This window comes from Streptomyces sp. NPDC060000 (genome assembly GCF_042737375.1).
Lineage (GTDB): Bacteria > Actinomycetota > Actinomycetes > Streptomycetales > Streptomycetaceae > Streptomyces.
On sequence record NZ_JBHWUU010000006.1, the window covers coordinates 1 to 57,671 of the forward strand.

Sequence of the window (57,671 nt, forward strand, 5' to 3'; positions counted from 1 at the left end):
CCTCCCTTAAAAACACCCCTCGTCTTTGGGGTCCTCCCCTGCCGGGTGCGGGGGTCTCCCCCCCCGCCCCGGGGCGTCCGGGGGGCCCCCCCGCCCCGGGCGCCCCACCCCCGCCGCCCGGGCGGGCTCGACTCCGGCCGCACCGTTCGTCACCGGTCCGCACGAGGGGAGGGACCGGTGCCGAACGGTGCGGCGTCTGACGGTCCTCGGTGCTGACGCCGGCGGTGCGCCTGCCGGCCCCGCCCCGCGCTCGGTGGGCGGGTGCGGGTCCGCTACTTCCTGGCCGAGCCGGGCTGGGTCGTCGGGATGCGGTGGGTGAAGAACAGCGCGAGCAGGGCGGTGAGCGCGAGGACGGCCAGTGCCGCGCGCAGGCCGTCGATCCGTGCCTCGGTGTTCGCGTCGAGCGCGGCGTCGGTCACCTTCGGGCTCGCGTCGGCGTCGTCGAGGGCGGTCTTGAGCTGGGCGTCCGACAGGAAGGGCACACCGCTCTGGAGCTGCGCGCCCGCCTCGCTCTTGACCTGGGCCGGGACCGCCGGGTTCTCCTCGACTCCGGTCAGGAACGACGTGGTCAGCGTGGCGATCAGGATGGACCCGGCGAGTGCCGTTCCGATCGAGGCCCCGAGGTTGGTGACGGAGTTCTGGATGCCGCCGACCTCGGCGCTCTGCTCGTCCGGCACCGCGGACACGGTGACCGAGCCGAGCTGGGAGGCCAGCGCGCCCATGCCCAGCCCGATCAGCAGCAGCGGGATCGTGACGATCTCCGCGCCCGCGTCCGCGTCGAGCGCGGCCATCAGGACCACCGCCCCCGCGAACATCGCGAGGATCCCGAGCCGCACGACGCGCCGCGGTGAGACGTGCGGGAGGAGGCGCGGGATGAGGATCGCGGCGGCCAGCAGGGTCACCGAGAGCGGCAGGATGCGCGCACCGGTCTTGAGCGCGGACAGGCCCAGCGCGACCGACAGATACAGCGGTACGACGAAGAACACGCCCATCTGTACGAGGTACTGGAAGAAGAACATCGTCAGGCCGCCCGTGAGCTGCTTGTTCCCCAGCAGTGCCGGGTCCACGAGCGGCTCCCCGCCCTTTCTGACGAGCCGGGCCTCCCAGCGGAGGAAGATCCAGATCAGGAACAGACCGGCGAGCACCAGCCACACCACCGGCGACACTCCCAGCCACGAGGGTGCGTCGGGCTTCGGCCGGAACCAGCCCCACAGGGACGAGCGCAGGACCCCGAACACGAAGATCCCGAGCCCCAGGGCGGAGAGGACCGCCCCTACGAGATCGATGCGCGGACGGGTTTCGGGCACCGCGTCGGCCACCCGCCGGGCGAGCACCAGAATGCCGAGCACGAGGACCACTTCCCCGGCGAACACCCAGCGCCAGGAGAAGTACGTCGTGGCCACGCCCCCGATGAGCGGTCCCACGGCGATGGCCACGGCCCCTGCCGCGGCGACGAGTCCGTAGGCGGCGGGGCGGCGCTCCGCGACGAAGTTGCCGGCGATGAGTGCCACGATCGCGGGCAGGATCAGCGCCGCCCCGATCCCCTCCAGGAGCGACCAGCCGATCAGCAGCACCGTCAGGTTCGGGGCGAGCGCCGTGGTCAGTGACCCGCATCCGTAGACGACGCAGCCGATCATGAAGGCCCGCTTGCGGCCGATCAGCGCGCCGACCTTGCCGCCCGGGATCATGAGCATCGCCATCACGAGGGTGTACGCCGTGATCGCACCCTGGATCCCGGTCACGGTCGAGTTCACGTCCTCGGCCACCGTGGCGATCGACACGTTCATGACGGAGCTGTCGAGCGCCATCAGGAACTGGCCCGCCGCGAGCGTCAGCAGGACGATCCGCGTCGCCGTCGAACGCTTGTTCCTGTCCGCTGTGGGAGTCATTGTCGAATTGTCACAACGGCCATGACGCCATCCGAGAACGGCCCCGCGACCCGCCAGAAAGATCAGCCGGGTGGCGGGTGGCGGGTGGCGGGTGGCGGGCGTCGAGTAGCCGGCGTCGGACGTCGGGTGGCGGGCGTCGGGTGTCGGATGTTGGGTGTCGGAGGTCGGGTGTCGTACAGCGTGATCTCCGAACCAGTGGGGTGGCCGGGCGAGGGAGGTCACCCGAGACGGGTGAAGTCTGCGGGCCGGATCACTGATGACCTGGAAGCGGACACACCGGCGGGGCCGGGTACGCGGGGCCGCTGACGACCGAGAAGGCAGCCGAACCCCTCGACCCGCCGGGCCGGCGATCCCACACCGATCCCACACCGACAGCCACCGCCACCACCCGTCACCCACCACCCGTCACCCACCACGCGTTACCCGACTCGGGGCACTCACCACGCGTCACCCACCACGCGTCACCCGACACTGCGTAGGCCGGACGACTTCACGGAGCCGCTGCCATGACCACGACCGACAATCACCTGGACGGACACGACGTACGGCACCGCTCCCCGCAGGAGCGGGCCGCGCTCGGCAAGGCCGCGCGGGCCGCCGCGCCCCGCTCCAGCCACGCCGAGTTCGTTCCCGGGCCGGAACGGCCGGACCCGCTGAAGATCATCGAGAAGCAGTCGGCGTCACGGCTGCGTGAACTCGTCCCGATCCGCTACGGCAGGATGTCCGAGTCGCCGTTCCGGTTCTACCGGGGTGCCGCCGCCATCATGGCGTCGGACCTCGCGGCCACCCCGACAACGGGACTGCGGGCCCAGCTGTGCGGTGACGCGCACATGCTGAACTTCCGGCTGCTGGCCTCACCCGAGCGCCGTCTCATGTTCGACATCAACGACTTCGACGAGACCTTGCCGGGTCCCTGGGAGTGGGACGTGAAGCGCCTGGCCGCCAGCCTCGCCATAGCGGGCCGGGCCAACGGCTTCAGCACCAAGGAGCGGGCCGCGATCGTACGGGCCACCGTCGGGTCCTATCGCGAGAGCATGCGGTCGTTCGCCGGACTCGGCAACCTGGCCGTCTGGTACACCCAGTTCGACGTCAGCCACGTACGGGAGCGCTTCGGGCCGGACCTCTCCGCGCGAGGCCGCGAACGGTGGGCGCAGGCCGTGACCACGGCGCGCTCGCACGACACCCTTCAGGTCTTCGACAAACTCACCCACGTCGTCGACGGCAGGCGCCGCATCGCCCCCGATCCACCGCTCATCACCCCTCTCGAGGACCTGCTGACGGACAGCCGGCGCGACGACGTGGAGCAGGCGATCCGCCGGCTGATCGAGCGCTACGGCCAGACCCTCCCGTCGGACCGACGGTTCCTGCTGGAGCAGTACCGAGTGGCCGACATGGCCCGCAAGGTCGTCGGGGTCGGCAGCGTGGGCACCCGTTGCTGGATCGTGCTCCTGCTCGGCAAGGACGACGAGGATCCGCTGTTCCTGCAGGCCAAGGAGGCCGACGAGTCGGTGCTGGCACCCCATGTGGGGGCGAGCACGTACCGGACCCAGGGCGAGCGGGTGGTCGCCGGGCAACGGCTGATGCAGGCCACCAGCGACATCTTCCTGGGCTGGGAGCGCGTCGAGGGCATCGACGGCCGGCGGCGGGACTTCTACGTACGGCAGTTGCGGGACTGGAAGTGGGTCGCCACGGCCGAGGACATGGTGCCCCGTGGCATGCGCACCTTCGGCGCCCTGTGCGGCGCGACGCTGGCCCGCGCCCACGCGAGATCCGGTGACCGCATCGCCATCGCCGCCTACCTGGGCGCCGGCGACAGCTTCGACCGAGCGCTGATGACGTTCGCCGAGCACTACGCCGACCAGAACGAACGCGACCACCAGGCCCTCGTCACCGCCACCAGAACCGGCCAACTACCGGCCGAAGCGGCCTGAAAGCCCCGAGGCGACGTCGTCCTGGTCCGAGCGAAGGGACGCCTGCAAGCTCCGCGCCCGCTTCACGATTCACCGCGGGCGGCTGACGGCTCGGCTCACCCCGCGCGGCACGTAGCCGAGCCGACCGCCGACGGGCGGGCGGTGTGGCTCCGTCGGTACTCAGAACTGTGCCGGGCCGAATCCCTGACCAACCCACCTGGAAAAGGTAGGGACAGAAACAGCCATCAGGCGTTGGCCACCGCCGGCGTTCGCCACCGCCGGCGTTCGCCGTGCCGCGCTCCGCCGCGAACGGGAAGTGATCAAGGCGGAAGAAGATCCGTGAATCTTCGCGTGCGCGGCAACCTTTCGGCTTTCCCGGACCACTCAGTGGTGTCCGGCCAGGTGGTCCGGTCAGATGCAACAGCTGAAAGAGAGCACAGACATGTCCCACGCTCACCCGCGTCGTCGGTGGCGTACCGCGCTGGCGGCCGTCGTGCCGCGCGGCAACGCCAGCGGTCGTCGCCGATCGTCCCGTTCAGCCGAAACGGGGAAACGAAAGGTGATGCATCGTGCCCGTCGGTTGTTCGCGCGTCGGAGTGTCTGGGCGGCCATCGTCATGGCTGTCGTGGCCGGCTCCGTTGTCGTGGTCAACACGGCCTCAGCGGGAACCGTGGATCCGAAGGCGTGGTACGTGCTGGTCAACCGCAACAGTGGCAAGGCGCTGGATGGCCGCGACTTCGCCACGAACGACGGCGCGGCGGTGGTGCAGTGGGGCCGTCACGGCGGGGCCAACCAGCAGTGGCGGTTCATCGACGCGGGTGACGGGTACTACCGGCTGCAGAACCGGAACTCCGGCAAGGTGCTGGACGACCACAACTGGTCGAAGACCGCCGGCTCCGACATCGTGCAGTGGAGCGACCGGAACGGCACCAACCAGCAGTTCAAACTGGCGGAGTCGTCGGACGGCTACGTGCGTCTGATCAATCGCTTCAGTGGGATGGCCGTCGAGGTCGACAAGGCCTCCAAGGCTGACGGGGGCAAGGTCGTCCAGTACCGCGACTCGGGCGGCGCCAATCAGCAATGGCAACTCGTCCCGGCCGGAAGCGTCGGCAACACCCCCACGCCCACCGCGACGGGCGGCAGTGTTCCCACAAGCCAGGCTCCGAGCGGCACGCGCCCGTCGGCGGCGTCGTCTTCTGCGGCCGGTGGCGGCAGCTCCACGACACGTTTCATGGGGGGTAACAAGGTGCTCATCGGCGGCTCGATGTCTGACGAGTCGGCGAACGCCGCGCCGTTCGACGTCCGATACGCCTATGTGCACAGCCAGCCCGCGCCTTCGTCGGACTACTATTCGGCGGCTAAATGCCAGGATGCGTGGAAGAGCTGGTGGGGCTGCTGGTCCGGCAGCACCACGGCGCCCGGCAACTACGTGACCTGGTGGGACGATCATGTGACCCAGGCGACTTACAAGGGCAGCCCGCGCCCGCAGAAGTTCTTCTGGACCTGGTACTCCCTGCGCGACCTCGGGGATCTGGCAGGTTCGGGCGACGGTCCGGGCGAGGTCGTGGCCATCAACAGGGCTGACCTGCTCACCCGGTATATGAACGACTACCGATTCTTCCTCCAGAAGATCGGCAACTCGGACGACATGATCGACCTTGAGCCTGATTTCTGGGGCTACGTCCGGTCGCTCGGCGATCCGCACAAGGTTGCCGCGAAGGTCTCGGGCGCAAATCCGACGGATTGCGGATCGCAGGAGAACAGCGCCGCCGGACTCTCCCGCTGCCTGATCGCGATGGCGCACAAATATGCGCCGAACACCACCGTGGGATTCCACCTTTCCTGCTGGGACTGGCAGAGCAACACGCAGGGATGCGTCAAGGACTACGCGAACCTCGGTGCAAAGGACGCCGACTTCCTGGTCGCCGATGTGTCGGACCGCGATGCTGGCTGGTACGCAAAGCCGGAGCACGGCGGCTACGACAACTTCTGGACTGACCAGAAGGCCACTGCCTCGCTGGGCTTTTACAAGACGATGGCCGAATCCGTGGGCAAGCCGGTGGTCCTGTGGCAGATCCCCGTCGGCAACATGGCCCAGAACAACACCCTCAACCATTACAAGGACGACAAGGTGGATTGGTTCTTCGCGCACATGGACCAGGTGGCGAACGCGCATGTCGCCGGCCTGCTGTTCGGTGCAGGGCAGCAAGAACAGACATCGGTCGAGTCCGACGGCGGAAACCTGATCAACAAGACGGTCGCTTACCACAATTCGGGTGGTGCAGCGCTCAAGTAGGCGGAGGTGCGCGGCCGGTCGGGCATCTCCTCGATGGGGTCGGGTTCGTCCTTCGTCGGGCTGAGGCTTCTCGGCTGTTGCCGGCCATGCCACCGTCGGTGCGGGCGCCAATCGAGGCGGCCCGGGCGAAGGAGATGACCGCGTCGATACGTGACGCCGGGACGCCGAGCTCGATCGCGAGGTCGAGCGCGCCGGCCAGTCCTCCGAGAAAGCCGCGCTGATCTACCAGCGCCAAACGCAGCAAGAAGGCCCGGGTCGATGACCTGGGCCTTCTTCGTGGAGCGGGTGACGAGAACACGGCCTCGTCTTCTCCTCGGCCGTCGGCAAGCCGCTCGATGCCGCCAACGTCCGCCGCGCCTTCCGCCAGGCGCTCAAGGACGTCGACGGGATCGACGCCGACGAGTGGACTCCGCGGGAGCTCCGGCACAGCTTCGTGTCGCTGCCGTCCGACCGTGGCGTCCCGTCGGAAGTGATTTCGCGGCTCGTCGGGCACTCTGGGACGACTGTGACGGAGGAGGCCTACCGGAAGCAGATCCGGCCCGTCATCCAGACCGGGGCCGTCGCCATGGACGTATCTTCGGCACCGATCCGCGGCGGCCGTAGCTGTCGTAGTCACGCAGCCGTCCACGCACGAATCGATAGTCACGCAGTTAGACACGCAGCAACGCCAGAGGGCCCTTACCGACTCGGTAAGGGCCCTCTGAACTGCTGTTTAGCTGTCGGGGTGGCGGGATTTGAACCCACGACCTCTTCGTCCCGAACGAAGCGCGCTACCAAGCTGCGCTACACCCCGATGTCGCTGCTTGTCCTGCTTGTCGCGGCGACGTCGCTTACTTTAGCCCACTGGTGGCTCGAGACGAAATCCGGTTTTGGCGCGGTGGCTGATGGGGTTGGGGCGGGCATGGTCGAGGGCCACGAGCACGACCGCCAGGGCGTACAAGGACAGGCCGACGAGGAGGGCGTTGGCGAGGGCGTGCTTGTATCCGTGGGCCTCGACGTCGAGGAAGGGGTAGAGGTAGCGGCCCGGGGTGCCGGGAGTTATCAGCTGGGCGCGGCCGAGGGAGAACGCCAGGTAGACCACGGGGTAGACCATCCATGTGGTGGCCTGGCGCAGGCGCAGTCGGCCCGGAGGGGTCAGCAGCAGCCAGTCCAGGACAGCGGCTGTCGGTGTCACGGTGTGGATGAGGTGTCCGGCGACCAGGTGCCAGCCCGTGGGGGCGGTCGTCGTGCCGGTCACCGAGAAGGGGACGGCCGCGTCCGCCAGGAGCAGGTGGTAGACCAGGCCGGTGATCGTGACGTAGAGCAGCGCGGCGCCGGTCAGGGCTGCGGGGAGGGGATGGCGGGCCGTCCACGCGCGGCGGGCGGAGAGCAGCGTGACCAGGGCCAGCAGGATGTTGCTCTGGATCGCGAAGTGACTCAGGACCCGCAAGGGGCTGCCGAGCATCAGGGCGAGCGTCACGCCTGCGGCCGCGGTGCCGGCCAGCAGCAGGCGTAGGACGGCGGCCAGTGGACGGTGTACGCGGGCCACCACCGCCGAGGCGGGGACGGACGAGAGCAGGAGCGCGTGGGTCCGCGGTATCGCGGGCAGATCCGGGATGTCCCTGGGTATCGGCGCGGTCATGCCTTCACGCTAGGCAAGGGTTACAAAAGGGGCGATACGGGAGGGCCGTTCGGGGGAATCTCCGCCCGCCCTGACATGCCTCCGGTCCTGACATGCCTCCGGCCCTGGCATCCCTCCGGCCCTGGCATCCCTCCGGCCCGGGGTCCGTGGCGCCCGGGGATCCACCCCTCCCAGGGCCCGCCCGGTCTTGCATCCGCCCCCGCCTGGCATCCGCCCAGCCCAGGAATTCCCCCGCCGTGGGGCCCGCCCGGCCCAGGCATCCGCCCCGGCCCAAGGTCGGCCCAGAGGTCCACCCCGCGCAGGGGTCAGGTCCGCCCGGCCCTCGCATCCGCCCCCGTCAGGGGTCCGGGCCAGCCCCCGGGGTCCTTACTCCTTGCCGACCAGCGTCAGCAGCGTCACCTCTGGCGGGCAGGCGAACCTCACCGGGGTGTAGCGACTTGTTCCGCATCCCGCCGACACGTGCAGGTAGGACGTATGTCCCTCCGCCGTGTGTGTCGACAGGCCCTTGACCCGGTCCGTGTCCAGGTCGCAGTTGGTGACCAGGGCGCCGTAGAAGGGGATGCAGAGCTGGCCGCCGTGGGTGTGGCCGGCCAGGACCAGGGGATAGCCGTCCGCCGTGTAGGAGTCCAGGACCCGCAGGTACGGCGCGTGCACCACGCCCATCGAGAAGTCGGACGAGGCCGACGGGCCGCCCGCCACACGCGCGTAGCGGTCGCGCTTGATGTGCGGATCGTCCAGGCCGGTCAGTTCGATCGACACGCCCTCGATCTTCAGCACGCCCCGGGTGTTCGTCAGGTTCAGCCAGCCCGCCGCGTCGAAACCGTCGCGCAGGTCCTCCCACGGGTTGTGGACCACGCCGACCGCGGCCGCGTTGCCGTTCAGGCCGTGGCGTCCCTGGGCCTTCTCGAAGAGATAGCGGGCGGGATTGCGCAGCGTGGGGCCGTAGTAGTCGTTCGAGCCGAAGACGTACGCGCCCGGGAACTCCATCAGCGGGCCGAGGGAGTCGAGGACCTCGGGCACGCCCTCCGGGTCGGACAGGTTGTCGCCCGTGTTGATCACGAAGTCGGGACGCAGACCGGCCAGGGAGCGCAGCCAGCGCTGCTTCTTGCGCTGCCCGCCGACCATGTGGATGTCGGAGACCTGCAACACGCGCAGGGGGCGCATCCCGGCGGGCAGGACGGGGACCGTCACCCGCCGCAGGCGGAAGGAGCGGGCTTCGAAACCCGCCGCGTACACCAGACCGGCGGCGCCGGCCGCCACCATGGACAGAGGTACTCCGTATCGCGCGCGCATACGTCCATCGTGTCAGACGCCTCCAACACCCCTTGCCCCGCCGCCCCTTAAATCGGCGGGCGGGCGGCCACCCACACCTGCGACAATCGGACCCATGACCACGCTCAAGTCGAAGCTGCACGAAGACCTCAACGCCGCGATCAAGGAGCGCGACGAGCTGCGCTCCTCGACGCTCCGGCTCACGCTCACCGCGATCACCAAGGAGGAGGTCGCGGGCAAGGAGAAGCGCGAGCTCTCCGACGACGAGGTGCTCAAGGTGATCACCAAGGAGGCGAAGAAGCGCCGCGAGGCCGCGGACGCCTTCGCGTTGGGTGGTCGGGCCGAGTCGGCCGAGCGGGAGAAGGCGGAGGGCGAGCTGCTCGCCACCTACCTGCCCAAGCAGCTCGGCGAAGACGAGCTGAACGAGATCGTCGCCCAGGCTGTGGCGGAGGCGAAGGCCGCCGGTGCCGAGGGGCCGCGGGCGATGGGCGCCGTCATGAAGATCGTGAACCCGAAGGTGGCCGGCCTGGCCGAGGGTGGCCGCGTCGCCGCGGTCGTCAAGAAGCTGCTCGCGGGCTGACGCCGGTTTCCGCCGGGGCGAGGCGGGCTGACGCCGTTTCCCGCCTCCCTCGAGCCACCGGCCTCGACCCCGGCCCCGGCCCCGGTCCTGGGCCCGTATGACGAACGGCCCCCACTCTCTTCGCACGAGAAGAACTCTCGTACGAGAAGCAGGGGCCGTTTGCTGTGTTCCCGGTCCCGGTCCCGGTCCCGTTCCGGTTCCGGTTCCCCGGTCCCGTTCCGGTTCCCGGTCTCCGTATCGGCTCAGCCTCGGGGCCGGGCGTTCGGCCTCAGCCGCGCCCCCCGCCGTTTCCGTTGCCGTTTCCGTTGGTCTGGCCCTGGAAGAAGGTGCCGCCGTCGGAGCCGTTGGTCGAGTTGCCGCCGTTCGTCGAGCCGCCGTTGGTGAGCAGACCGCTGAGGAAGCCGCCGTCGTCGCCCCCGGTGGCCGCGTTGTTGTCTCCGTTGTCACCGTCGTTGTTGCTGTCGCCGTCGCCGCGGTCCTTGGCAGGCGGGTTCGGGATGTTGACGAGGTTGAAGGACGGGGCCTCCCTGCCGGCGAGGGCGCCGGTCATGGCGTCGCGCCAGATCGGACCGGGGGTGTCGCCGCCGTAGACCTGGGCGTGGTAGACGCCACCGATGCTGATGTTGGTCATCTCGACCTTCTGGGTGGCGCTGCCGACCCAGACGGCGCCCGCGAGGTTCGGGGTGTAGCCGACGAACCAGGCGTTCTTGCGGGAGTCCGTCGTACCCGTCTTGCCGGCGTTCGCACGGCCGGACAGGCCCGCCTGCTGGCCGGTACCGGAGTCGACCACACCGCTCAGCAGCGTGTTGACGGTGTCCGCGGTCTTCTCGGACATGGCCCGGGAGCACGTCGACTTCGGGACCGCCAGCGACTTCTGCTGCTCGCCGACCTTCTGGGTGATCGACTCGATGGCGATCGGGGTGCAGTACATGCCGCGTGAGGCGAAGGCGGCGTAGGCGGTGGCCATCGTCAGCGGGGAGATGCCCTTGGAACCGAGGGCGATGGCGGGCACCTCGGGGAGCTTGTCACCGTTGCCCTGCACGACGTCCAGCGCGTCGGTCATCTTCACCACGGGGCACAGACCGATGTCGGAGATCATCTGCACGAAGTAGGTGTTGACCGACAGCTCCATGGCCTTCTTCAGCTGGAACGGGCCCTTCTCGGACTCGCTCTCGTTCTCCAGCTTCTCGCTGTTCGTGTTGACCCACGGCTTGCTGCCACAGGTCTGGACGGGGCTCGGGTACTCCATCTGGTACGGCGACGAGTACTGCTGGTTCGCCGGGCGGCCCTCCTCGAGCGCGGCCGCGGCCACGAACGGCTTGAAGGTCGAACCGGTCGGGAAGCCGTAGTTCGAACCGCCCATGGAGGAGTTGACCGAGTAGTTGTACTCGGTCTCGTTCTTGCCGTAGCCGTAGGGCTTCGACTGGCCCATGCCGAGGATCTTGCCGGTGCCGGGCTCGACGAGCGTGGCGGCCGCAGCGACCTTGTCCGACTTGTAGACGTGGTCCTTGAGCGAGTCCTGTACGGACTTCTGGGCCTGCGGTTGGAGCGTCGTCCGGATCGTCAGACCGCCCCGGTTCCAGACCTTCGCCCGCTCCTCCTTGGTCTTGCCGAAGACCGGGTCGCTGAGGAAGACGCGCTCCACGTACTTGCAGAAGAAGCTGGCGCCCTTGACGGCGGTGATGCAGCCGTTCTTCGGCTCCTTGACCTTCAGGCCCAGCGGGGCCTTCTGCGCCGCGGCCGCCGCGGCCGTCGAGATGTCCCCGACCTCGGCCATGCGCTTCAGCACGGTGTTACGACGCTTGGTGGCCTCCTGCGGGCTGTTCACCGGGTCGTAGTGGCTGGGCGACTGGACGAGGCCGGCCAGCAGCGCCGCCTGCGGGAGGGTGAGGTCCTTGGCGTGCGTGGAGAAATAGCGCTGGGAGGCGGCCTCGACGCCGTACGCCTGCTCGCCGAAGAAGGTGATGTTCAGGTAGTTCTCGAGGATCTTCTTCTTGCTGAGCTCTTCCTCGAGCTGGATCGCGTACTTCAGTTCCTTGATCTTGCGGCCGATGGTCTGCTGGGTGGCCTGCGCGACCTTCGTCGGGTCGTCGCCGGCCTCCTCGACCGCGACGTTCTTCACGAGCTGCTGCGTGAGCGTCGAGGCTCCCTGGGACACCCCGCTGCTCTGCACGTTCTGGTTGAGCGCGCGCAGCACTCCCTTCGGGTCGACCGCCCCGTGCTCGTAGAAGCGCGAGTCCTCGATCGCGATGATCGCCTTCTGCATGTACGGCGAGATGTTCTTGAGATCGACCACCGTGCGGTCACGCGAGTAGACCGTGGCGATCTGGCCGCCTTCGGCGTCGAGGATCGTGGTGCGCTGGCTCAGCGGCGGTGTCTTGAGGTTGGCCGGGAGTTCGTCGAACGACTCAACCGACCCCTTGGTGGCGAGGCCCAGCGCGCCGACCGCGGGCAGGGCGATACCGGCCAGCAGGGCTCCCGCGAGCACACTGACACCGAGGAACTTGGCGGCCTGCTGCGTTGGCGACAGACCACCGCCCGAGCGCTTCTTTGGCATGAGGGCAGCCTACGTTCTCATTCGCCGGACACGCGTCAATGCCTTGGCCTAAGCTGCTCTCAACTGTCACAGCAGCAGGGCTACGTATCAATACGTCCGGCGACCCCGAATCGTTCCGGAGGTTCCCCGACTTTTTGGTGGGGGCGTGTCCGAATCCGCCTTGTGTGTCACCCGGCGTCCGTTGTGACTCAACTGAACTGTCCCGCTTGCCGGGAAAGTCGCATATGTCGCGGGCTCACTCCCCCGGGTGATCTGCCGCTTACGCATAGTCCGTTCGGGCCATTCAAGATTGGGCCCGAAGGGGGTGTTGCGCTGTGCCCACCTTCCGTAACGTCCTCAACTGGCAGCGGTGAATATGCCGCAGCCGCCGTGGGGGAGCCTCGATTCGGGAGAGGACGGCGCCGGTATGGGCTGGGTAACCGACTGGAGTGCGCAGGCTGCCTGCCGCACTACCGATCCGGATGAACTGTTCGTTCAGGGAGCAGCGCAGAACAGGGCCAAGGCGGTGTGCACCGGATGCCCGGTACGCACCGAATGCCTGGCTGACGCGCTCGACAACCGCGTCGAATTCGGCGTGTGGGGAGGCATGACCGAGCGCGAGCGCCGCGCACTGCTGCGCAGGCGGCCGACCGTGACCTCCTGGCGCCGGCTCCTGGAGACGGCGCGTTCGGAGTACGAGCGTGGGGCGGGCATCCTGCCGCTCGACGACGACCAGATGTACGAGAACTATGCGGCGGTGAGCTGAGGGAAACCCTCGGCTCAGGCGTCGGCAGCCTCAGGCAGCTCCGGCCGGTTGGCCGCGAGCCGGTTCCCGATGTCCCGCAGTCCAGTGAGGTCATGCACATCACCGGGCAGCGCGGCCACTTCGGACACCGCCACCTCGGGGTGCAGCGCGGTGAAGCGGTCACGCGTGCGCTGCTCGCGGGAGAGCAGGTGCATGCGTTCCGCGTGCAGCCTCAACAGGTCTGCGGTGAGGTCGTCCACGGTCCGGTCCGCGCCCGCGTCGGAGTCCGCGCCGGTGTGCGCGTCGGCGTTCGCTGTCCGGTCCGTGTCGGTTGCCGTGGTCCGGTCCGCGCCGGTGGGGGCGCCGCGCTCCGGATCGGTTGCGGGAGATTCTGAACTGCCGTACGTGTCGGGAGAGTTACGAAGTCCAGCTTTCCCGCCGTCCTGATCCACAATGCCGGTCTCTTCAAGATTTTCTGCCGCGCGGGCATGGACCAGGTCGAGGTTCTCCGCGGCGGCCAGTGCCCGCTCGGCCGACAGCTGGGCGGCGCCACTGCCGTGCACGCGGTTGAGCACCAGCCCGGCCAGCGGCATGTCCTCGGCGGCCAGCCGCTCCACGAAGTACGCGGCCTCCCGCAGCGCGTCCCGCTCGGGAGCCGCCACCACCAGGAACGCAGTACCGGGCGCCTGGAGCAGCTTGTACGTGGCGTCCGCGCGCGTGCGGAAGCCGCCGAACATCGAGTCCATCGCCGCGACGAACGTCTGCACGTCCTTCAGCAGCTGTCCGCCGAGCAGCTTGCCGAGCGCGCCGGTCATCATCGACATCCCGACGTTCAGGAACTTCATCCCCGCGCGTCCGCCGACCTTGGCGGGCGCGAGCAGGACACGGATCAGCTTGCCGTCCAGGAACGACCCGAGCCGCTTCGGCGCGTCCAGGAAGTCCAGCGCCGAGCGGGACGGCGGGGTGTCGACGACGATCAGATCCCACTCGTCCCGCGCGCGCAGCTGCCCCAGCTTCTCCATCGCCATGTACTCCTGCGTGCCCGCGAAGCCCGCCGAGAGCGACTGGTAGAACGGGTTGCCCAGGATCGCGGTCGCCCGGTCGCCGTCCGCGTGCGCCTCGACGATCTCGTCGAAGGTGCGCTTCATGTCGAGCATCATCGCGTGCAGTTCGCCGTCGCCCTCGACGCCCTTGACGCGGCGCGGGGTGTTGTCCAGCGAGTCGATGCCCATGGACTGGGCGAGCCGGCGCGCCGGGTCGATGGTGAGGACCACCACCTTGCGGCCCCGCTCGGCCGCCCTGAGCCCCAGCGCCGCAGCCGTGGTCGTCTTGCCGACGCCGCCCGAGCCGCAGCACACCACGATGCGGGTCGCCGGGTCGTCGAGCAGCGGATCGAGGTCCAGCACGGGCGCGGGGGACAGACGGCGCCGGGTGCTTCCCTGGTCGTGAGCCTGGTCCGGACTCATGCGATCCCCTGCTTCCGCAGTTCGGTGGCCAGTTGGTACAGGCCCGCGAGGTCCATGCCCTCGGCGAGCAACGGCAGTTCGTGCTGCGGCAGATCGAGCTCACCGAGGACCGCGCGCTGCTCGTGCTCCAGCGCGTACCGCTCGGCGTACTCCTCGGCCTGCTGAAGGAGCGGACCCACCAGCCGCTCGGCGTGCCCACCGCGCCGCGCCCCGCCGAGCCCGGCGGCGGACAACGACCGGGCAACAGAAGAACGGGTCACGGTCCGTACGAGTTCCAGCCCGTCCTCGTCCAGCACCTCGGGGCGCACCATGTTGACGATGACCCGCCCCACCGGCAGCTTCGCCGCCCGAAGTTCGGCGATACCGTCGGCGGTCTCCTGGACGGGCATCTCCTCGAGCAGCGTCACCAGGTGCACGGCCGTCTCCGGCGATTTCAGCACCCGCATGACGGCCTGTGCCTGATTGTGTATCGGGCCGATCCTGGCCAGCCCGGCGACCTCGTCGTTGACGTTCAGGAAGCGGGTGACGCGTCCGGTGGGCGGGGCGTCCATGACGACGTGGTCGTACACGAACCGCCCGTTCCTGTCCTTGCGCCGAACCGCCTCGCACGCCTTGCCGGTGAGAAGCACGTCCCTCAGGCCGGGCGCGATGGTGGTGGCGAAGTCGATGGCGCCGAGCTTCTTCAGGGCCCGTCCGGCGCCCCCCAGTTTGTAGAACATCTGGAGGTAGTCCAGAAGGGCCAGTTCGGGATCGATGGCCAGTGCGTACACCTCACCGCCCCCCGAGGCGACGGCGATCTTGCGTTCCTCATAGGGCAACGCCTCCGTCTCGAAGAGTTGCGCGATGCCCTGCCGGCCCTCCACCTCGACGAGAAGCGTCCGCTTCCCTGCCGTGGCGAGGGCGAGGGCGAGTGCCGCGGCGACCGTCGTCTTACCGGTCCCGCCCTTGCCACTGACGACCTGGAGCCTGCTCACGTCTTCGAGCGTAACCATTCGGCGCCCGAGACAATCGGGAGACTGTGGACAACAGGGGTCGGTATCGGCCACATGGTCTGTGGAAGAGGCCCTCCGGATCAGCGGATACAGTCGGCCCCATGACCAAGTGGGAATACGCAACCGTGCCGCTGCTCGTCCACGCCACGAAGCAGATTCTGGACACCTGGGGCGAGGACGGCTGGGAGCTCGTCCAGGTCGTGCCCGGGCCGAACAACCCGGAGCAGCTCGTCGCCTACCTGAAGCGGGCGAAGGCGTGAGCGCGGTCGAGGCGAGGCTCGCCGAGCTGGGGCTGACCCTGCCGTCGGTCGTACCGCCCCTCGCGGCCTACCAGCCGGCCGTGCAGTCCGGCCTGTACGTGTACACGGCCGGCCAGCTGCCCATGGTGGACGGCAAGCTGCCGATCACCGGCAAGGTCGGCGCCGAGGTCACCCCGGAGGAGGCCAAGGAGCTGGCCCGCACCTGCGCGCTGAACGCCCTGGCCGCCGTCAAGTCGGTCGCGGGCGATCTGGACCGCGTCGCGCGCGTGGTGAAGGTCGTCGGCTTCGTGGCGTCGGCCACGGACTTCACCGGCCAGCCCGCCGTCCTCAACGGCGCGAGCGAACTGCTGGGCGAGGTCCTCGGCGACAAGGGCGTGCACGCGCGCAGCGCGGTGGGCGTCGCGGTACTGCCGCTGGACGCGCCCGTGGAGGTCGAGATCCAGGTGGAACTCGTCCCGTAGGCCCCTCCGGACGCGCCTGCGGGCTTCTGCGCAGGCGTCTCGTGGGTACTTCCCGGACGTTCTGCGGGCTTCCCGCGGTACTTCCCGGACGCGCCTGTGGGATGTCCCGCGGGCCTCGTGCAGGCACTCCGGAGGTGCCTCCCGGATGCCCACGAGCTTCCGTGCAGGTGTCCCGTGGGCACTTCCCGGACGCTCTGCGGATGCCAAGCGGGATGCCCTTCGGGCTTCTGCGTAGGCATCCGAAGGCGCCCCCCGAGGCGGCTCTGCGGTCGTCCCGCGGATGCGCTCTGACCTCGGGGACCTCTCGAACATTCGCGCGCCACGGGATAGCCTCGCGCCCATGGCGAATGGGCAGTGGTTTCCCCAGGACTGGCCGGAACGCATCCGCGCGCTCGCGGACGGCACCCTCGTCCCGGTCGTCCCGAAGCGGGCGGCAACCGTCATGCTCCTGAAGGACACCGACGGCGGCCCTGTCGTCCACATGCTGCGCAGACGCGCCTCCATGGCCTTCGCCGGAGGCGCGTACGCCTATCCCGGCGGCGGTGTCGACCCACGCGACGACGACCGTCACGTCCGCTGGGCGGGCCCCACGCGCGCGTGGTGGGCCGAGCGGCTCGGCGTCGACGAGACGGCGGCCCAGGCGATCGTCTGCGCGGCCGTACGCGAGACGTACGAGGAGGCCGGCGTCCTGCTCGCGGGGCCCACGCCCGACACCGTCGTCGGTGACACCACGGGCGCCGACTGGGAGGCCGACCGGGCCGCGGTGGCCGCCCGTGAAGTGTCCTTCGCCGAGTTCCTCGACCGCCGCGGTCTGGTCCTGCGCTCCGACCTCCTCGGCGCCTGGACGCGTTGGATCACCCCGGAGTTCGAGTCCCGTCGCTACGACACCTGGTTCTTCGTGGCGGCGCTCCCCGAGGGCCAACGCACCCGCAACGCCTCCACGGAGGCCGACCGCACAGTGTGGATCCGCCCGGCGGACGCGGCGGCCTCGTACGACAAGGGCGAGCTGCTGATGATGCCGCCCACCATCGCGACCCTGCGCCGGCTCGTCCCGTACGCCTCGGCCGCCGAGGCGCTCGCCGCGGCCCCCGACCGCGACCTGACCCCAGTCCTGGCGCGGGCCCGCCTGGAGGGGAGTGCCGTGGTGCTGTCGTGGCCGGGTCACGACGAGTTCACCAAGCACATTCCGGTCACGGCGACCGACGTGACCGCTGATGCCGAAGGCGCTGGTGCGACCGGTGCGACGGATGGTGCCGGCGCGACCGGCGTGACGGATGGTGCAGGCGTGACCGGCAGGACCGACGCGATCGGCGGGGGAGCCGCATGACGGGCGGCGGCGGGCGGGCGGACGTGAGCGGTCTTCGAGGTCGGCCGCGCGGCGGGGCACGGGCCCGGATCCTCCCCGCGCCCTTCGCACCCTCCGCACCCTTCGCGCCAGTTGGAGCGCTTCGAGCGCTCCGAGCGTCCGGAGCATTCGAAGTACTCCGAAGTGCCTTGTCGGCCACCGACCGCCGACGTGACGTTCTGCCCAGCCGTACGGAAGGCCCCTTCGCATGACCGACGCAGCCGCTCTTCCCGGCCAGCCACGAGGCGGAGTCCTCTCCGGCCCGGCGACCCCGCGCGCGGTCAACGTCCTCGCGCCGAACGCGTCCGCGATGACCCTGGACGGCACGAACACCTGGATCGTCTCCGAGCCCGGCTCCGACGTGGCGGTCGTGATCGACCCGGGCCCGCTGGACGACGGTCATCTGCGCGCGGTCGTCGATGCCGCCGAGCGGGCAGGGAAGCGCGTCGCCCTGACACTGCTGACGCACGGCCACCCCGACCACGCCGAGGGCGCGGTCCGCTTCGCCGGGCTGACCGGCACGAACGTGCGGGCCCTGGATCCGGCGCTGCGGCTGGGCGAGGAGGGCCTGGCCGCCGGGGACGTGATCACGGTGGGTGGTCTGGAGCTGCGGGTCGTCCCGACGCCCGGCCACACCGCCGACTCCCTCTGCTTCCACCTCCCGGCCGATCGGGCCGTGCTGACAGGCGACACGATCCTGGGCCGTGGCACGACCGTCGTCGCGCATCCCGACGGCCGCCTGGGCCACTACCTGGACACCCTGCGGCGGCTCAGGTCCCTTGCGGTCGACGACGGCGTCCACACCGTCCTGCCGGGCCATGGGCCGGTCCTGGAGGACGCCCAGGGTGCCGTGGAGTTCTACCTGGCGCACCGCGCCCACCGCCTCGCCCAGGTCGAGACGGCCGTCGAGGACGGCTACCGCACCCCCGCCGAGGTCGTCGCCCATGTGTACGCCGACGTCGACCGTTCTCTGTGGCCGGCGGCGGAGCTGTCGGTGCGGGCGCAGCTGGAGTACCTGAAGGAGCACGGCCTCATCTAGGCCCCTGTCACGTCAGGACCCTGTCCCGTCAGGGCCCTGTCCCGTCCTGGGCCTCCTCGGGCCTGCGGGCCTTCACGCCGTGCACACGCGTGTACTCGTCGGCGAGCCAGGGGCCGAGGTCGTCGACGTACGACGAGAGGACGGCGCGGTCGCCCCTCGGCTCGTACCCGAGGACGGCCGCCGCCCGTAGCTGCTCCGCGCGCTGCGGGTAGTAGGCGCCGAAGGCCTCCGCCATCTCGTGCAGGTCGCTCGTCCAGCCGTTCCACCGGGGCATGACGAGCGTGAACGCGGTGCGCACGAGGCGCCGGGACATGAACCGGACGAGAGGCCGCAGGGCCGCCTCGGATGCGCCGGCCGCGGAGACACGGTCCCGCCAGCGCGGCAGGACCAGGGCGAGGTCCCCGTTGGTCTCGCGCGCGAGCAGGGAGTCCGGGCGGTATCGGGGGAGGTACTCGGCGAGGTCCTCCCCGAGCAGCGGTGTGCACAGGCACGCCAGGAACCACCCCAGGTCGTGCCTCTCCAGGTCGCTCAGCACGCGCGCGTGGCCGACCAGCAGCGTCCCGCCGCCGTCGATCTGCGGGAACTCCCTGTCGAGGGCCTCGTCGAGCGCACGGCCGTCCGCCCGGTCCGCGTCGGTCGGTTCCTCGCGCAGGACGGCCAGGAGGTCCAGATCGCTGCGCCCCACGCGCGCGGTGCCGCGTGGAATCGACCCGTAGAGGTACGCGCTGTGCAGCCGCGTCCCGAAGAGGCCCGGGATCCGCTCCCGGGCCGCCGCGACGACCGGCCGGAAATCATGCGCCACGCACGCGAGGGAGCCTTCGCGGGCGATGTGTCCCTGGGAGTCGAGCCCTCGAGAGGGAGCCGTTTCAGCCATGGGACAACTGTGCCGGCCCGGGGCCGTCCAGCGATCGAGGACGAGGCTCCCCAAGGGCCGGAGCGGGGACCTGGGGGCGGCGGCCCCCAGTGACGGTCACACCACCGACCTCACCCGCGGACAGCGGACAGCGGCCGGCGCCTAGCGCGACCGCTTGGCCAGTCGCTCCACGTCCAGCAGGATGACCGCCCGCGCCTCCAGGCGCAGCCACCCGCGCTGGGCGAAGTCCGCCAGGGCTTTGTTCACGGTCTCGCGCGACGCGCCGACGAGCTGGGCCAGCTCCTCCTGCGTCAGATCGTGGACGACGTGGATGCCCTCCTCGGACTGCACGCCGAAGCGGCGCGAGAGGTCCAGCAGGGCGCGGGCCACGCGGCCGGGGACGTCCGAGAAGACCAGGTCGGACATGGCGTCGTTGGTCTTGCGCAGGCGCCGGGCGACGGCGCGCAGCAGTGCGGTGGCCACCTCGGGGCGGGCGTTCAGCCAGGGCTGGAGGTCGCCGTGGCCGAGGCCGAGGAGCTTGACCTCGGTGAGGGCGGTGGCGGTCGCCGTACGCGGGCCGGGGTCGAACAGCGACAGCTCTCCGATGAGCTCGCTGGGGCCCACCACGGCCAGCATGTTCTCCCGGCCGTCCGGGGACGTGCGGTGGAGCTTGACCTTGCCCTCGGTGACGACGTAGAGCCGGTCGCCCGGATCGCCCTCGTGGAAGAGGGAGTCGCCACGGGCCAGGGTCACCTCGCTCATGGAGGCGCGCAGTTCCGCGGCCTGCTCGTCGTCGAGAGCCGCGAAGAGCGGGTTGCGCCGCAGAACGTCGTCCACGAGTTCTCTCCTTGTCGACCTGCTCAGGGGATCTTGCTCCCCCGCTTACCAGGGGACCGTGTTCCCCATTTTGCTGGACATTCCAAACAGTGTGATCTGTCACAAGGATGCCGCACACGTGTCCCGGGGTAAGCGGCAGGGGTCCAATTGGGGGCTGATCTTCAGGGTCCGGGGCGGATGTCAGCGCCGGGCTTTAGGCTGGCCGGGTGTCCAAATCGCCGGTGAGAGCACAGGCCAAGGGGGCTGGGCGGGTGGTTGCACGTCGCGTTTCCGCTGTGGGCGAACAGGACTCCGACGGTGGTAGGAAAACGGCAAAGGTGACAAAAGAGATGCCTGCGAAGAAAGCGGCCGACAGTAAGAAAGCGGCCGTGAAGAAGGTCGCGGCACAGAAGGTCGCGGCCACGAAGGTCGCGGCCGAGAAGGACATAGCCAAGAAGGTCGCGGCCAAGAAAGTCGCGGCAAAGGACGCCGCGGGCGCGGGTGCCGCGAGCAAGGGCGTCGCCGCGCAGGGTGGCACCGGTGGGAAGCCCGAGTCCCGTACCGCTCTTGTCCGCCGTGCCCGCCGCATCAACCGCGAACTCGCCGAGATCTACCCCTACGCCCATCCCGAGCTGGACTTCGAGAACTCCTTCCAACTGGTCGTCGCCACAGTCCTGTCCGCCCAGACCACCGACCTCCGGGTGAACCAGACGACCCCCGCCCTCTTCGCCAAGTACCCCACCCCCGAGGATCTGGCCGCCGCCAACCCGGAGGAGGTCGAGGAGATCCTTCGGCCCACCGGCTTCTTCCGGGCCAAGACCAAGTCGGTGATGGGCCTGTCCAAGGCCCTCGTGGAGGAGTTCGGCGGAGAGGTCCCCGGCCGGCTCGAGGATCTGGTCAAGCTGCCCGGCGTCGGCCGCAAGACCGCCTTCGTGGTGCTGGGGAACGCGTTCGGCCGGCCCGGGATCACCGTGGACACGCACTTCCAGCGACTTGTACGGCGCTGGCGATGGACCGAGGCGACCGAGCCCGACAAGATCGAGACGGCCGTCGGCGCGCTCTTCCCCAAGAGCGACTGGACGATGCTCTCGCACCACGTGATCTTCCATGGCCGCCGTATCTGCCACGCCCGCAAGCCGGCCTGCGGCGCCTGCCCGATCGCCCCGATCTGCCCGGCGTACGGCGAGGGGGAGACGGACCCGGAGAAGGCGACGAAGCTCCTGAAGTACGAGAAGGGCGGCTTCCCCGGCCAGCGGCTCAACCCGCCCCAGTCCTACCTGGACGCGGGCGGCAGGCCGGCCCCGCCGCTGGGGGCCGGATGACGGAAGGGGCGACGGCGGCCCGGGCCGGACGGCGCGCCCTGACTGCACGGGGCGCCCTGACCGCACGGGGCGCACGGACCGGACGGGGCGCGCAGCCGGATCGGCGTGCGCAGGCGCGACGGGGTGCGCGTACGCGACCGGGTGCACGGACCACCGCAGGGCGTGCGGTCGGCGCGGTTCGGCCTGCCGTAGACATATCCGCGGCGTCCACGACACGTACAGCACGCACGACAGCCACGGCGCCCAAAGCATCCATGACACGAACAGCACGTATGACACGAACAGCACGCATGACACGTACAGCACGTACGACACACACGATCGGGGGACGGCCCGCGGAACGATCTGCCGGTTCCCGGGCGTTGGACGAGGCAGAACGGGGGGTGGTGTGGCGATGACACGCGCGAGCAATACGCAGGGCGGTGCGGTGACGCTCAGCAAGGAGGGCCTGCCCGCCTGGCTGGACCCGGTGATGCACGCCGTGGAGACGGTCCAGCCGCTCCAGCTCAGCCGCTTCCTGCCCCCGGAGAACGGCGCGGGGCGTCAGTCGGCCGTTCTGATCCTGTTCGGCGAGGGCGAGCGCGGCCCCGAACTGCTGCTCATGGAGCGCGCGAGTTCCCTGCGCTCCCACGCCGGCCAGCCCTCCTTCCCGGGCGGTGCCCTCGACCCGCAGGACGGCGACCCGCACGGTGACGGTCCGCTCCGGGCCGCCCTGCGGGAGGCCGAGGAGGAGACCGGGCTCGATCCGGCGGGCGTCCAGCTCTTCGGAGCGCTGCCCAAGCTGTACATCCCGGTCAGCGGCTTCGTCGTCACCCCGGTCCTGGGCTGGTGGCGCGAGCCGAGCCCGGTGGGCGTCGTCGATCCCGGTGAGACGGCCCGCGTCTTCACGGTTCCCGTGGCGGATCTCACTGACCCGGACAACCGTGCCATGGCCGTGCACCCCAGCGGCCACCGCGGTCCGGCATTCCTGGTCGAATCGGCCCTTGTGTGGGGTTTCACGGCCGGTGTGATCGACCGCCTGCTGCACTTCGCGGGCTGGGAGCACCCCTGGGACCGCGAGAAGCAGGTCCCGCTCGACTGGCGGTCATGACAGGGTGTCCACCGAGCTGTGTCTGCCTGGGGGACGTCGTGTCCCACCGCCGCTCGGCGGCGGGTCGGACCCCAGGCCGACCTGTGGTGAGTGTGAATTGATGAGGCGAGGCGCGAAGCGGTGAACGTGCTGGACATCCTGTTGTTGGTCGCGGCCGTCTGGTTCGCGGTCGTCGGCTACCGCCAGGGCTTCGTCGTCGGCATCCTGTCGGTGATCGGCTTCCTGGGGGGCGGCCTCGTCGCCGTCTACCTGCTCCCCGTGATCTGGGACGCGCTGACCGACAACTCCGAGGTGAGCACCACCGCCGCCGTCGTCGCGGTCATCGTCGTGATCGTCTGCGCCTCGATCGGCCAGGCCCTCACCACCCACCTCGGCAACAAGCTGCGCCGGTACATCACCTGGTCCCCGGCCCGCGCGCTGGACGCGACGGGCGGCGCGCTGGTCAACGTCGTGGCGATGCTGCTGGTGGCGTGGCTGATCGGGTCGGCGCTCGCCGGCACCACCCTGCCGACGCTGGGCAAGGAGGTCCGTAGCTCCCAGGTACTGCACGGGGTCTCCGACGCGCTGCCCGACCAGGCCGACACCTGGTTCGCCGACTTCTCCTCCGTCCTCGCGCAGAACGGCTTCCCGCAGGTCTTCAGCCCGTTCTCCAACGAACCGATCACCGACGTCCAGCCGCCCGACCCGGCCCTCGCGAACAGCCCCGTGGCCAAGCGCGCACAGCGCTCCATCGTCAAGGTGATGGGCACCGCGGAGAGCTGCGGCAAGGTCCTGGAAGGCACCGGATTCGTCTTCGGCGACCGCCGTGTCATGACCAACGCGCACGTCGTGGGCGGCGTCGACGAACCCACCGTCCAGATAGGCGGAGTGGGCCGCAAGTACGACGCCACGGTCGTCCTGTACGACTGGAAGCGCGACATCGCCGTCCTGGACGTGCCGGACCTGGAAGCACCCGTGCTGCAGTTCACCACCGAGGACGCGGCGAGCGGTGACGACGCGATCGTCGCGGGGTTCCCGGAGAACGGGTCGTACGACGTCCGTGCCGCACGGGTACGTGGTCGCATCACGGCCAACGGCCCGGACATCTACCACCGCACCACCGTGCGCCGTGACGTGTACTCGCTGTTCACGACGGTCCGTCAGGGCAACTCCGGAGGACCGCTGCTCACCGCCGACGGCAAGGTGTACGGCGTGGTCTTCGCGAAGTCCCTCGACGACGCCGACACCGGCTACGCCCTCACCGCGGACGAGATCCAGCAGGACATCACCACGGGGCGTACCGCGGGCCAGCAGGTGGACAGCGACAGCTGCGCTCTCTGAGGCCCGTCCGAGGGCCCGTCCTACGGCCCTCTGAGGGTCCGTACCGGTGAGCCCAGAGTCCCTGCGGAGGCCTGTCGGGGTCTCGTGGGAGCCCCTTCGCCGACGGGTCAGGTTCGCGGGTGACGCAAGCGGACCGAGACCCAGCGGGCCCGGCGGCGCAGGATGCGCGGAATGCCCACCCGGAGGTCGGAGCCCGGCAGTTGCGGGTCGGCGCCTCGTCGGTGGAGGCTCAGGCCACTGGCCGAGCGGCGGTTGCGTGCTGCGTCACTGTAGTCGTGCGTCCAGCCCATACCCCGACGTCTGCCCCTGCCCCAAGGTCGATAACCGCCTGCGGAACGGCCAATTGGCCTATGCGTCAGGCATTTGGCTGTTCGTAGTACAGACGTTCAGGACCGGATACCGGGCGCGATGGCCCGGTCACCGATCGGGTTCGGGATCCTTCAGCCAGTTGACGAGTTCGGTGGAGAAGGCGGCCGGATCCTCTTCGTGCGGGAAGTGGCCGAGTCCGTCGAACAGCCGCCAGCGGTAAGGCGCTTCGACGTACTCCCCGGAGCCGGCCGCGCTACGGGTACGCATCACCGGATCGAGCGAACCGTGCAGATGCAGCGTGGGCACGCGCACGGGCCGCTTCATGCGCCGGTAGAACTGGACGCCGTCCGGACGGCCCAGCGAGCGCACCAGCCACCGGTACGGCTCGACGGCGCAGTGCGCGGTGGACGGGATGCACATGGCGCGCCGGTACGTCTCCACCGCCTCGTCCTCCGGCAGCCGCGGCCCGGACCAGTCCCGGATCAGCCGGCCCACCAGTTCGCCGTCGTCGGCGGTGAGCTGCCGCTCGGGGATCCACGGCCGCTGGAACCCCCAGATGTGGGAACTCGCGGTCGTCTGGCGGACGTCGGCGAGCATCGCCGAGCGCCAGCGCCGGGGATGCGGCATCGAGGAGACGGCGAGTCTGCGGACGAGCTTGGGGCGCATCACGGCCGCCGTCCACGCCAGGTAGCCGCCCAGGTCGTGGCCGACGAGCGCGGCGTCCGGCTCACCCAGCGAGCGGATCACGCCGGTGATGTCGAGGGCGAGGTTGGCCGGGTCGTAGCCGCGGGGCGTGCGGTCGCTGCCGCCCACGCCCCGCAGGTCCATCGCGACGGCCCGGAAGCCCGCGTCGGCCAGGGCGACCAGCTGGTGCCGCCACGTCCACCAGAACTGCGGGAAGCCGTGGACGAGCATGACCAGCGGCCCGTCGCCCAGCTCGGCGATGTGGAAGCGCGCGCCGTTCGCGGCGACCTCGCGATGGGTGACCTGCACGCCGCAGACGGCATCCGGCCGTACGACCGAAGCGGGCAGGGCCGGAGGGATGGCGGGGTCCGTCATGACGACGAGCGTGCCACAGCCTCGATGGCCTCCGGGACGCGTTCCTGCGGGAGCTCGGGCCGCGGGTGCGGCTTGGCGTTCTGCAGGACGCCCGCCGACTCCTTCACGGACGCGGCGACCTTCTGCGGGCCCTTGCCCTTCTGCGCCTTCTTCGCGAAGACCACGCCGATCAGCACGAGGACGAGTGCGATGAGCACGTTCGCCGCGAAGGACAGCAGGAAGCAGATCGCGAGATTCCAGTCGCTCCAGGTCCGGATGCCGTACGCCAGCGCGAAGTTGAGCATCGGCAAGGAGAACACCAGGACCGCGCCGGCCACCGAGAACGCCCCACCGCTCACCGCCCCGCGCTTGACGTCCTGCTTCAGTTGCGCCTTCGCCAGCGCGATCTCGTCGTGCACCAGCGCCGACAATTCGGTCGTCGCCGAGGCGAACAGCTGGCCGATGCTGCGTTCGGCGCCGACCGGGCTGCCGTCGGGTGCGCTCATCGCGTTCTCCCTCTTCTGCTGCTGTTGCTGTTTCTACCGCTGTTGATGCTGCTGGTTCCGGCTTCTTTTGTACCGTCCCGTCAGATCATGCCGGACGGTCGCCCTCCTCGCCCGTCCCGCCCGTCACTTCGGCAGGCCCGTGGCGCGTGTCGTCCCTCAACCGGTCTTCCCGGTCGTCCCCCAGTGTTCCCTCCGGCCTCTCCTTCCAGCCGTCCCTCCGACCTCTCCCTCAGCCGTCCCTCCGGTGTCCTCCGGGCCGTCTCGTGGGCGATCTCCTCGGCCCGGCGGCGGTGCTCCGCGGCCTTGCCGTCGTAGATCTCCGCCATACGCAGGTGGTACGCCGGGTCGTCCTCCTCGTAGACGTCCGGGATGCCGTCGAGGTCGTCGTCGCGCTCCTCGGCCGCCCACATCCGGCGGTACTCGGCGTTGCGCAGTTTCAGCAGGACCGTCGCGAGGGTCGCGGCGATCAGCGAGCCCAGCAGGACGGAGGCCTTGACCTCGTCGGTCAGGACCGCGTCGCCCTCGAAGGCGAGTTCCCCGATCAGCAGCGAGACGGTGAAGCCGATGCCGGCTAGGGACGCGACGGCGAAGACGTCCGCCCAGGCGAGGTCCTCGCTCAGCGAGGCGCGGGTGAAGCGGGCGGTCAGCCAGGTCCCGCCGAAGATGCCGATCGTCTTGCCGACGACGAGACCGAGGACGACTCCCAGGGTCTCCGGCTTCCCGAACACGTCCCCGAGCGCGTCGCCCGAGAGCGTCACACCGGCACTGAACAGGGCGAACAGCGGAACGGCGAGTCCGGCCGAGAGGGGGCGGACGAGGTGCTCGACTCGCTCGCCGGGGGAGTGTTCCTCACCCTCGCGCGTCGTGCAGCGCAGCATCAGGCCCATCGCGACCCCGGCGATCGTGGCGTGGACGCCGCTGTTGTACATCAACGCCCAGATGACGAGCGCGAGAGGGACGTAGACGTACCAGCCGTGCACGCCCTTGCGCAGCAGCAACCAGAACACGAGGAGGCCGACCGCCGCGCCGCCCAGCGCCACGAAGTCGATGGTGCTCGTGAAGAAGATCGCGATGATCAGAATCGCGAACAGGTCGTCGACGACCGCGAGAGTGAGCAGGAAGGCGCGCAGCGCGCTCGGCAGGGACGTGCCGATGACGGCGAGCACGGCGAGCGCGAACGCGATGTCGGTGGCCGTCGGGACGGCCCAACCGCTGAGCGAGCCACCGCCGGTGAGATTGGTGAGCGTGTAGACGAGCGCGGGTACGGCCATCCCGCACAGCGCGGCCACGACGGGAAGCGCGGCGGCCCTGGGGTCCTTGAGATCGCCGGCGACGAGTTCTCGCTTGAGCTCGATGCCGGCGACGAAGAAGAAGACCGCGAGCAGGCCGTCGGCCGCCCAGTGAGCGACGGAGAGATTGAGTCCGAGGGCCGCGGGGCCGAGGTGGAAGTGGCTGACGCTCTCGTAGCTGTCGTGCAGCGCGGGTACGTTCGTCCAGATCAGCGCGGCGACGGCGGCGATGAGCAGCAGCACACCGCCGACGGTCTCGGTACGCAGCGCCTCCGCGACGAAGTTCCGCTCGGGGAGCGACAGGCGTCCGAAGACCTTGCGCGCAGTGGTGGTACGGGGCGCGGTCACGGGGGAGACCTCCGGTCGGTGGGCAGGACGGAGCACATGCCGACCAGACTTCCCGGCGCACCTGAGGTTGCGTGTGTTTTGTTTAGTTTACCTAAGGTGCGGCGGAAGCGGGATTCGCTGATCCCGCCGTGATGACCACGATAGATGCGACGAAGACACCCGGCGCGCTCGCCGCCGGGTGCCCTGGTCGATGCGCTGCTAGTCCTCGCTGGGCGCGGCCGGGAGCTTCGCCTGGATGAGGTCCATGACCGAGGAGTCGGTCAGGGTGGTGACGTCCCCGAGCTGGCGGTTCTCCGCGACGTCCCGCAGCAGCCGGCGCATGATCTTGCCGGAGCGGGTCTTGGGCAGCTCCGCGACCGGCATGATCCGCTTCGGCTTGGCGATCGGACCGAGCGTGGTGCCGACGTGGTTGCGCAGATCGGCGACGAGCTGTTCGTCCTCGGCGTTCGCCGTGCCGCGGAGGATGACGAAGGCGACGATGGCCTGCCCGGTGGTCTCGTCCGCCGCGCCGACGACGGCCGCCTCGGCGACGGACGGGTGGGACACGAGTGCCGACTCGACCTCCGTGGTGGAGATGTTGTGGCCCGACACGAGCATCACGTCGTCGACGCGCCCGAGGAGCCAGATGTCGCCGTCGTCGTCCTTCTTCGCCCCGTCACCGGCGAAGTACCTGCCTTCGAAGCGCGACCAGTACGTATCGAGGAACCGCTGGTCATCACCCCAGATCGTGCGCAGCATCGACGGCCACGGCTCGGTCAGGACCAGGTAGCCGCCGCCGCCGTCCGGCACCTCGTTGGCCTCGTCGTCGACGACCGTCGCGGAGATGCCGGGCAGCGGGGTCTGCGCGGAACCGGGCTTGGTCGCGGTGACGCCCGGCAGCGGCGAGATCATCATCGCGCCGGTCTCGGTCTGCCACCAGGTGTCGACGATGGGCGTCCGGTCGCCGCCGATGTGCTTGCGGTACCAGATCCAGGCCTCGGGGTTGATCGGCTCACCGACCGAGCCGAGCAGGCGCAGGCTGCCGAGATCGAACTTCGCGGGGATGTCGTCGCCCCACTTCATGAACGTGCGGATGGCGGTCGGCGCCGTGTACAGGATCGTCACCCCGTACTTCTGCACGATCTCCCAGAAGCGGCCCTGGTGCGGGGTGTCGGGCGTGCCCTCGTACATGACCTGCGTCGCGCCGTTGGCCAGCGGCCCGTAGACGATGTACGAGTGCCCGGTGACCCAGCCCACGTCGGCCGTGCACCAGTAGACATCGGTCTCCGGCTTGAGGTCGAAGACCGCGTGGTGCGTGTACGCGGTCTGCGTGAGGTAGCCACCGGAGGTGTGCAGGATGCCCTTCGGCTTACCCGTGGTGCCGGACGTGTAGAGGATGAACAGCGGGTGCTCGGCCTCGAACGCCTCGGGCGCGTGCTCGGCCGACTGCCGCTCGACGATCTCGTGCCACCACACGTCGCGCTCGTCGTTCCAGGCGACGTCCTGACCCGTGCGCCGGACGACGAGCACGTGCTCGACGTTGCCGGCGCGGTCGGCCGCGTCGTCGACGGCCGGCTTCAGCGCGGACGGCTTGCCGCGCCGGTATCCGCCGTCGGACGTGATGACGACCTTGGCGTCCGCGTCCTGGATGCGGGTGGCCAGCGCGTCCGCCGAGAAGCCGCCGAAGACGACGGAGTGCGCGGCGCCGATCCGGGCGCAGGCCAGCATCGCGACCGCCGTCTCCGGGATCATCGGCATGTATACGGCGACCCGGTCGCCCTTCTGGACTCCCAGCTCCAGCAGGGCGTTGGCGGCTTTCGACACCTCGTCCTTGAGCTCGGCGTAGGTGATGGCGCGGCTGTCGCCGGGCTCGCCCTCGAAGTGGATGGCGACCCGGTCCCCGTGCCCGGCCTCCACATGCCGGTCGACACAGTTGTAGGCGACGTTGAGTTCGCCGTCCTTGAACCACTTGGCGAACGGCGGATTCGACCAGTCCAGCGTCTCGGTGGGCTCCTTGGCCCAGGTCAGCCGACGGGCCTGCTCGGCCCAGAAGCCGAGCCTGTCAGCCTTGGCCTGTTCGTACGCCTCCGCCGTGACGTTGGCGTCGGCCGCCAGATCGGCGGGCGGCGCGAACCTGCGCTCTTCCTTCAGCAGGTTGGCCAAGGATTCGTTGCTCACGACATCTCCCTCTCGAAGGGTGTCCGTGTCCGTTGTGTCCCAGGCCACAGCTCATCAGACCCAGGGGGCCGGTGACAAGGGCCGACGGAAAATTGGTTTAGACCTATCGGGACCACGCTTCACGACCCCAGCTTTCGGCGGCCAGGGGTCATTCCCATCGGTCCGTCCCCGGGGGCCGTCCCCCGGGGCAGTCAGGGGTCATCCGTACCCACGGATACGCGGCAGACGGAGTTCAGCCGGTGTAACGCCTTTCACATCCCCCGCTTCCGGACCAGGCCCGGCCGCCGCCCGACGACGCCGGTGCCTGCCCGCCCCGACAGGGGCCGCGGCCGCACACCGGCGCCGGGTCGGTGGCGGCGCCGGGTCGGTGGAAAGACGTCGTGCTGGTGGGGAGGCGCGTCGCGTCAGTGGGGAGGCGAGTCGCGTCATTGGGGGAGGCGTTGGGCCGGTGGAGGGACATCGTGCCGACTCAGGCCGACAGGTCGGCCTCTCCGACGTGGCCGAACAGCTCGCCGTCGCCCGCGGTCGACTCGGTGAGCAGGTACGTCTGCGCCTCACCTACGTGGAAGTACAGCCCGTGCAGCTCGAGCTCCCCGCGCCGCAGGGCACGGACCACCGACTCATTGGCCCGCAGGTGCTCCAACTGCTGGACCACGTTGGTCAGGCAGAGTTGCTCGACCGCGTCCACCGGTGCCCGCCCGCAGAGTCGGGCGCCGGGACGGTCGTCGTCGGCCATCCGCTCCAGGCTCGGCACACCGTGCCGCAGCCACCGCTGCAACGGGGTCCGCGCGCCGCCGGGTTCGGAGTCGAGCAGCGCCTGCATGGCCCCGCATCCGGAGTGCCCGCACACCGTGATGGACCGCACGTTCAGTACGTCCACCGCGTACTCGATCGCGGCCGCCACCGAGTCGTCCCCGCTTTCCTCGCCGGGCGCCGGCACGAGGTTGCCGACGTTGCGCACGACGAACAGATCGCCCGGACCACTGGAGGTGATCATCGAGGTGACCAGCCGTGAGTCGGCGCAGGTGAGGAAGAGCTGGGTGGGCCGCTGACCCTCCCGGGCCAGCCGCGCCAGTTCACCCCGGACCAGCGGCGCGGTGTTGCGCTGGAACGCGCTGATGCCACGCACCAGTTGATGCCCACTCGGCTCGACGGGCTGCTGCCCGGTCTGACGCGTCTGACCCGTCCGACCTGTCTGGCCTGGCCGAACCGGCCGAACCGGCTGATCCGGCTGATGGGGTTGATGTGGCTTCATCGGTTCCGCCGGCTTCGTGGGGTCTGCCGTCTCCTTCGGCTGGGCTGTTCCGGGTGACGCTGCCGCCGCGGGTGCCGTTTCCCGTGGGACCTCGCACTGATGGTTGCGCCACGGCGTCCAGGGACGGCAGCGGCAGCCGGCGATCGGAACCTCTCCGGCGCGAGCGGGGTCGAGAGCACAGTGAGCGGTCGGCTCGCCTCCCGTGATGTTGACGCCAGTGCCGGTGCCGGTCCCGGTGGTGGTACTGATGCCGGAGCCGACGCCCGCCTCGGTGTCCGGCTCCATGTCGGCTTCCGTATCGAGTCCCGTATCGAGTCCCGTGCCGGAGCGGCGGCGGCCGGTGAGCTCGAGGGAGCCGCCCTGGGCGGTGTGTGTCTTCTGCCAGTCCTGTAGGGACTCGTACGCCGCGTGGTCCATGAAGGAGCCGGTCAACTCGACCACGGCATGCGTGCCGTGGGGTACGAGATGCAGGATGCGGCTGAGCCGCGGCACGGCGAGGAACGTCAACTGGCCTCTTACGTGTACGTGATGGACTCCTTCCCTCTCGTGGTGCGTGATGCGGGTACGGGCGAGGCGGTGCAGGGCGACGGCCACGGCGACGGCGATGCCGAACGTCACGCCCTCCAGGACGCCGAGGAACACCACGCCGAGGGTGGTGACGACGTACACCAGCACCTCTCGGTGGCGGGTCACCGTGCGAATGTGGTGCAGGGACACCATCTGGATGCCGACGGCCATCACCAGGGCGGCGAGCGAGGCGAGCGGGATGAGATCCAGGATCGGGACCATCAGCAGCGCGGCGACTACCACGAGAACGCCGTGCAGCATGGTGGAGTTCCGGCTCACGGCACCGGCTCGGACATTCGCCGAACTGCGTACGGCGACACCTGCCACCGGCAGTCCACCGAGTGCTCCCGAGACGATGTTGGCCGCGCCCTGGCCCAGGAGCTCGCGGTTCAGGTCGGCGCGGCCGACGCGGGTGGAGCGGGAGCCGAGCAGGCCGGGGCGCGAGGTGATCAGCTTGTCCACGGCGACCGCGCCGAGCAGCGACTGCACGCTGCACACCATCGTGGTGGTGAGGACGGCGGCGACGAGCCCGAGCACCGGTCCCTCCGGCAGCCCGGCCAGCGCGTGACTGCTCCAGGACGGCAGGTCCACCTTGGGCAGGGTGAGGCCCGCGAACGCGGCCGTGACCGTGGCGCCCGTGACGGCGACGAGTGCGGCGGGCACCTTGTTCAGCAGGCGCCCCACGCGGCCGGGGACACGCGGCCAGAGCAGTAGCAGGGTCAGGGTCAGGGTGCTCATGGCCACGGCGGCGGGCTGCAGTGCGGCCATTTGGGCGGGCAGGGCGCGCAGGTTGTCGAGCACCGAACTCTGGGGGGTGCCGCCGAGAACCACATGCAGTTGGGCGACGGCGATGGTGACGCCGATGCCGGCGAGCATGCCGTGCACGATGGCGGGACTGACGGCGAGGGCGGTACGCGCAACGCGCAGGCAGCCGAGACCCAGTTGGGCGAGGCCGGCGAGGATGGTGACGGCGCATGTCGTCCGCCAGCCGTAGCGCTGGATCAGGTCGGCGGTGACCACGGTCAGGCCGGCCGCTGGGCCGCTGACCTGGAGCGGTGCCCCGCCGATCCAACCGGCGACGATCCCGCCCGCGGCGGCGGCGACGAGTCCGGCCTGGAGGGGCGCGCCGGTGGCGAGGGCGATGCCGAGGGACAGGGGCAGGGCGATCAGGAAGACAGCGATCGAGGCGGACACGTCGGCGCCCGCGATGCCGAAGCGGCGGTGCGGGGCCGGTGGGGGGCTGTGGGGCTGGTGGATGTGTTCGGTGGACGTCGAGTGGGTGGTACGGGTGGGGGCGCAGGCGGACATGGTTCCCGTCTCCTCCGGGGCAGCGCGGTCGCGGAACAGGTGGTCCCCCGATCGGGTCGGGGGCGGTCGCGGCCGTGGGTCACGGCGTGCAGCGGCGGGATGAAATCAACGCTCGGTAAACAGATCGTAATGCAGAGTAAAGGTCAAGCCTGGATCTTTGCGGCAAATGGGGCAGACGATCATCCATAAGAGTGAAGTGGTTATTTCATCGGCTTGTCGTACTAACTCCTCCTCGGCTCCGTGCGACCTTGACTGGCGCCGCCGGCTCGACCCGGCGCGCCACCAGAGAACGCCCTCGTCGGCGTTGGCCGAGAGAAGGAAGAAGGTGGGCGGAACATGGCCGCCACCCAGAGGATCGCCGCGGGCGCAGTGGTCGCCGCGGCTGTCGCCGCATCGCTTGCCGGCTGTGCAACGGGAACCGGGGGTTCCAAAGGCTCCGGGGAGGGAGTGCCGGGCCCGCAGAAGGTGAAACCGGCCCCGGCCGTTCCCAGGAGCGCGGTCCGTCTGATCGGCGACGGCTCCACCGCGTACACCGGAGCGCAGCCCCGTCTGCCCCGGCCCGAGCGGCTGAAGCCGGGCCAGAAGCCGCCGCAGTTCGTGGTCTTCTCCTGGGACGGCGCCGGCGAGGACAGCCAGCGGCTGTTCTCCCACTTCCGCAAGGTGTCCCAGGCCAACAACGCCACGATGACGTACTTCCTCAGCGGCGTGTACATGCTGCCGGAGGAGAAGGCCGATCTGTACAGGCCGCCGCAGCACTCGCCGGGCCGTTCCGACATCGGCTTCAACGACGAGCGTGGCATCGCCGACACCGTGAAGCAGCTGCGCCTGGCGTGGCTGGAGGGCAACGAGATCGGCACCCACTTCAACGGCCACTTCTGCGGCAAGGACGGCGGCGTCGGCCAGTGGTCGGTCGAGGAGTGGAAGGAGGAGATCGCCCAGGCCAAGCAGTTCGTGAGGACCTGGAAGACCAACACCGGCATGAAGGACGCGCCTCCGCTGCCCTTCGACTACGACAAGGAACTCATCGGGGCCCGCACTCCCTGCCTCGAGGGCCAGCACAACTTCATGAAGGCCGGCCGTGAGCTGGGCTTCCGCTACGACACGAGCGGCGTCAACAACCAGGTGTGGCCCGGAAAGAAGGAGGGCCTGTGGGATCTGTCGATGCAGCTCGTGCCCTTCCCCGGGCACAGCTACGAGCAGCTCACCATGGACTACAACTTCATGGTCAACCAGTCCGGCACCAAGACCCAGGGCGACCCCGACAAGCGGGAGTTCTGGGGCGACCAGATGCGTGACGGCCTGCTCAAGGGCTTCCATCGGGCCTATGACGGCAACCGCGCACCGCTGATCATCGGTAACCACTTCGAGTCCTGGAACGGCGGCACATACATGCGCGCCGTCGAGGAGGTCGTCGAGAACGTCTGCAACAAGCCGGACGTGCGCTGCGTGTCCTTCCGGCAGCTGGCCGACTGGCTGGACGCCCAGGACCCGAAGACCCTGGCCCAGCTTCGCACCCTGGACGTGGGCGAGGCCCCGAAGCGGGGCTGGGCGTCCTTCCTGCAGGGCAGCCCCGCCCCGGCCCCGAAGGGAGTGCCCGGGGCTCCGGCGGTCAGGCACTAGACGCTCGGGTCGGCGGGCGTCACCGACAAGCGGCGTCACCGCCGGGGCGTCACCGGCGGGGCACCACCGGCGGGCCGTCACCGGCGGGAGCCTTCAGACGGAGGCCACGAGGCTTTCGCCGAGGACGAATCCGGGGTCGATCTGGGCCGCGAGGTCGACCCCGGTGCGTTCGTTGCCCCAGGACTCGGCGTTCTTCAGATGGAAGTGCACCATCTGCCGCGTGTAGCGCTCCCAGTCGCGCTTGTCGTACGCCGAGTCGACCGTCGTCCGAAGCAGGCGCAGGGCCTGGCGGTTGGTGTCCTCCAGGAGCTCGAACCGGGTCGGCCGGCCCTTCTCCATGGCACGCACCCAGTCCGAGTGCCCGACTGTCACGAGCAGGTCGTCCCCGACCTCGGCGCGCAGGAAGTCGACGTCGTCCTGCCCCTGCACCTTGTTGCCGACGACCTTCAGTTCGACGCCGAAGTCGCGGGCGTACTCCTTGTACTGGCGATAGACGGAGACCCCTTTCCGGGTCGGCTCGGCGACGAGGAACGTGATGTCGAAGCGGGTGAACAGGCCGGAGGCGAAGGAGTCCGAGCCCGCGGTCATGTCGACGACCACGTACTCGTCCCGGCCGTCCACCAGGTGGTTCAGGCACAGCTCCACCGCTCCGGTCTTGGAGTGGTAGCAGGAGACCCCCAGGTCGGCGTCCGTGAAGGGGCCCGTGACCATCAAACGGACGGCGCCGCCGTCGAGTTCCACCGGCCGGGCACAGGCGTCGTACACCGCGTTGTTCTCGCGCACCCGCAGGAACCGGGAACCCTCGCCGGGCGGTGTCGTCTTGATCATCGTCTCGGCGGAGGTGACCCGGGGGTTGGAGCCGCGCAGATAGTCCTTGATCAGCGGCAGCCGGTCGCCCATCGCGGGCAGTTCGGCGGCCTCCGTCTCGTCGAGGCCGAGGGCTGGCCCCAGGTGCTGGTTGATGTCCGCGTCGACCGCGATCACGGGTCCGCCGTCGGCGACGAGGTGGCGGATGAACAGGGACGACAGGGTGGTTTTGCCGCTGCCACCCTTCCCGACGAAAGCAATTTTCATGTTCACGAAGAGTAGTGCGGTATTGGCTGTGCGTGACGGGTGTGCGTGAAGAAGACCACTCCTTCGTGGGGCGCCTGCGTCCGTTGCGTAGTGTCGTACTCATGAGTACGACAGGCGCGTCCGCCGATCCGCTTGCGGCCCTGGGCTCCTTGCCCGGTGTGGCCGAGTCCGTGGAGTCCATGCGCAAGGCCGTGGACCGTGTCTACGGGCACCGCGTCATGCGCCGCCGCAGCACCGAGATCACCTCGGAGGCCGCGCTGCGCGGCGCGCGCGGCTCGGCGGCCCTGTCCGGCGCGGACTGGGCACTGGAGGAGGTGCGTCGGCGCACCGACTTCGGTGCCGACGACGGGGCGCGCGTCATGGGCGCGGCGCTGCGGCTCTCCGCCGAGGCGGGCCAGCTGCTGTCCATCTGGCGGCAGTCGCCGCTACGGGTCCTGGCGCGGCTGCACCTGGTGGCCGCGGCGAGCAACGGTGACGAGGTCGGACGCCCGCGGCAGGCCGGCGAGGCCGTCGACGAGCCATTGACCGAGCTGCCGCTGCCGGACGCCGTCGAGGTGGCCGGCCGTCTGGAGGGGCTGTCCGAGCTGATCATCGCGGGAGGTTCCGCACCCGCCCTGGTGACGGCCTCCGTCGTGCACGGCGAGCTGCTGGCCCTGCGCCCGTTCACCTCCCACAACGGCCTGGTCGCGCGGGCCGCCGAGCGCATCGTCCTGATCGGCAGCGGTCTCGACCCCAAGTCGGTCTGCCCGGCCGAGGTGGGGCATGCCGAGCTGGGGCGGGCAGCCTATCTGGCAGCCCTCGACGGCTACGTCTCCGGCACGCCTGAGGGCATGGCGGCCTGGATCTCGCACTGCGGCAGGGCGGTCGAGCTGGGCGCCCGCGAGTCGACGGCGGTGTGCGAGGCGCTGCAGCGCGGCGCGGCGTAGGCCGCACGCGCGCGTGGAGCGCGGGCACGGAAAAGGCCCCCAGGCGGGGGCCCTTTCCAAAGGGTTGCGGCGGTACGAAATTCGTACCGCCGCTGGCATGCTCACCCGGTTACCAAGCGTCCTCGAGATATGCCCATCAGGCCGGGAACCTTGCCCGTGACCTGGTGCGGCTGGCCCGTAATCGACGGGTCGACGTCGCGTGGGTGCCCAGTGATCATGCGCGGTCCGTGGGGCCAAATGCGTTATTAAGGTGATCCTCTCGGATGTCCTTGGTCTCGCGGGCCGATAAGTCCTTTGTACTCCAGGACCCGGACAAGCGGAAGTGCTGGCATCAGTTCTTTGCTTTTGCTCCCAAACAGCTTTTAAACGGGCAGCGCCGACTGGTGGCGCGTCGTCCCGCGCGGGTGTCCGTTCAGACAGTCGCCGCCCGGCGTCGGTTCGCGTACCAGACCAGGCCCGCGGTGGCCGCCGCCGCGCCTATGGCCGCGGCCGCGACGAGCGCGGGGCGGGGCGGTACGGAGAACGCGGGAATCCGCTGCTTGAGGCGCACCGGCCGGTGGAAGTCGAGAATCGGCCACCCGCGCGCGACGGCCTCGCGACGCAGGGCCCGGTCCGGGTTCACGGCGTGCGGATTCCCCACCGCCTTCAGCATCGGCAGGTCGGTCGCCGAGTCGCTGTACGCGTAACAGCGCGAGAGGTCGTACCCCTCCGACCCGGCCAGCTCCTTGATCGCCTCCGCCTTCGTCGGGCCGTACGCGTAGTACTCCACCTCGCCGGTGAAGCAGCCGTCCTCGCCCACGACCATGCGGGTGGCGACCACGCGGTCCGCGCCGAGCAGCTCACCGATCGGCTCCACCACCTCGGCGCCCGACGTGGACACGATCACGACGTCACGGCCGGCCGTGTGGTGCTCCTCGATCAGGGAGGCCGCCTCGTCGTAGATCAGGGGGTCGATCAGGTCGTGAAGGGTCTCGGCGACGATCTCCTTCACCTGCTGGACGTTCCAGCCGCGCACGAGGGCGGACAGGTACTCGCGGGTCCGCTCCATCTGATCGTGGTCCATACCGCCCACGAGGAAGACGAACTGGGCGTACGCGGTCCGCAGGGCAGCCCTGCGGTTGATCAGACCGCCTTGGTAGAAGGACTTGCTGAAGGTGAGCGTGCTCGACTTCGCAATGACCGTCTTGTCCAGGTCAAAGAAGGCCGCTGTGCGGGGCAGGTAGTGGTTTTCCACAACCATGAGCATAGGGGCAGCCCATTCGGCGTAAGCTCGGCGCGTGGGTTTGCCTGAGAAGGCTCTCGGGTACACCATGGAAGTCACGGATCGTTCGCGACCGTGCTAACGCGGTCCGGCTCCTCCCCCCCCGAGTCGGCCGTGAAGGCGACCCCCGCTCTCCCCCCCGGCGGGGGTCGTCGCATGTCCGGGTGTCTTTTCCCCTTCTGTACGCGGCCGCGGCGCCGCACCGAGGCGGCTGCGGCCGCCTCTTTCGCATGCTCGCCCTTCCTCACTGTGCGTAGTCGTCGGACTCCTCTGCGGAAGTCGCACAGCAGATGGTGCGGGGGTCGCTGGTAAGGGTGACGGCGATATTCACAACCGTCCGCTCGTCCACAGTTTTCCACCAAGATCCACACGATTTCCGGGCTCGCTGCACCGTGATTCCAACGCATCCACTCGTGCCGACTTCACACGGTCGGTTCCGTTTGCCGGATGCGTTCGGCCGGATTGTGTCGGCCGTTCATATGGAGACCGCCTGCCGGTTCTTCACACGTTTGGGATTCGCGGGGCCGCAGGGACTGAGCGACCCGTAGCGAAGGGGGATGGAAATCGTGACCGGAGCCGTCACACACGACCCACCGCCCACCGCCGGAGGCGGACCGGGCAAGCCACTGATCGTCACGGAGGACGCGGAACTCCTCGACGATCTACTGCGGTTGTGCGCCGCGGCGGGCGCCACACCCGAGGTGCACCACTCGGTGCCGGAACGCCGGGGCAGCTGGGAGTCCGCGCCGCTCGTCCTGGTCGGCGACGACGCGGCACGCCGTGTCCGCGGGGCCGCCCGCAGACGCGGAGTGGTCCTCGTCGGACGCGACCAGGACGACTCAGGGGTGTGGCAGCGCGCCGTCGAGATCGGCGCCGACCACGTCCTGATGCTGCCCGACGGCGAACAGTGGCTGGTCGACCGCATCGCCGACGTCGCCGAGGGCGCCGGCCGGCCCGCCCTCACCGTCGGAGTCATCGGCGGGCGCGGTGGCGCCGGAGCATCCACGCTCGCGTGCGCCCTCGCCGTCACCTCCGCGCGAGAAGGGCTGCGCACCCTCCTGGTCGACGCCGATCCACTGGGTGGCGGACTCGACGTACTCCTCGGCGGTGAGAGCGCGGAAGGCCTGCGCTGGCCCGCGTTCGCCGCCTCGCGCGGCCGGGTCGGTGGCGGCGCCCTGGAGGAGTCGCTGCCCCGGCTGCACTCCCTGCGGGTGCTCAGCTGGGACCGGGGTGACTGCGTCGCCATCGCGCCCCAGGCCGTGCGCGCGGTGCTGGCGGCGGCCAGGCGCCGGGGCGGCACGGTCGTCGTCGACCTCCCGCGCCGCATCGATGACGGAATCGCCGAAGTCCTCGCCCAGCTCGACGTCGGGCTTCTCGTGGTCCCCGCCGAACTGCGCGCCGTCGCGGCGGGCAAGCGCGTGGCCTCCGCTGTCGGCATGGTGCTGCGCGACCTGCGGGTGGCGGTGCGCGGCCCCTACGCGCCCGGACTCGACGACAGCGAAGTGGCCAGGCTGCTGGGCCTGCCGCTGGCCGGCGAAGTGCCCGTCGAGTCGGGGCTGCTGCGCCCGGACGGCGGCAAGGCACCGCCGGGTGCGGCCGCGCGCGGGCCTCTCGCCCGCTTCTGCAAGGAGTTCTGGGAGCGTGCGCTGACCGAGGCGGGTGGCTCATGAGCACGCGGCCCGGTCTCGAACGGGCGAGAGGGACCGGGACGTTGCTCGACGGCGTCCGGCAGTGGCTCGCCGACAGTGGTGCCGAACCGACACCCGCGCGCGTGGCGCAGGCGCTGCGCGAGCAGGGGCGGGTCCTCGGCGACACGGAGGTTCTCGGCGCGGCCGAGCAACTGCGGTCCGAGCTGATCGGCAGCGGGCCGCTGGAGCCGTTGCTCACCGACCCCGGGGTGACCGACGTGCTGGTGTCCGCGCCGGACCGGGTCTGGGTCGACCGGGGCGGCGGTCTGGAGCTGACCGGCGTCTCCTTCCCGGACGCGGCAGCCGTACGCCGCCTCGCGCAGCGTCTGGCCGCCGTGGCCGGACGGCGCCTGGACGACGCCCGGCCGTGGGCCGACGCCCGGCTGCCCGACGGGACGCGACTGCACGCGGTGCTGCCCCCGGTCGCCGTCGGCTGCACCTGCCTGTCGCTGCGCGTCGTGCGGCCCCGGGCCTTCACGCTCGGCGAACTGGTGGCGGCGGGCACGGTTCCGCCGGGCGGCGACAGGGTGCTGCGGGCCCTGGTGCGGGCGCGGCTGTCCTTCCTGGTCAGCGGCGGCACCGGCAGTGGCAAGACGACCCTGCTGAGCGCGCTGCTGGGCCAGGTCGGGCCGGGGGAGCGGATCGTGCTCGCGGAGGACTCGGCGGAGCTGCGACCGGATCACCCGCACGTCGTCCGTCTGGAGACCAGACCCGCCAACCAGGAGGGAGCAGGGCTAGTCACGCTCGAGGACCTGGTGCGGCAGGCCCTGCGCATGCGGCCGGACCGGCTGGTCGTGGGTGAGGTGCGCGGTCCGGAGGTCGTCCATCTGCTGGCCGCGCTCAACACGGGCCACGAGGGCGGCTGCGGGACCGTCCACGCCAACGCCGCCGCGGACGTCCCCGCCCGGCTCGAGGCGCTCGGCACGGCCGCCGGGCTCGACCGGGCGGCGCTGCACAGCCAGTTGGCGGCTGCCCTGTCCGTCGTCCTGCACCTCGTACGCGACCCGGCCGGGCGGCGGCGGATCGCCGAGGTGCACGTGCTGGAGCGGGACCCGTCCGGGCTGGTGCGGACCGTACCGGCACTGCGGTGGCGGGCGGACGCCTTCGCCCACGAGCGGGGGTGGGAGCGGCTACGGGAGCTGCTGCGGAGCGAGGAGAACGCGGGGGACGCAGGGGACGCAGGGGACGTAGGGGACGGAGGGAACGATGGGAGGAACGGGCGTGATGAGTGAGGTGCCGACGGCTGCGGCCGTGGCATGTGCCGGGGCTGCGGCCTGGTTGATGGGCGGACCGTACTCGGGGGCCAGGCGCGCCCAGCTGCTCCTGGCCGGAGGCGGCGTGGTCGGCAGCGGCCCCCCGCCGTGGCGGCAGCTCACCGGCGAACTGCGGAGGCTCAGGGGACGGTGGCGGCCCGAATGGTGGGCGCCGGTCGCCGGTCTGGTCCTGGCGGTGCTGGGCGGTTCGGTGCTGCCGGCCGTCGCGGGGGCGGCCGGGGTGCCCCTGCTGCGCCGCGCGCGGCGGGCCGCCGAGGTCCGGCGGGCGGGGGAGCGCCGAGGGGACGCGGTGATCGCGCTGTGTGCGGCGCTGGCCGGGGAGGTGCTGGCCGGCCGGCAACCCGGGGAGGCTCTGCAACGGGCCGCACGGGATTCCGGAGGACTGGGCGAGGCGCAGCCGGTGGTGTTGGCGGCGGCCCGGTTCGGCGGGGACGTGCCCAAGGCTCTCGCGGTCGCCGCACGGCAACCGGGAGCCGACGGGTTGTTGGGGCTCGCCGCGTGCTGGCGGGTGGCCGTGGATCAGGGCGCAGGTCTCGCCGCGGGCCTCGACCGCCTCGAAGGGGCGTTGCGCGCGGAACGCGAGCAACGGGCCGATCTGCGCGCTCAGTTGGCCGGCCCGCGCGCCACGGTGGTGATGCTCGCAGGGCTGCCGGTCCTGGGCCTCGCGCTGGGCGCCGCGCTCGGAGCGGACCCGCTGCATGTCCTGCTGCACAGCGGAGCGGGGTTGGGCTGCCTGCTGATCGGCGGCGTGCTGGAGGGGGCGGGGATGTGGTGGGCGCTGCGGATCGTCCGCAACGCGGAAGCGAAGTGAGGCGAAGGGAGGCGAAGTGAGGCGACAGGAGGTGGGTGACGTGGGCGGGGGAGGCGTGAGTGTGGAAGTTGTCCACAGGCTGGGGGCGACCGTGGGGATCGTGGCGGCCCTCTGGTGGCTGGCGACCGTCCGACGCGAACGCGGGGCACGGCGTCGCCTGGCCGGACTGCTCGCCCCGGGGACGGCGGTGGCCGTCCGAGGGGCCGGGCCGCGGGAGGCGGTACGGCGATGGCTTCCCGAGGTGTTGGTGGTCGGTGCCGGATGGGTGGTGGTCGGCGGCGTCGCAGGTCTCGTGCTGGGGTTGACCGGCGCGGTGGGGCTGGGGCGGTGGCGTCGTCGCCAGCAGGCGGCGGGTTCGGTGAGCGAGGCCGACGCGCTGCTCGCCGCACGCCAACTCCCGCTCGCCGCTGACCTGCTGGCCGCGTGCATCGCGGCCGGCGCCGGCCCGGTGATCGCGGCGCAGGCCGTGGGCGAGGCCCTCGGCGGTCCCGTAGGGGAGGGGCTGGCGCGCGGTGCCGCCGAGGTGCGGCTTGGCGGCGAACCTGGCACTGCGTGGCGGAGGTTGGCCTCGACACCGGGTGCCGCGGCCCTGGCCCGCTTGCTGGAGCGGGCCGATATCTCGGGGCTGCCGGCGGCCGGGCCGGTCGCCCGGCTCGCCGCAGACACCCGCGCCGACTGGGCACGTGCCGCGACGGCCCGGGCCCGGCGGGCGGCCGTCATGGTCACGGTGCCGGTGGGGCTGTGCTTCCTGCCCGCCTTCATCGCCGTCGGCGTGCTGCCCATCGTCATCGGACTCGCGGGCGGGGTGCTGGGAGGAGGTGGCCCATGACGGGACGTACAGCGTGATCACCGCGCGCTACAGCGCGCCGAGTTGTCAGAAGTGACAGACCGACATGGAAGAACCTCACGGGGGTTGAAATGTACAAAGCGGTACGGGCGCGGCTGTGCGCTCTGGTGTGCAGGGTGCGGGCGGCGCGAGGGGACACGGGGATGGTGACGTCCGAGTACGCGATGGGGATCGTGGCGGCCGTGGGCTTCGCGGTGCTTCTCTACCAGGTGGTGACGAGCGAGGTGGTCGCAGCTCAGCTCCAGGCCATCGTGAAACGGGCGCTCAGTGCGGGGGCGTGAGCACGGACGGAAGCCCCGTCGCGCGGGCCGGTGGGTGCGCGGCGGGGACCGGGGGTTCGTGACGGCGGAGTCGGCCGTGGTGCTGCCGGTCCTTGTGGTGTTCGCGACCGCGCTGGTGTGGGGGCTGCTGGTCATGGCTGCCCAGATCCAGTGCGTGGACGCGGCCAGGACCGGTGCCCGGGCGGCGGCCCGGCAGGATCCGTCCGACGCGGTCCTCGAGGTGACCCGCGCGACGGCGCCGCACGGGGCGGAGGTGACGATCAGCAGGGAGGGCGATCAGGTCCGTGTCGTGGTCGTGGCCAGGCCACCGGCGCTGCGGGGGCTGCCGTTCGAGGTGCGGGAGGAAGCGGTGGCGGCAGTGGAGGAGGTTGTCGGCCCGCCAGGGGAGGCGGCGGGGACGGCGGAGAAGGCCGGGAGAAGGGCTGAAGAGGCTGTGCGGCCGTCCCCGGACGGGGCCGCGGGAACGGCGGACGGGGCATCGCAAGGCGCGGAAGGAACCGCGGGAGCGGTGGAAGGGGCCGCGGGAACGGCGGACGGGGCATCGCAAGGCGCGGAAGGAACCGCGGGAGCGGTGGAAGGGGCCGTGGGGACGGCGGAGGGAGCGTCGGGAGGGCCGAAGAAGGCCCTCCGGAGCGCGGTAGGAGGCGCCGGCGCGCCAGAGGACGCCCCGAGCGGCGCAGGAGCCGCCCGTGCGACAGAGGAGACCTCTAAGGGTGCAGGAGCTGCTCGCGCGGCAGAGGACGCCCCGGGCGGCACAAGAGGCGCTCAGCGGTTGCCGGGAGACGTCCTGCGGTTGTCCCGAGGTGCCCTGCGGTTGTCCGGAGGCGTCCTGCGGCGGCCGGGAGGTGCCCTGCGGTCGCCGGGAGGTGCCCTGCGGTTGTCGGGAGGCGCTCAGCGGTTGCCCGGAGGCGCCCGCCGGCTGCCAGGAGGTGTCCTGGGGTTGTCCCGAGGCGCCCTGAGGTCGCCGGGAGGCGACCCGTGAGCGGCGTGGGGTGTGAAGGCGGGGGGCCGAAGGCCTGGGCGCGGCTCCTTGGAGGGCGCCGCGGGGACGCGGACCGCGGCTCCGCCACCGTCTGGAGTGTGGGTGCGATCGCCGTGCTGTGCGTGGTGTTCGGGGTGGTGCTCGCCCTTGGACAGGCGGTGGCGGCCCGGCATCGCGCCGCGGGCGGTGCCGACCTCGCGGCGCTCGCGGCCGCCGACCACTGGACGGACGGCGCCGAGCAGGCCTGTGCGCGGGCGGACCGGGTGGCCCGGGCACAGGGAGCGCGCCTGGTGCGGTGCGCGGTCGTCGGTGAGATCTCGGACGTGACGGCGGCGTCGGGGCGGGGGCTGTTCGCGGCCGAGGTCAGGGCGCGGGCGGGCCCTGCGGATGCGGTGCCGCTCCCAGAGCCTCCCCCGTCGCCTTCCGTGTCGTCACCGGCGGCCCCTTCTCCGGCTCTGCTGCCCGCTCCTCCTGCTGCGGCTCCCCGTCCTTCCCTTCAGCCCCCTCAGCCCCTTCAGCCCCTTCAGCCCCCTCAGCCCGCTCAGCCCCCTCAGCCTCTTCGGGCTCCGCCCCCGCTTCCGGCTTCTCCCGCGGAGCCTCCCGCAGGAGTTCCGTGAGCAGCCGTACGGCTCCCCGCTTGTGGAGTGGATCGTTGCCGTTGCCGCACTTCGGGGACTGGATGCAGGACGGGCAGCCGGCGTCGCACTCGCAGGAGGCGATGGCCTGCCGGGTGGCCGTGAGCCACGCGCGGGCCGTGTGGAAGGCCCGTTCCGCGAAGCCGGCGCCGCCGGGATGGCCGTCGTAGACGAAGACCGTCGGCAGCAACGTGTCGGGGTGGAGGGGGACCGACACGCCGCCGATGTCCCAGCGGTCGCAGGTCGCGAAGAGGGGCAGCATGCCGATCGAGGCGTGTTCGGCGGCGTGCAGGGCCCCGCCGAGGATCTCGGGGTTGATCCGGGCCGCGTCCAGTTGGTCCTCGGTGACCGTCCACCACACGGCACGCGTGCGCAGCGTACGAGGAGGGAGGTCGAGTTTCGACTCGCCGAGGACTTCACCGGTGATGACACGTCGACGCAGGAAGGAGACGACCTGATTGGTGACTTCGACGGAGCCATAGCACAACCGGCCCTGGCCCCAGGGGACTTCGACGTCCGTCTCCAGGACGGAGATCGACGTCGTGTCCCGGGCGACCGTCGAGTACGGCGGATCGGCCTGCTCGACCAGGGCGACGGAGTCCTCCAGGTCCAGGGAACGCACGAGATACGTGCGGCCCTGGTGGAGGTGGACCGCGCCCTCGTGGACGGTGGTGTGGGAGGAGCCCGCGTCGACCGTGCCGAGCAGCCGGCCCGTACCGGCTTCGACGACCTGGACCGGTCGGCCGCCCTCGCCGCGGATGTCCGCGAGGTCGGCGGCCCGTTCCCGCCGGGTCCAGTGCCAGGCTCTGGTCCGGCGGCGCAGCAGCTTCGCGGCCTCCAGTTGGGGCAGCAGGCCCTCGGTCTCGGGGCCGAAGAGGGGCAGGTCCTCGTCGGTCAGCGGGAGTTCCGCGGCCGCCGCGCACAGGTGCGGGGCGAGGACGTAGGGGTTGTCGGGGTCGAGGACGGTCGACTCCACGGGGCGGTCGAACAGCGCCTCCGGGTGATGCACCAGGAAGGTGTCCAGCGGGTCGTCCCGGGCGATGAGGACGGCCAGGGCACCCTGCCCGGACCGGCCCGCCCGGCCGGCCTGCTGCCACAGGGACGCGCGCGTGCCCGGGTATCCGGCGATCAGGACGGCGTCGAGTCCGGAGACGTCGATGCCGAGTTCCAGGGCGGTGGTCGCGGCGAGGCCGAGGAGCTCGCCCGAGTGCAGGGCCTGCTCCAGGGCGCGTCGTTCCTCGGGGAGATAGCCGCCGCGGTAGGCCGCGACACGCCGGGCCAGCGAACGGTCGACCTCGGCGAGGCGTTCCTGGGCGATCACGGCGATCAGCTCGGCGCCACGCCGGGAGCGGACGAAGGCGACGGTGCGCACACCCTGGAGGGCGAGGTCGGTCAGCAGGTCGGCGGTCTCGGCGGTGGCGGTACGCCGGACGGGTGCGCCCTTCTCGCCCACCATCTCGGTGAGCGGCGGCTCCCAGAGGGCGAACACCAGTTCACCGCGGGGCGAGGCGTCGTCGGCGACCTCGACGACCGGGAGGCCGGTGAGGCGCCCGGCGGCCACCGCGGGTTCGGCGGCCGTCGCGGAGGCCAGCAGGAAGACCGGGGAGGCGCCGTAGCGGGCGCACAGACGGCGCAGGCGGCGCAGCACATGGGCGACGTGGGAGCCGAACACGCCGCGGTAGGTGTGGCACTCGTCGATGACGACGTACTTCAGGGACTTCAGGAACGAGGACCACCGGGGGTGGGACGGCAGGATGCCGCGGTGCAGCATGTCCGGGTTGGTGAGGACGTAGTTCGCGTACTGCCGGATCCACTCCCGTTCCTCGAACGGAGTGTCGCCGTCGTACACGGCCGGCCGTACGGCGTTGCCGAGAGGTTGTGAAAGTTCCTTCACGGAGCGGCACTGGTCCGCCGCCAGGGCCTTGGTGGGGGCCAGGTAGAGGGTGGTGGCCCCGCGGCCGTTCGGTGCCTCGGAGCCGTCCAGGAGGGCCGTGAGGACCGGCACCAGGTACGCCAGGGACTTGCCGGACGCGGTGCCCGTGGCGACGACCACGGAGTCCCCGTCCAGGGCGTGCTCTGCGGCCCGGGCCTGGTGAACCCAGGGGTGCTCGATACCGCAGGCCTGCACGGCCGCGATCACCTCCGGACGAATCCGGTCCGGCCAGACGGCATGGCGGCCCTCACGCGGGGGCAAGTGCTCCGTATGAGTGATGCGCGATGCCCGGCCAGGTCCCGGGGCGAGCCGGTCCAGAACCGCGCCCGGGGACAGGCGGGGCGCGGCCTCGGGCGAGGGTCGATCGGATCGGTGATTCTTGGCCATCGGCACCGAGTGTGTCACTGGCGTGACGGACAATGGGGCCAAGGCGTCGTGCACGCCTGCCGGTAAGTGATTGAATGCCATCGCGGCTGGCGTACCGTCCCGGGGGCTCCTGCCCAGGTGTTCCGAGGGGCGACCGCTCGATAGCAAGGTGCTGGAGGATCCGTGGACCTGTCTCTGTCGACCCGTACCGTCGGCGATCGTACGGTCGTCGAGGTCGGTGGCGAAATCGACGTATATACCGCGCCCAAGTTGCGCGAGCAGCTGGTCGAGCTGGTGAACGACGGGAATTTCCACCTCGTCGTCGACATGGAGGGCGTGGACTTCCTCGACTCCACCGGGCTCGGCGTGCTGGTCGGCGGACTGAAGCGGGTGCGTGCCCATGAGGGCTCGCTCCGCCTGGTCTGCAACCAGGAGCGTATTTTGAAAATCTTCCGCATCACTGGTCTGACCAAGGTGTTCCCGATCCACACCTCGGTCGACGAAGCGGTCGCTGCCACTGACTGACCAAGCCGTCCCGGGCCCGCGCGGCCCGGCACGGTTGGTCGAACAAAGAAGGGGTCCGGGCTTTGCCGCCCGGCCCCCCGACAGCACGCCCGTAGTTCCGAGGGGGACGTATGGCCACCGTTGAACTCCGCTTCAGCGCGCTGCCCGAGCACGTCAGGACCGCCCGACTGGTGGCGGCAGCGGTGGCGCGCAGGGCCGGAGTGGACGAGGCCGTCCTCGACGAGGTCAGGCTCGCCGTCGGCGAGGCCTGCACCCGTGCCGTCGGACTGCATCAGACGGGTGGTATCTCCGCGCCGGTGAAGGTGGCGCTGATCGAGGAGGAGAAGCAGTTCTCCATCGAGGTCGGCGACGAGTCGCCGCGTTCGGCGCCCGCTGACCGGGTGCCCGGCTCTGGCGTGGACGCCGACACGGACGCCGAGGAGGACGAGATGGGCCTCGCGGTCATCAGCGGCCTCGTCGACGACGTGGAGGTCACCGCCGGAGAGCACGGCGGCCTGATCCGCATGACCTGGCCGACCACGCCGGTGACCGCGACGCTGTCCTGACCCGAGCCTCGCGATCGATCCCCGATCGATCCAGCCGATCGGCTCACCCGATCGGACCACTTGATCGATCCGGCCGATCGGCCCGTCCGATTGACCCATTCGAAGGGCCCTACCTCGTAGGGCCCTTCGGCATGTGCGGACCCCGGTGACCGCGCTTACAGTGGTCTCGTGAAGTGAATCTTGGAATCTCGGCAAGTGAATCTTGACGAAGTGAATCTTGCCGTGAATATCGTGAATCAATTCACGAACGCCAATGCCTTGAAGGCATTACCGTGCGAGATCGTGCGGGTTTTGCATGCGAAGGCGAATTCCGTTTACCGCACACTGTTTTGATCAGGTTCCGGTACCTACAATCCGTCCACATCTTGAGCTCAGCCCAAGCGTCAAGGAGGACGAATGGCGGGGCTTTCTACCCCTCATCGGTTGGACCACCCGACAACCCTCGCAGCCGCAGTGCTGACCGACGGCAACCGCCTGCTCGTGGTGGTCATCGCGGTCGTCGCGCTGGCCGCACTCGTGGTGGCGGGCGTGCTGCTGCGCCAGGTGCTCGCCGCCGGCGATGGCACCGACAGCATGAAGAAGATCGCGGCGGCGGTCCAGGAAGGCGCCAACGCGTATCTGGCCCGACAACTGCGCACGCTCGGCGTCTTCGCCGTCGTCGTGTTCTTCCTGCTCTTGTTGCTGCCCGCGGACGACTGGAATCAGCGCGCCGGACGATCTCTGTTCTTCTTGATCGGCGCGGGGTTCTCCGCGGCCACCGGCTATATCGGCATGTGGCTCGCCGTGCGCAGCAATGTGCGTGTCGCAGCGGCGGCCCGGGAAGCGACTCCGGCAGCGGGTGAACCCGAAAAGGATCTCACCGCTGTCTCGCACAAGGCAATGAAGATCGCATTTCGTACGGGCGGCGTCGTCGGCATGTTCACGGTGGGGCTCGGTCTGCTCGGGGCCGCCTGCGTGGTGCTGGTGTACGCGGCCGACGCGCCGAAGGTGCTGGAGGGTTTCGGACTCGGCGCGGCCCTCATCGCCATGTTCATGAGGGTCGGCGGCGGCATCTTCACCAAGGCCGCCGACGTCGGCGCCGACCTGGTCGGCAAGGTCGAGCAGGGCATCCCGGAGGACGACCCGCGCAACGCCGCGACGATCGCCGACAACGTGGGCGACAACGTCGGCGACTGTGCGGGCATGGCGGCCGACCTCTTCGAGTCCTATGCCGTGACCCTGGTCGCCGCGCTGATCCTCGGCAAGGCGGCCTTCGGTGACGCCGGGCTCGCGTTCCCGCTCCTCGTTCCCGCGATCGGTGTGCTCACGGCCATGGTCGGAATCTTCGCGGTCGCCCCGCGCCGCACCGACCGCAGTGGCATGTCCGCGATCAACCGGGGATTCTTCATCTCGGCGACGATCTCGCTCGTGCTGGTCGCCGTGGCCGTCTTCCTCTATCTCCCCGGCAAGTACGCCGACCTCGACGGCGTCACCGACGCGGCGATCCAGGGCAAAAACGGCGATCCGCGCGTCCTCGCCCTTGTCGCGGTGGCGATCGGCATCCTTCTGGCCGCGGTCATCCAGCAGTTGACGGGTTACTTCACCGAGACCAGCCGCCGACCGGTGCGCGACATCGGCAAGTCGTCGCTGACGGGCCCCGCCACCGTGATCCTCGCCGGAATCTCCGTCGGCCTCGAATCGGCCGTCTACACCGCCTTGTTGATCGGCCTGGGCGTGTACGGGGCGTTCCTGCTCGGCGGCACGTCGATCATGCTGGCGCTGTTCGCGGTGGCGCTGGCCGGCACCGGCCTGCTCACCACGGTCGGCGTGATCGTCGCCATGGACACCTTCGGGCCGGTCTCCGACAACGCGCAGGGCATCGCCGAGATGTCCGGCGACGTCCAGGGCGCGGGCGCGCAGGTGCTCACCAACCTCGACGCCGTCGGCAACACCACCAAGGCCATCACCAAGGGCATCGCCATCGCCACCGCCGTCCTGGCGGCGTCGGCGCTCTTCGGGTCGTACCGGGACGCGATCACGACCGGGGCGCGGGACGTCGGGGAGCAACTCTCCGGGGCGGGCGCGCCGATGAGCCTGATGATGGACATCTCGCAGCCCAACAACCTCGTCGGGCTCATCGCGGGCGCGGCGGTCGTCTTCCTCTTCTCGGGGCTGGCGATCAACGCGGTGTCGCGGTCGGCGGGTTCCGTGGTGTTCGAGGTGCGGCGGCAGTTCCGCGAGCACCCCGGGATCATGGACTACAGCGAGGAGCCGGAGTACGGCAAGGTCGTCGACATCTGTACCCGGGACGCCCTGCGCGAGCTGGCCACACCCGGTCTGCTCGCCGTGCTGGCGCCCATCTTCATCGGGTTCACCCTCGGGGTCGGGGCGCTCGGCGCGTTCCTGGCGGGCGCGATCGGCTCCGGCACGCTGATGGCCGTCTTCCTCGCCAACTCCGGCGGCGCGTGGGACAACGCCAAGAAACTCGTCGAGGACGGGCATCACGGCGGCAAGGGCAGCGAGGCCCATGCGGCCACGGTGATCGGCGACACGGTCGGCGACCCGTTCAAGGACACCGCCGGTCCGGCGATCAACCCGCTGCTCAAGGTCATGAACCTCGTGGCGCTGCTCATCGCGCCCGCCGTGATCAAGTTCAGCTACGGCGAGGACAAGAGCATCGGCGTGCGGATCCTGGTCGCGGTCCTGGCGCTCGCCGTCATCGTGGTCGCGGTGTACGTCTCCAAGCGGCGCGGGATCGCCATGGGTGACGAAGTCAACGCCGGCTCTTCGTCCAAGTCCGCCGATGCGGCGGTCATTTCGTAGAGCTGTCCACCGGTGCCCAGCTCAAGGGGCGGGCGAGTGACGCGTGTTGTCGCGTCGCTCGCCCGCTGTGCTGTGCTGTGCTGTGCGTGTGTCTGGGCCGTGAGCCTTCTCTCTCGTGGTACGAATGGCTCAAATAATCGACATAGCGGACATTCATTCTGGGGTTCCCGCCCGGTTGCCGTGTATGTTCCGGGGCCGAGAGCCATGGAAGGGACCGATCCGGTGAACAAGAAGCTCGCGGCCGCGGTGTCCGGCGGTGCGGTACTGGTACTGGCGCTGTCCGGATGCAGTAGTGACGACGGCGGCAACAAGGAACTCGACGCCTGGGCCAAGCAGGTCTGTGACGCGCTGCCGGCCCAGGACGCGAAGGTCGACGCGGCCAACAACGCGATCAAGCAGGCCGCCACGGACAACAACGCTCCGGCGAACGTCCAGAAGACCGACGCACAGGCCTTCCAGGACATGTCCGACGCCTACGGCGCACTCGCGCAGGCCGTCCAGAAGGCCGGGCCGCCACCCGGTGTCGACGACGGCGAGAAGAAGCACAAGGACGCCGTCGCGGCACTCACCACCCTCTCGACCTCCTACGCGGGCCTGAAGAAGCAGGTCGACGCGTTGGACACGAAGGACCAGGCGAAGTTCGCCGACGGCCTCCAGAACATCGCCACCGACCTCGGCACGCTCAGCAAGAGCGGCAACACCGCGCTGAAGAACCTCGAGCAGGGCGACGTCAAGAACGCCATGGCCGGCCAGGCCAGCTGCAAGAAGGTGGCCGCCTCCGCCTCGGCCCGCGCGACGACCAGCTGAGGCCCTGCGGCCGCGGACGATTCGGGGGACGCGCCCCCAGGGGTGACGGGAGACAATGGGGGGCGTGAGTAACGCCACCCTCTCCCCCCTGCCCTCCGCCGACCGCCCCGACGTGGCCGCCCCGCTGCGCGAGGCGCTGCTCGCGGCCTCCTTCACCGCGGACGGTCTCCTCGAGCTGCTCGGTGCCCCCGCCTACGCGGCCCTGGCCCGCAGCGAGACCGTGCCCGCGCTGCGCGCGACCCGCGGGGACACGCCACTGGAGACGCTCGTCCGCCTCTTCCTGCTCCAGCAGCCCGTGCCGTACGCGCGCGTGGAGGAGTTCCTGCCCGTACGCGCGTGCGTGGAGAGCGGCTGGCTGGTCCCCGCGGGTGAGGACGAGGTGGCCGCGACCGTGGACGTACGGCCGTACGGGGGGCCGGGCGGCGAGGACTGGTTCATCGTGTCCGACCTCGGGTGCGCGGTCGGCGGCGCGGGAGGTATCGGCAGCAAGGACGAAGGCGTGGTCCTCGGCGTCGGCGGCGCGTCGACGACCTTGGCCGGCATCACCGTGCGCACGCCCGTCGGCGCCGCCCTCGACCTCGGCACCGGCTCCGGCATCCAGGCGCTGCACGCCGCCCAGCACGCCACGCGTGTGACGGCGACCGACCTCAACCCGCGCGCGCTGCACATCACCGGGCTCACGCTCGCGCTGTCCGGGGCTCCGGCGGCGGACCTGCGCACGGGCTCGCTGTTCGAGCCGGTCCGGGACGACGAGACGTACGACCTGATCGTGTCGAACCCGCCCTTCGTGATCTCGCCGGACGCCCGGCTGACATACCGGGACGGCGGGATGGGCGGGGACGATCTGTGCCGCTCGCTCGTTCAAGGGGCGGGGGAACGGCTGAACGAGGGCGGGTTCGCGCAGTTCCTCGCCAACTGGCAGCACGTGGAGGGGGAGAACTGGCAGGACAGGCTCAGGTCGTGGGTGCCGCGCGGCTGCGACGCGTGGATCGTGCAGCGCGAGGTGCAGGACGTCACGCAGTACGCCGAGCTCTGGCTGAGGGACGCCGGTGATCACCGGGGCGACCAGGCCGAGTACCAGGCGCACTACGACGCATGGCTGGACGAGTTCGAGGCGCGCAAGGTGAAGGCCGTCGGCTTCGGCTGGATCACCCTGCGCAGGACGGCCGCGGAGCCCGTGACCACGGTGGAGGAGTGGCCGCACCCGGTCGAACAACCGCTGGGCGACGCGATCCTGGCGCACTTCGGACGGCTGGACTACCTGCGTGCCCACGACGACGCGGCTCTGCTCGCCGGGCGCTTCCGGCTGGTCACGGAGGTGGTCCAGGAGCAGGTCGGGCTGCCCGGCGCCGAGGACCCTGAGCACGTCGTGCTGCGCCAGCACCGCGGCATGCGCCGGGCCACCAAGGTGGACACGGTCGGCGCGGGCTTCGCGGGCGTGTGCGACGGTTCGCTGAGCGCCGGCCGCATTCTCGACGCCATCGCCCAGCTGGTCGGTGAGGACCCGGTGTCGCTGCGGGACCGCACTCCGGCACAGATCCGCCTGCTGGTGGAGCAGGGATTCCTCGAACCGGCGGAGTGACCCGTCCGGATCGGGCCGGTCCGGACGATCTCCGCGCCTCTTCGTTCTCCGCCTTCTCCGCTCTCCGTACCGGATTCGCCGGGATCGTATGCAGTGTGAGCCGATCGACAGAGCCGGCAACGGTGAAGACGGCCGGAATGACTCGCGTGCGTTCCGGTCGGTCCCGCCGTGACTCCGGACCGTCCCGGGGTCGCGTCCCCGTGGTCGGCCGTCGCCCCCGGTCGCCGCACCCCGGCCGGCGGCTCGCCGAGCCCTGCGCCCCAGCCGTAGCCCCGGCGTTCACCTCGGGTTCGCCGGGGCGCCGCCCGCGCGTGACAGTCTCCCGTGGCTGGGTCATGCGTGGGCGGGAGCAAGGGGCGGGGACGATCATGGAAAGTGGACCGGCGATCTTCGCAGGAACGGTGTTCGCTCTGGTCGGGGGCGCACTGCTGGTGTGGACCGCGGTCCGGGTGTGGCACCGTGAACCCGTGGCCCAAGGTGTGAGCCCCGTCGCATCGGCGACCCTGGCGACCCTGTCCTCGGTCACCGCGCTGGCCGTCGGGGCGTGGTGCTTCATCCGCCTCTGAAGCCGCTTGCGGCATCGCCTCCGGGACTACCCACGAGGCCGCCGACGAGGCGCCCTTCGCGGATCCGGCCCGACGCCCGTTCGAACCGCGTGAGCGTGGCCGCGCCGGTAGAGAGGTAGGCGTGATCCGGTCGTACGGAAAAGGGCCGGTCGGTACTCCGGGCGGCAGGAATGGCGGTAGTCGGGTTACCGTTCGAGTGGCCGTTGCGGGCTTTTCCCGTTTGACACGGGGGCGGGATGTACCGTCACACTCCGCAGCGTCCCCATGACCCGACCCCGGGAGCAAGGCCTGGGGAGGCCCCAGCGTCGACCGGAGAGAAGAGCGAAGTTGTCCCCGACCAGCGAGACCGCACACGGCGGCCGCCGACTCGTGATCGTCGAGTCGCCTGCCAAGGCGAAGACGATCAAGGGTTATCTCGGCCCCGGCTACATCGTCGAGGCCAGCGTCGGGCATATCCGCGACCTTCCCAACGGCGCCGCCGAGGTGCCGGACCAGTACACGGGTGAGGTCCGCCGCCTCGGTGTGGACGTCGAACACGACTTCCAGCCGATCTATGTGGTCAACGCCGACAAGCGGGCCCAGGTCAAGAAGCTCAAGGAACTGCTCAAGGAGTCCGACGAGCTCTTCCTCGCCACCGATGAGGACCGGGAGGGCGAGGCGATCGCCTGGCACCTCCAGGAGGTCCTCAAGCCCAAGATCCCCGTCAAGCGGATGGTCTTCCACGAGATCACCAAGGACGCGATCCGGGCCGCCGTCGCCAACCCGCGCGAGCTCAACCAGAAGCTCGTCGACGCCCAGGAGACCCGCCGCATCCTCGACCGCCTCTACGGCTACGAGGTCTCGCCGGTGCTGTGGAAGAAGGTCATGCCGCGCCTGTCGGCAGGCCGGGTCCAGTCCGTCGCCACGCGTCTCGTCGTGGAGCGGGAACGCGAGCGCATCGCGTTTCGTTCTGCCGAGTACTGGGACCTGACGGGTACCTTCGCGACCGGCCGCGCCGGTGATTCGTCGGACCCGTCGTCGCTGGTCGCCCGCCTCCAGAGCGTCGACGGCAGGCGGGTCGCGCAAGGCCGCGACTTCGACTCCCTCGGACAACTCAAGAGCGCGAACATCCTCCACCTCGACGAGGCGAACGCCCGCGCCCTCGCCGCCGCCCTGGACAGCACGCGGTTCGCCGTCCGGTCCGTCGAGTCGAAGCCCTACCGCCGCTCGCCGTACGCGCCGTTCCGTACGACGACGCTCCAGCAGGAGGCCAGCCGCAAGCTCGGCTTCGGCGCGAAGGCCACCATGCAGGTCGCGCAGAAGCTGTACGAGAACGGCTTCATCACCTACATGCGTACGGACTCCACGACGCTGAGCGAGACGGCGATCACCGCCGCCCGCGCCCAGGTCACGCAGCTGTACGGCGCCGACTACCTGCCGCCCCAGCCGCGCACGTACGTCGGCAAGGTCAAGAACGCGCAGGAGGCGCACGAGGCGATCCGCCCCTCGGGCGATCGTTTCCGCACGCCTGCCGAGACGGGCCTGACCGGTGACCAGTTCAAGCTCTACGAGCTGATCTGGAAGCGGACGGTCGCCTCCCAGATGAAGGACGCGACGGGCAACAGCGTCACGGTGAAGATCGGTGGCACGGCCGCCGACGGCCGGGACGTCGAGTTCAGCGCCTCCGGCAAGACGATCACCTTCCACGGCTTCCTGAAGGCGTACGTCGAGGGCGCCGACGACCCGAACGCCGAACTGGACGACCGCGAGCGCCGGCTGCCCCAGGTCGGCGAGGGCGACGCCCTCAGCGCCGAGGAGATCACGGTCGACGGGCACGCCACCAAGCCCCCGGCCCGCTACACCGAGGCCAGCCTGGTCAAGGAGCTCGAAGAGCGCGAGATCGGCCGCCCGTCGACGTACGCGTCGATCATCGGCACGATTCTCGACCGCGGCTATGTCTTCAAGAAGGGCACGGCACTCGTGCCGTCCTTCCTGTCCTTCGCCGTGGTCAACCTCCTGGAGAAGCACTTCGGCCGGCTGGTCGACTACGACTTCACCGCCAGGATGGAGGACGACCTCGACCGCATCGCCCGCGGTGAGGCGCAGGCCGTGCCGTGGCTGAAGCGGTTCTACTTCGGCGAGGGCGCCGGCGCAGGTGTCGCCCCGGCAGCCGACGCCGGCAACGGCGACGGCGACCACCTCGGCGGCCTCAAGGAGCTGGTGACCGACCTGGGCGCGATCGACGCGCGCGAGGTGTCCTCGTTCCCGGTCGGCAACGACATCGTGCTGCGGGTCGGCCGTTACGGCCCCTACATCGAGCGCGGCGAGAAGGACTCCGAGGGCCACCAGCGCGCGGACGTGCCCGAGGACCTGGCCCCGGACGAGCTGAGCATCGAACTCGCGGAGGAGCTGCTCGCCAAGCCGAGCGGCGACTTCGAGCTCGGCGCCGACCCGGGGACGGGCCATCAGATCATCGCCCGGGACGGCCGCTACGGCCCGTACGTGACCGAGGTGCTCCCCGAGGGCACCCCCAAGACCGGCAAGAACGCCGTCAAGCCGCGTACGGCCTCGCTGTTCAAGTCCATGTCGCTGGACACGGTGACGCTGGCGGACGCCCTCAAGCTGATGTCGCTGCCGCGTGTCGTCGGCGCCGATGCCGAGGGCGTGGAGATCACCGCGCAGAACGGCCGCTACGGCCCGTACCTGAAGAAGGGCACGGACTCGCGGTCGCTGCAGACCGAGGACCAGCTCTTCACGATCACCCTCGAAGAGGCGCTGGAGATCTACTCCCAGCCCAAGCAGCGTGGCCGGGCCGCCGCCAAGCCGCCGCTCAAGGAGCTGGGCGCGGACCCGGTCAGCGAAAAGCCGGTCGTCGTCAAGGACGGACGCTTCGGGCCGTACGTCACCGACGGGGAGACCAACGCGACCCTGCGCTCCGACGACAGCGTCGAGGAGATCACCCCGGAGCGCGGCTTCGAGCTGCTCGCCGAGAAGCGCGCCAAGACGCCGGCCAAGAAGACGGCCAAGAAGGCGCCCGCGAAGAAGGCGACGGCGAAGAAGGCGGCCCCGGCGAAGAAGACAGCCGCCAAGAAGACCGCCACCACCGCGAAGAAGACGACCACGGCGAAGAAGGCGACGGCCGCGAAGAAGGCGGCTGCTACCCCGACCGCGTCGGAGGACTGATCGCACGACTGATCGCGCCACCGTTCCCGCACGGTCATTCGCGAAACCAACGCCTCGGCATCACTTTGGTGTCGGGGCGGTCGTACGTGTGGACGCGGGCCCCGGGGTGTCAGTCGCGGCCGATAGGCTGAAAGCATGACGCGAGCCGAGCAGCCAACGGCCCACCACCCGGCACCGGACGACGCCCTGGTGGCGGACTCCCGAGAGCGCGCTGTGCGCGCCCTGTTGCGCGAACCGCAGCTCAAACGGCTCTGGAGCGCACAGCTGGTGAGCGGTGTGGGAGACGTACTCGCCCTCCTGGTGTGCGTCCTCCTCGTGCTCCAAGCCGCCATCGTGGAGGGCTCCTTCGGAGGCGGTTACCGGGGCGTGGCGTTCGCAGTGGCGACCGTCTTCGCCGTGCGCATTCTGGCCACCCTGCTCTTCGGCGCCGTCCTCCTGGGCCCGCTGACGTCACTGACCTCGCCGGACGGACCGCTCGACCGCCGCTGGACCATGGTCGGCGCGGACGGTGTGCGCGCCGCGCTGCTGATCGTCGCGCCCCTGTGGATCGACTGGACGCCGGACGACGCACCGGCCCTGCTGCTTGTCACGGTGTTCGTGGCAGGGGTGGCCGAGCGGTTCTGGACGGTCGCCCGCGAAAGCGCGTCCCCGGCCCTGCTGCCCGCTCCGCCCCTGGAGGGCGCGACGGTACGGCCGTTGCCGGACCACATGGACGCCCTGCGCCGACTGTCGCTGCGCACGGGTTTCGTGACGATCCCGCTGGGCGCGGCCACTCTGGTCGTCGCGTCGTTGTTCAACAATCTCCTGGGCGCCGGGATCGACTGGTTCGGGCAGCACCAGGCGGCCCTCGCCTCGTATGTCGCCGGGGGACTCTTCGCCGGATCGCTGTCCATCGTGACCTTCCTGGAACTGCCCGGGGTGCGCACCCCGCGCGCGCGGTCGCCGCTCGAGGGGCTGCGCCGGCCCCGGACCGCCACCGGCGTCGACGCGGGCCGCACCGGCGCGATCCCGCTGCTGATCCTCGCCTGCGCCGCCGTCGCCGCGGCGGTCTCCGCCGCCGTCGCCGTGTCCGTGCTGCACGCCAAGGACCTGGGCGGCGGTCCGGTGCTGTACGGGCTGCTCGTGGTCGCGCTGACCGGCGGGGTCGTCGTCGGCATCCGTACGGCACCGAAGGTGCTGGTGTCGCTGTCGCGGCGCCGGCTGCTGGCGCTGGCCATCGCCTTCACCGGCGTGGCGCTGCTGGCCGCGGGTCTGGTCCCGGACGTCACCAGCGTGCTGCTGATCATGGCCCTGGCCGGCATCGGCGCGGGCGTCGCCGCCAACACCGGGCACGCACTGCTCGACCAGGAGACCGAGGAACACCGCCGGGCGCGGACCACGGAGCACCTGCACGT

At 70.5% G+C, this 57,671-nt stretch carries 43 protein-coding genes, 1 tRNA gene and 3 pseudogenes (1 of these 47 running past the window's edge); 29 read left to right on the forward strand and 18 right to left on the reverse strand.

Annotated features, from left to right (window positions below; translation table 11 throughout):
* Positions 1-272: 272 nt before the first annotated feature.
* Positions 273-1,889, reverse strand: coding sequence for an MFS transporter (locus ACFWBB_RS05200; RefSeq protein WP_385267170.1), 1,617 nt, complete (start codon positions 1,887-1,889; stop codon positions 273-275).
* Between the two features lie 506 nt (positions 1,890-2,395).
* Here ACFWBB_RS05200 and ACFWBB_RS05205 point away from each other — a divergent pair.
* The 3 genes and pseudogenes from ACFWBB_RS05205 to ACFWBB_RS05215 form a co-directional block, all read left to right on the forward strand.
* Positions 2,396-3,820 (forward strand): DUF2252 domain-containing protein, encoded by a 1,425-nt coding sequence (locus ACFWBB_RS05205; RefSeq protein WP_385267172.1) that lies wholly within the window; start codon positions 2,396-2,398, stop codon positions 3,818-3,820.
* Positions 3,821-4,415: 595 nt separating this feature from the next.
* The gene (locus tag ACFWBB_RS05210; RefSeq protein ID WP_385267469.1) at positions 4,416-6,095 is read left to right on the forward strand and encodes an RICIN domain-containing protein; all 1,680 of its coding nucleotides are present in this window, start codon (positions 4,416-4,418) and stop codon (positions 6,093-6,095) included.
* Positions 6,096-6,399: 304 nt separating this feature from the next.
* A pseudogene (locus ACFWBB_RS05215) lies at positions 6,400-6,612 on the forward strand (tyrosine-type recombinase/integrase); the annotation flags it as partial.
* Between the two features lie 202 nt (positions 6,613-6,814).
* Here the strand turns inward: ACFWBB_RS05215 and ACFWBB_RS05220 are convergent.
* From ACFWBB_RS05220 to ACFWBB_RS05230, 3 genes are all read right to left on the reverse strand, one after another.
* A tRNA-Pro gene (locus ACFWBB_RS05220) sits at positions 6,815-6,888 on the reverse strand.
* A gap of 42 nt (positions 6,889-6,930) precedes the next feature.
* Positions 6,931-7,716 (reverse strand): Pr6Pr family membrane protein, encoded by a 786-nt coding sequence (locus ACFWBB_RS05225; RefSeq protein ID WP_385267175.1) that lies wholly within the window; start codon positions 7,714-7,716, stop codon positions 6,931-6,933.
* A gap of 366 nt (positions 7,717-8,082) precedes the next feature.
* Complete coding sequence (locus ACFWBB_RS05230; RefSeq protein ID WP_385267177.1) at positions 8,083-9,009, reverse strand: metallophosphoesterase; 927 nt, start codon at positions 9,007-9,009, stop codon at positions 8,083-8,085.
* A gap of 94 nt (positions 9,010-9,103) precedes the next feature.
* Between ACFWBB_RS05230 and ACFWBB_RS05235 the strand changes: the two genes are divergently transcribed.
* Positions 9,104-9,568, forward strand: a complete 465-nt coding sequence (locus ACFWBB_RS05235) for a GatB/YqeY domain-containing protein (protein WP_385267180.1) — start codon at positions 9,104-9,106, stop codon at positions 9,566-9,568.
* Positions 9,569-9,836: 268 nt separating this feature from the next.
* Here ACFWBB_RS05235 and ACFWBB_RS05240 read toward each other — a convergent pair whose 3' ends face one another.
* A complete protein-coding gene (locus tag ACFWBB_RS05240) occupies positions 9,837-12,125 on the reverse strand; it encodes a transglycosylase domain-containing protein (protein WP_385267182.1) in 2,289 nt (762 codons plus the stop codon).
* Between the two features lie 406 nt (positions 12,126-12,531).
* Here ACFWBB_RS05240 and wblA point away from each other — a divergent pair, with 406 nt between their 5' ends.
* Positions 12,532-12,870, forward strand: a complete 339-nt coding sequence (gene wblA / locus ACFWBB_RS05245) for a transcriptional regulator WblA (RefSeq protein ID WP_189927108.1) — start codon at positions 12,532-12,534, stop codon at positions 12,868-12,870.
* A gap of 14 nt (positions 12,871-12,884) precedes the next feature.
* Here wblA and ACFWBB_RS05250 read toward each other — a convergent pair whose 3' ends face one another.
* Both ACFWBB_RS05250 and ACFWBB_RS05255 read right to left on the reverse strand, forming a co-directional pair.
* Positions 12,885-14,315, reverse strand: a complete 1,431-nt coding sequence (locus ACFWBB_RS05250; RefSeq protein WP_385267184.1) for an ArsA family ATPase — start codon at positions 14,313-14,315, stop codon at positions 12,885-12,887.
* The gene (locus tag ACFWBB_RS05255) at positions 14,312-15,289 is read right to left on the reverse strand and encodes an ArsA-related P-loop ATPase (protein WP_385267187.1); all 978 of its coding nucleotides are present in this window, start codon (positions 15,287-15,289) and stop codon (positions 14,312-14,314) included. Before ACFWBB_RS05255 ends, ACFWBB_RS05250 begins: the two co-directional genes overlap by 4 nt.
* A 119-nt stretch (positions 15,290-15,408) precedes the next feature.
* On the opposite strand from ACFWBB_RS05255, the gene ACFWBB_RS05260 reads away from it, so the two are divergent.
* The 4 genes from ACFWBB_RS05260 to ACFWBB_RS05275 all read left to right on the forward strand — a co-directional run bounded on the left by ACFWBB_RS05260 (position 15,409) and on the right by ACFWBB_RS05275 (position 18,412).
* Positions 15,409-15,567 carry a DUF4177 domain-containing protein gene (locus ACFWBB_RS05260; protein WP_020129281.1) on the forward strand — a complete coding sequence of 53 codons (159 nt, stop codon included), beginning with the start codon at positions 15,409-15,411 and terminating at the stop codon, positions 15,565-15,567.
* A complete protein-coding gene (locus ACFWBB_RS05265; RefSeq protein WP_385267191.1) occupies positions 15,564-16,028 on the forward strand; it encodes a RidA family protein in 465 nt (154 codons plus the stop codon). The genes ACFWBB_RS05260 and ACFWBB_RS05265 overlap by 4 nt, the downstream gene beginning before the upstream one ends.
* Before the next feature lie 340 nt (positions 16,029-16,368).
* Complete coding sequence (locus ACFWBB_RS05270; RefSeq protein WP_385267194.1) at positions 16,369-17,355, forward strand: NUDIX hydrolase; 987 nt, start codon at positions 16,369-16,371, stop codon at positions 17,353-17,355.
* A gap of 226 nt (positions 17,356-17,581) precedes the next feature.
* Complete coding sequence (locus tag ACFWBB_RS05275; RefSeq protein ID WP_385267196.1) at positions 17,582-18,412, forward strand: MBL fold metallo-hydrolase; 831 nt, start codon at positions 17,582-17,584, stop codon at positions 18,410-18,412.
* Positions 18,413-18,440: 28 nt separating this feature from the next.
* On the opposite strand, the gene ACFWBB_RS05280 is transcribed toward ACFWBB_RS05275, so the two are convergent.
* Positions 18,441-19,286 (reverse strand): nucleotidyltransferase, encoded by an 846-nt coding sequence (locus tag ACFWBB_RS05280; protein ID WP_385267199.1) that lies wholly within the window; start codon positions 19,284-19,286, stop codon positions 18,441-18,443.
* A 141-nt stretch (positions 19,287-19,427) separates the two neighbouring features.
* Positions 19,428-20,102 carry a Crp/Fnr family transcriptional regulator gene (locus tag ACFWBB_RS05285; RefSeq protein ID WP_020129286.1) on the reverse strand — a complete coding sequence of 225 codons (675 nt, stop codon included), beginning with the start codon at positions 20,100-20,102 and terminating at the stop codon, positions 19,428-19,430.
* 329 nt (positions 20,103-20,431) lie between these two features.
* Between ACFWBB_RS05285 and nth the strand changes: the two genes are divergently transcribed.
* From nth to ACFWBB_RS05300, 3 genes are all read left to right on the forward strand, one after another.
* Positions 20,432-21,403: an endonuclease III gene (gene nth, locus ACFWBB_RS05290; RefSeq protein WP_385267202.1), complete on the forward strand. Its 972-nt coding sequence runs from the start codon at positions 20,432-20,434 to the stop codon at positions 21,401-21,403.
* A gap of 394 nt (positions 21,404-21,797) precedes the next feature.
* Positions 21,798-22,493 (forward strand): NUDIX hydrolase, encoded by a 696-nt coding sequence (locus ACFWBB_RS05295; protein ID WP_385267205.1) that lies wholly within the window; start codon positions 21,798-21,800, stop codon positions 22,491-22,493.
* Positions 22,494-22,613: 120 nt separating this feature from the next.
* Entirely contained in the window at positions 22,614-23,813 is a 1,200-nt protein-coding gene (locus ACFWBB_RS05300) for a MarP family serine protease (protein ID WP_385267208.1), read from the forward strand.
* A gap of 107 nt (positions 23,814-23,920) precedes the next feature.
* Here ACFWBB_RS05300 and ACFWBB_RS05305 read toward each other — a convergent pair whose 3' ends face one another.
* From ACFWBB_RS05305 to ACFWBB_RS05330, 6 genes are all read right to left on the reverse strand, one after another.
* Positions 23,921-24,103: a hypothetical protein gene (locus ACFWBB_RS05305; RefSeq protein ID WP_385267210.1), complete on the reverse strand. Its 183-nt coding sequence runs from the start codon at positions 24,101-24,103 to the stop codon at positions 23,921-23,923.
* A 127-nt stretch (positions 24,104-24,230) separates the two neighbouring features.
* Complete coding sequence (locus tag ACFWBB_RS05310) at positions 24,231-25,181, reverse strand: alpha/beta fold hydrolase (protein ID WP_385267213.1); 951 nt, start codon at positions 25,179-25,181, stop codon at positions 24,231-24,233.
* Entirely contained in the window at positions 25,178-25,666 is a 489-nt protein-coding gene (locus ACFWBB_RS05315) for a phage holin family protein (RefSeq protein WP_385267215.1), read from the reverse strand. Before ACFWBB_RS05315 ends, ACFWBB_RS05310 begins: the two co-directional genes overlap by 4 nt.
* A gap of 80 nt (positions 25,667-25,746) precedes the next feature.
* Positions 25,747-27,303: a Na+/H+ antiporter NhaA gene (nhaA, locus tag ACFWBB_RS05320; RefSeq protein WP_385267218.1), complete on the reverse strand. Its 1,557-nt coding sequence runs from the start codon at positions 27,301-27,303 to the stop codon at positions 25,747-25,749.
* Between the two features lie 198 nt (positions 27,304-27,501).
* Positions 27,502-29,460: an acetate--CoA ligase gene (acs, locus tag ACFWBB_RS05325; protein ID WP_385267220.1), complete on the reverse strand. Its 1,959-nt coding sequence runs from the start codon at positions 29,458-29,460 to the stop codon at positions 27,502-27,504.
* Positions 29,461-29,929: 469 nt separating this feature from the next.
* Positions 29,930-32,590: a SulP family inorganic anion transporter gene (locus ACFWBB_RS05330; protein WP_385267223.1), complete on the reverse strand. Its 2,661-nt coding sequence runs from the start codon at positions 32,588-32,590 to the stop codon at positions 29,930-29,932.
* A gap of 336 nt (positions 32,591-32,926) precedes the next feature.
* Between ACFWBB_RS05330 and ACFWBB_RS05335 the strand changes: the two genes are divergently transcribed.
* Entirely contained in the window at positions 32,927-34,210 is a 1,284-nt protein-coding gene (locus ACFWBB_RS05335) for a hypothetical protein (RefSeq protein WP_385267225.1), read from the forward strand.
* Positions 34,211-34,303: 93 nt separating this feature from the next.
* On the opposite strand, the gene ACFWBB_RS05340 is transcribed toward ACFWBB_RS05335, so the two are convergent.
* Positions 34,304-35,284, reverse strand: coding sequence for an ATP-binding protein (locus ACFWBB_RS05340; RefSeq protein ID WP_385267228.1), 981 nt, complete (start codon positions 35,282-35,284; stop codon positions 34,304-34,306).
* A gap of 101 nt (positions 35,285-35,385) precedes the next feature.
* Between ACFWBB_RS05340 and ACFWBB_RS05345 the strand changes: the two genes are divergently transcribed.
* Positions 35,386-36,210 (forward strand): oxidoreductase, encoded by an 825-nt coding sequence (locus tag ACFWBB_RS05345; RefSeq protein ID WP_385267231.1) that lies wholly within the window; start codon positions 35,386-35,388, stop codon positions 36,208-36,210.
* A 412-nt stretch (positions 36,211-36,622) separates the two neighbouring features.
* Here ACFWBB_RS05345 and ACFWBB_RS05350 read toward each other — a convergent pair whose 3' ends face one another.
* Positions 36,623-37,456 (reverse strand): HAD family hydrolase, encoded by an 834-nt coding sequence (locus ACFWBB_RS05350; protein WP_385267233.1) that lies wholly within the window; start codon positions 37,454-37,456, stop codon positions 36,623-36,625.
* A 572-nt stretch (positions 37,457-38,028) separates the two neighbouring features.
* Here ACFWBB_RS05350 and ssd point away from each other — a divergent pair.
* The 7 genes and pseudogenes from ssd to ACFWBB_RS05385 form a co-directional block, all read left to right on the forward strand.
* A complete protein-coding gene (gene ssd / locus ACFWBB_RS05355; RefSeq protein WP_385267235.1) occupies positions 38,029-39,141 on the forward strand; it encodes a septum site-determining protein Ssd in 1,113 nt (370 codons plus the stop codon).
* A complete protein-coding gene (locus ACFWBB_RS05360) occupies positions 39,138-40,391 on the forward strand; it encodes a TadA family conjugal transfer-associated ATPase (RefSeq protein ID WP_385267238.1) in 1,254 nt (417 codons plus the stop codon). Before ssd ends, ACFWBB_RS05360 begins: the two co-directional genes overlap by 4 nt.
* On the forward strand, positions 40,366-41,244 hold the full coding sequence (locus ACFWBB_RS05365; protein ID WP_385267241.1) for a type II secretion system F family protein: 879 nt from the start codon (positions 40,366-40,368) through the stop codon (positions 41,242-41,244). The genes ACFWBB_RS05360 and ACFWBB_RS05365 overlap by 26 nt, the downstream gene beginning before the upstream one ends.
* A gap of 55 nt (positions 41,245-41,299) precedes the next feature.
* Positions 41,300-42,073: a type II secretion system F family protein gene (locus tag ACFWBB_RS05370; RefSeq protein ID WP_385267244.1), complete on the forward strand. Its 774-nt coding sequence runs from the start codon at positions 41,300-41,302 to the stop codon at positions 42,071-42,073.
* Between the two features lie 89 nt (positions 42,074-42,162).
* The gene (locus ACFWBB_RS05375; RefSeq protein ID WP_385267246.1) at positions 42,163-42,372 is read left to right on the forward strand and encodes a DUF4244 domain-containing protein; all 210 of its coding nucleotides are present in this window, start codon (positions 42,163-42,165) and stop codon (positions 42,370-42,372) included.
* A pseudogene (locus ACFWBB_RS05380) lies at positions 42,359-42,748 on the forward strand (TadE family type IV pilus minor pilin); the annotation flags it as partial. The gene ACFWBB_RS05375 and the pseudogene ACFWBB_RS05380, both read left to right, overlap by 14 nt.
* A 704-nt stretch (positions 42,749-43,452) precedes the next feature.
* Positions 43,453-43,776: pseudogene (locus ACFWBB_RS05385) on the forward strand (Rv3654c family TadE-like protein); the annotation flags it as partial.
* Here ACFWBB_RS05385 and ACFWBB_RS05390 read toward each other — a convergent pair.
* A complete protein-coding gene (locus ACFWBB_RS05390) occupies positions 43,718-46,390 on the reverse strand; it encodes a DEAD/DEAH box helicase (protein ID WP_385267249.1) in 2,673 nt (890 codons plus the stop codon). The pseudogene ACFWBB_RS05385 and the gene ACFWBB_RS05390 sit on opposite strands and share 59 nt — an antisense overlap.
* Positions 46,391-46,471: 81 nt before the next feature.
* Between ACFWBB_RS05390 and bldG the strand changes: the two genes are divergently transcribed.
* The 8 genes from bldG to tmk all read left to right on the forward strand — a co-directional run.
* Complete coding sequence (gene bldG, locus ACFWBB_RS05395) at positions 46,472-46,813, forward strand: anti-sigma factor antagonist BldG (RefSeq protein WP_009189842.1); 342 nt, start codon at positions 46,472-46,474, stop codon at positions 46,811-46,813.
* A 110-nt stretch (positions 46,814-46,923) separates the two neighbouring features.
* Positions 46,924-47,358 (forward strand): ATP-binding protein, encoded by a 435-nt coding sequence (locus tag ACFWBB_RS05400; RefSeq protein WP_385267252.1) that lies wholly within the window; start codon positions 46,924-46,926, stop codon positions 47,356-47,358.
* 396 nt (positions 47,359-47,754) lie between these two features.
* Positions 47,755-50,160 carry a sodium-translocating pyrophosphatase gene (locus tag ACFWBB_RS05405; protein WP_385267254.1) on the forward strand — a complete coding sequence of 802 codons (2,406 nt, stop codon included), beginning with the start codon at positions 47,755-47,757 and terminating at the stop codon, positions 50,158-50,160.
* A gap of 204 nt (positions 50,161-50,364) precedes the next feature.
* Positions 50,365-50,967: a small secreted protein gene (locus ACFWBB_RS05410; RefSeq protein ID WP_385267257.1), complete on the forward strand. Its 603-nt coding sequence runs from the start codon at positions 50,365-50,367 to the stop codon at positions 50,965-50,967.
* A 55-nt stretch (positions 50,968-51,022) separates the two neighbouring features.
* The gene (locus tag ACFWBB_RS05415) at positions 51,023-52,549 is read left to right on the forward strand and encodes a methyltransferase (RefSeq protein WP_385267259.1); all 1,527 of its coding nucleotides are present in this window, start codon (positions 51,023-51,025) and stop codon (positions 52,547-52,549) included.
* A gap of 368 nt (positions 52,550-52,917) precedes the next feature.
* Entirely contained in the window at positions 52,918-53,115 is a 198-nt protein-coding gene (locus ACFWBB_RS05420; protein WP_385267262.1) for a hypothetical protein, read from the forward strand.
* Positions 53,116-53,442: 327 nt separating this feature from the next.
* A complete protein-coding gene (gene topA, locus ACFWBB_RS05425) occupies positions 53,443-56,277 on the forward strand; it encodes a type I DNA topoisomerase (protein WP_385267265.1) in 2,835 nt (944 codons plus the stop codon).
* Positions 56,278-56,412: 135 nt separating this feature from the next.
* Positions 56,413-57,671: the 5' portion of a dTMP kinase gene (tmk, locus tag ACFWBB_RS05430; RefSeq protein ID WP_385267268.1), read on the forward strand. It continues 2,008 nt past the right edge of the window; only the first 1,259 of its 3,267 coding nucleotides appear in the window; it begins with the start codon at positions 56,413-56,415; the stop codon falls past the right edge of the window.

What these genes read in the sequence shown, in the direction of transcription:
- ACFWBB_RS05200 (WP_385267170.1), bottom strand. Translation starts at nt 1,889, where the DNA reads ATGACTCCCACAGCGGACAGGAACAAGCGTTCGACGGCGACGCGGATC.
- ACFWBB_RS05305 (WP_385267210.1), bottom strand. Translation starts at nt 24,103, where the DNA reads ATGGGCTGGACGCACGACTACAGTGACGCAGCACGCAACCGCCGCTCG.
- ACFWBB_RS05250 (WP_385267184.1), bottom strand. Translation starts at nt 14,315, where the DNA reads ATGAGTCCGGACCAGGCTCACGACCAGGGAAGCACCCGGCGCCGTCTG.
- ACFWBB_RS05240 (WP_385267182.1), bottom strand. Translation starts at nt 12,125, where the DNA reads ATGCCAAAGAAGCGCTCGGGCGGTGGTCTGTCGCCAACGCAGCAGGCC.
- ACFWBB_RS05210 (WP_385267469.1), top strand. Translation starts at nt 4,416, where the DNA reads ATGGCTGTCGTGGCCGGCTCCGTTGTCGTGGTCAACACGGCCTCAGCG.
- ACFWBB_RS05205 (WP_385267172.1), top strand. Translation starts at nt 2,396, where the DNA reads ATGACCACGACCGACAATCACCTGGACGGACACGACGTACGGCACCGC.
- ACFWBB_RS05295 (WP_385267205.1), top strand. Translation starts at nt 21,798, where the DNA reads ATGACACGCGCGAGCAATACGCAGGGCGGTGCGGTGACGCTCAGCAAG.
- ACFWBB_RS05270 (WP_385267194.1), top strand. Translation starts at nt 16,369, where the DNA reads ATGGCGAATGGGCAGTGGTTTCCCCAGGACTGGCCGGAACGCATCCGC.
- ACFWBB_RS05280 (WP_385267199.1), bottom strand. Translation starts at nt 19,286, where the DNA reads ATGGCTGAAACGGCTCCCTCTCGAGGGCTCGACTCCCAGGGACACATC.
- wblA (WP_189927108.1), top strand. Translation starts at nt 12,532, where the DNA reads ATGGGCTGGGTAACCGACTGGAGTGCGCAGGCTGCCTGCCGCACTACC.
- ACFWBB_RS05225 (WP_385267175.1), bottom strand. Translation starts at nt 7,716, where the DNA reads ATGACCGCGCCGATACCCAGGGACATCCCGGATCTGCCCGCGATACCG.
- ACFWBB_RS05365 (WP_385267241.1), top strand. Translation starts at nt 40,366, where the DNA reads ATGGGAGGAACGGGCGTGATGAGTGAGGTGCCGACGGCTGCGGCCGTG.
- ACFWBB_RS05410 (WP_385267257.1), top strand. Translation starts at nt 50,365, where the DNA reads ATGGAAGGGACCGATCCGGTGAACAAGAAGCTCGCGGCCGCGGTGTCC.
- ACFWBB_RS05310 (WP_385267213.1), bottom strand. Translation starts at nt 25,181, where the DNA reads ATGACGGACCCCGCCATCCCTCCGGCCCTGCCCGCTTCGGTCGTACGG.
- nth (WP_385267202.1), top strand. Translation starts at nt 20,432, where the DNA reads ATGCCTGCGAAGAAAGCGGCCGACAGTAAGAAAGCGGCCGTGAAGAAG.
- ACFWBB_RS05330 (WP_385267223.1), bottom strand. Translation starts at nt 32,590, where the DNA reads ATGTCCGCCTGCGCCCCCACCCGTACCACCCACTCGACGTCCACCGAA.
- ACFWBB_RS05345 (WP_385267231.1), top strand. Translation starts at nt 35,386, where the DNA reads ATGAGTACGACAGGCGCGTCCGCCGATCCGCTTGCGGCCCTGGGCTCC.
- ACFWBB_RS05375 (WP_385267246.1), top strand. Translation starts at nt 42,163, where the DNA reads ATGTACAAAGCGGTACGGGCGCGGCTGTGCGCTCTGGTGTGCAGGGTG.
- ACFWBB_RS05390 (WP_385267249.1), bottom strand. Translation starts at nt 46,390, where the DNA reads ATGGCATTCAATCACTTACCGGCAGGCGTGCACGACGCCTTGGCCCCA.
- ACFWBB_RS05360 (WP_385267238.1), top strand. Translation starts at nt 39,138, where the DNA reads ATGAGCACGCGGCCCGGTCTCGAACGGGCGAGAGGGACCGGGACGTTG.
- ACFWBB_RS05400 (WP_385267252.1), top strand. Translation starts at nt 46,924, where the DNA reads ATGGCCACCGTTGAACTCCGCTTCAGCGCGCTGCCCGAGCACGTCAGG.
- ssd (WP_385267235.1), top strand. Translation starts at nt 38,029, where the DNA reads ATGGAAATCGTGACCGGAGCCGTCACACACGACCCACCGCCCACCGCC.
- ACFWBB_RS05275 (WP_385267196.1), top strand. Translation starts at nt 17,582, where the DNA reads ATGACCGACGCAGCCGCTCTTCCCGGCCAGCCACGAGGCGGAGTCCTC.
- ACFWBB_RS05415 (WP_385267259.1), top strand. Translation starts at nt 51,023, where the DNA reads ATGGGGGGCGTGAGTAACGCCACCCTCTCCCCCCTGCCCTCCGCCGAC.
- ACFWBB_RS05420 (WP_385267262.1), top strand. Translation starts at nt 52,918, where the DNA reads ATGGAAAGTGGACCGGCGATCTTCGCAGGAACGGTGTTCGCTCTGGTC.
- ACFWBB_RS05260 (WP_020129281.1), top strand. Translation starts at nt 15,409, where the DNA reads ATGACCAAGTGGGAATACGCAACCGTGCCGCTGCTCGTCCACGCCACG.
- ACFWBB_RS05315 (WP_385267215.1), bottom strand. Translation starts at nt 25,666, where the DNA reads ATGAGCGCACCCGACGGCAGCCCGGTCGGCGCCGAACGCAGCATCGGC.
- ACFWBB_RS05405 (WP_385267254.1), top strand. Translation starts at nt 47,755, where the DNA reads ATGGCGGGGCTTTCTACCCCTCATCGGTTGGACCACCCGACAACCCTC.
- ACFWBB_RS05230 (WP_385267177.1), bottom strand. Translation starts at nt 9,009, where the DNA reads ATGCGCGCGCGATACGGAGTACCTCTGTCCATGGTGGCGGCCGGCGCC.
- ACFWBB_RS05335 (WP_385267225.1), top strand. Translation starts at nt 32,927, where the DNA reads ATGGCCGCCACCCAGAGGATCGCCGCGGGCGCAGTGGTCGCCGCGGCT.
- ACFWBB_RS05350 (WP_385267233.1), bottom strand. Translation starts at nt 37,456, where the DNA reads ATGCTCATGGTTGTGGAAAACCACTACCTGCCCCGCACAGCGGCCTTC.
- ACFWBB_RS05235 (WP_385267180.1), top strand. Translation starts at nt 9,104, where the DNA reads ATGACCACGCTCAAGTCGAAGCTGCACGAAGACCTCAACGCCGCGATC.
- ACFWBB_RS05340 (WP_385267228.1), bottom strand. Translation starts at nt 35,284, where the DNA reads ATGAAAATTGCTTTCGTCGGGAAGGGTGGCAGCGGCAAAACCACCCTG.